Origin of the sequence: Mesorhizobium sp. B2-4-18 (genome assembly GCF_006441385.1) — a bacterium.
In the GTDB taxonomy this organism is placed as follows: Bacteria; Pseudomonadota; Alphaproteobacteria; order Rhizobiales; family Rhizobiaceae; genus Mesorhizobium; species Mesorhizobium australicum.
Genome location: NZ_VFUW01000004.1, coordinates 339,621 through 394,515, shown reverse-complemented (window position 1 = coordinate 394,515; position 54,895 = coordinate 339,621). Strand labels below are relative to the sequence as shown.

The 54,895-nt window shown below is 63.3% G+C and carries 59 protein-coding genes (1 of these 59 running past the window's edge); 41 read left to right on the top strand and 18 right to left on the bottom strand.

Features of this window, described 5'->3' with window-relative positions; translation table 11 throughout:
• Positions 1-1,162: the 3' portion of a mandelate racemase/muconate lactonizing enzyme family protein gene (locus tag FJ527_RS12595; protein ID WP_140823235.1), read on the top strand. The gene continues 53 nt to the left of window position 1, outside the view; the window shows 1,162 of its 1,215 coding nt (coding positions 54-1,215); its start codon lies beyond the left edge, outside the window; the stop codon is at positions 1,160-1,162.
• Positions 1,159-2,076 (top strand): NAD(P)-dependent oxidoreductase, encoded by a 918-nt coding sequence (locus tag FJ527_RS12590; protein WP_140823234.1) that lies wholly within the window; start codon positions 1,159-1,161, stop codon positions 2,074-2,076. Before FJ527_RS12595 ends, FJ527_RS12590 begins: the two co-directional genes overlap by 4 nt.
• A 343-nt stretch (positions 2,077-2,419) precedes the next feature.
• Here the strand turns inward: FJ527_RS12590 and FJ527_RS12585 are convergent, their stop codons facing one another.
• Complete coding sequence (locus FJ527_RS12585) at positions 2,420-3,358, bottom strand: diacylglycerol kinase family protein (protein ID WP_140823233.1); 939 nt, start codon at positions 3,356-3,358, stop codon at positions 2,420-2,422.
• An 883-nt stretch (positions 3,359-4,241) separates the two neighbouring features.
• Here FJ527_RS12585 and FJ527_RS12580 point away from each other — a divergent pair.
• From FJ527_RS12580 to FJ527_RS12570, 3 genes are all read left to right on the top strand, one after another.
• Positions 4,242-4,676, top strand: a complete 435-nt coding sequence (locus FJ527_RS12580; protein ID WP_140617720.1) for a hypothetical protein — start codon at positions 4,242-4,244, stop codon at positions 4,674-4,676.
• A gap of 6 nt (positions 4,677-4,682) precedes the next feature.
• The gene (locus FJ527_RS12575) at positions 4,683-5,813 is read left to right on the top strand and encodes a hypothetical protein (protein WP_140823232.1); all 1,131 of its coding nucleotides are present in this window, start codon (positions 4,683-4,685) and stop codon (positions 5,811-5,813) included.
• A 162-nt stretch (positions 5,814-5,975) separates the two neighbouring features.
• Positions 5,976-6,497, top strand: coding sequence for a hypothetical protein (locus FJ527_RS12570; protein WP_140664885.1), 522 nt, complete (start codon positions 5,976-5,978; stop codon positions 6,495-6,497).
• 17 nt (positions 6,498-6,514) lie between these two features.
• Here FJ527_RS12570 and FJ527_RS12565 read toward each other — a convergent pair whose 3' ends face one another.
• Together FJ527_RS12565 and FJ527_RS12560 are read right to left on the bottom strand one after the other, a co-directional pair.
• A complete protein-coding gene (locus FJ527_RS12565) occupies positions 6,515-8,137 on the bottom strand; it encodes an FAD-binding oxidoreductase (RefSeq protein ID WP_140823231.1) in 1,623 nt (540 codons plus the stop codon).
• Between the two features lie 178 nt (positions 8,138-8,315).
• Positions 8,316-8,558 (bottom strand): DUF1344 domain-containing protein, encoded by a 243-nt coding sequence (locus FJ527_RS12560; RefSeq protein WP_015316128.1) that lies wholly within the window; start codon positions 8,556-8,558, stop codon positions 8,316-8,318.
• A 438-nt stretch (positions 8,559-8,996) separates the two neighbouring features.
• Here FJ527_RS12560 and FJ527_RS12555 point away from each other — a divergent pair, with 438 nt between their 5' ends.
• Entirely contained in the window at positions 8,997-9,494 is a 498-nt protein-coding gene (locus FJ527_RS12555; RefSeq protein WP_140823230.1) for a DUF2314 domain-containing protein, read from the top strand.
• A gap of 17 nt (positions 9,495-9,511) precedes the next feature.
• Here the strand turns inward: FJ527_RS12555 and FJ527_RS12550 are convergent, their stop codons facing one another.
• Positions 9,512-10,471, bottom strand: a complete 960-nt coding sequence (locus FJ527_RS12550) for a DUF3137 domain-containing protein (RefSeq protein ID WP_140823229.1) — start codon at positions 10,469-10,471, stop codon at positions 9,512-9,514.
• Between the two features lie 95 nt (positions 10,472-10,566).
• Positions 10,567-11,640, bottom strand: coding sequence for a CapA family protein (locus FJ527_RS12545; protein WP_181166336.1), 1,074 nt, complete (start codon positions 11,638-11,640; stop codon positions 10,567-10,569).
• A gap of 143 nt (positions 11,641-11,783) precedes the next feature.
• Here FJ527_RS12545 and FJ527_RS12540 point away from each other — a divergent pair, with 143 nt between their 5' ends.
• The 8 genes from FJ527_RS12540 to FJ527_RS12505 all read left to right on the top strand — a co-directional run bounded on the left by FJ527_RS12540 (position 11,784) and on the right by FJ527_RS12505 (position 22,236).
• On the top strand, positions 11,784-13,040 hold the full coding sequence (locus FJ527_RS12540; RefSeq protein ID WP_140664873.1) for a hypothetical protein: 1,257 nt from the start codon (positions 11,784-11,786) through the stop codon (positions 13,038-13,040).
• 548 nt (positions 13,041-13,588) lie between these two features.
• Positions 13,589-15,187: a DUF2778 domain-containing protein gene (locus FJ527_RS12535; protein WP_140823228.1), complete on the top strand. Its 1,599-nt coding sequence runs from the start codon at positions 13,589-13,591 to the stop codon at positions 15,185-15,187.
• A gap of 117 nt (positions 15,188-15,304) precedes the next feature.
• Positions 15,305-18,469 (top strand): excinuclease ABC subunit UvrB, encoded by a 3,165-nt coding sequence (gene uvrB, locus FJ527_RS12530; protein WP_140721741.1) that lies wholly within the window; start codon positions 15,305-15,307, stop codon positions 18,467-18,469.
• Between the two features lie 131 nt (positions 18,470-18,600).
• Positions 18,601-19,479: an EamA family transporter gene (locus tag FJ527_RS12525; RefSeq protein WP_140823227.1), complete on the top strand. Its 879-nt coding sequence runs from the start codon at positions 18,601-18,603 to the stop codon at positions 19,477-19,479.
• A 247-nt stretch (positions 19,480-19,726) separates the two neighbouring features.
• Positions 19,727-21,253, top strand: a complete 1,527-nt coding sequence (locus tag FJ527_RS12520; protein ID WP_140823226.1) for an ABC-F family ATP-binding cassette domain-containing protein — start codon at positions 19,727-19,729, stop codon at positions 21,251-21,253.
• 78 nt (positions 21,254-21,331) lie between these two features.
• On the top strand, positions 21,332-21,610 hold the full coding sequence (locus FJ527_RS12515) for a type II toxin-antitoxin system RelE/ParE family toxin (RefSeq protein ID WP_140721735.1): 279 nt from the start codon (positions 21,332-21,334) through the stop codon (positions 21,608-21,610).
• A gap of 27 nt (positions 21,611-21,637) precedes the next feature.
• A complete protein-coding gene (locus FJ527_RS12510; protein WP_015316118.1) occupies positions 21,638-21,946 on the top strand; it encodes a HigA family addiction module antitoxin in 309 nt (102 codons plus the stop codon).
• Between the two features lie 137 nt (positions 21,947-22,083).
• On the top strand, positions 22,084-22,236 hold the full coding sequence (locus tag FJ527_RS12505; protein ID WP_083883193.1) for a hypothetical protein: 153 nt from the start codon (positions 22,084-22,086) through the stop codon (positions 22,234-22,236).
• A 28-nt stretch (positions 22,237-22,264) separates the two neighbouring features.
• On the opposite strand, the gene FJ527_RS12500 is transcribed toward FJ527_RS12505, so the two are convergent.
• The gene (locus FJ527_RS12500) at positions 22,265-22,879 is read right to left on the bottom strand and encodes a glutathione S-transferase (RefSeq protein WP_015316116.1); all 615 of its coding nucleotides are present in this window, start codon (positions 22,877-22,879) and stop codon (positions 22,265-22,267) included.
• 220 nt (positions 22,880-23,099) lie between these two features.
• On the opposite strand from FJ527_RS12500, the gene FJ527_RS12495 reads away from it, so the two are divergent.
• Together FJ527_RS12495 and FJ527_RS12490 are read left to right on the top strand one after the other, a co-directional pair.
• Positions 23,100-23,516, top strand: a complete 417-nt coding sequence (locus FJ527_RS12495; RefSeq protein ID WP_140823225.1) for a glyoxalase/bleomycin resistance/extradiol dioxygenase family protein — start codon at positions 23,100-23,102, stop codon at positions 23,514-23,516.
• 98 nt (positions 23,517-23,614) lie between these two features.
• Entirely contained in the window at positions 23,615-23,968 is a 354-nt protein-coding gene (locus tag FJ527_RS12490) for a DUF1428 domain-containing protein (protein WP_140617709.1), read from the top strand.
• 46 nt (positions 23,969-24,014) lie between these two features.
• Here FJ527_RS12490 and FJ527_RS12485 read toward each other — a convergent pair whose 3' ends face one another.
• Together FJ527_RS12485 and FJ527_RS12480 are read right to left on the bottom strand one after the other, a co-directional pair.
• Positions 24,015-25,649: a sulfotransferase gene (locus FJ527_RS12485; protein WP_140823224.1), complete on the bottom strand. Its 1,635-nt coding sequence runs from the start codon at positions 25,647-25,649 to the stop codon at positions 24,015-24,017.
• A gap of 200 nt (positions 25,650-25,849) precedes the next feature.
• Positions 25,850-26,158, bottom strand: a complete 309-nt coding sequence (locus FJ527_RS12480) for a hypothetical protein (protein WP_246677709.1) — start codon at positions 26,156-26,158, stop codon at positions 25,850-25,852.
• 180 nt (positions 26,159-26,338) lie between these two features.
• Between FJ527_RS12480 and FJ527_RS12475 the strand changes: the two genes are divergently transcribed.
• From FJ527_RS12475 to FJ527_RS12465, 3 genes are all read left to right on the top strand, one after another.
• The gene (locus FJ527_RS12475; protein ID WP_015316111.1) at positions 26,339-26,608 is read left to right on the top strand and encodes a hypothetical protein; all 270 of its coding nucleotides are present in this window, start codon (positions 26,339-26,341) and stop codon (positions 26,606-26,608) included.
• Positions 26,605-26,853 (top strand): hypothetical protein, encoded by a 249-nt coding sequence (locus FJ527_RS12470; protein WP_015316110.1) that lies wholly within the window; start codon positions 26,605-26,607, stop codon positions 26,851-26,853. The genes FJ527_RS12475 and FJ527_RS12470 overlap by 4 nt, the downstream gene beginning before the upstream one ends.
• 79 nt (positions 26,854-26,932) lie before the next feature.
• Positions 26,933-27,550 (top strand): NAD(P)H-dependent oxidoreductase, encoded by a 618-nt coding sequence (locus FJ527_RS12465; protein WP_140823223.1) that lies wholly within the window; start codon positions 26,933-26,935, stop codon positions 27,548-27,550.
• Between the two features lie 33 nt (positions 27,551-27,583).
• Here the strand turns inward: FJ527_RS12465 and FJ527_RS12460 are convergent, their stop codons facing one another.
• Positions 27,584-27,994 (bottom strand): Kazal-type serine protease inhibitor domain-containing protein, encoded by a 411-nt coding sequence (locus FJ527_RS12460; protein ID WP_140721729.1) that lies wholly within the window; start codon positions 27,992-27,994, stop codon positions 27,584-27,586.
• 584 nt (positions 27,995-28,578) lie between these two features.
• Between FJ527_RS12460 and FJ527_RS12455 the strand changes: the two genes are divergently transcribed.
• From FJ527_RS12455 to FJ527_RS12445, 3 genes are all read left to right on the top strand, one after another.
• Positions 28,579-28,791: a cold-shock protein gene (locus tag FJ527_RS12455; RefSeq protein WP_006202520.1), complete on the top strand. Its 213-nt coding sequence runs from the start codon at positions 28,579-28,581 to the stop codon at positions 28,789-28,791.
• A gap of 318 nt (positions 28,792-29,109) precedes the next feature.
• On the top strand, positions 29,110-29,322 hold the full coding sequence (locus tag FJ527_RS12450) for a cold-shock protein (protein WP_008877668.1): 213 nt from the start codon (positions 29,110-29,112) through the stop codon (positions 29,320-29,322).
• 186 nt (positions 29,323-29,508) lie between these two features.
• Positions 29,509-29,943, top strand: a complete 435-nt coding sequence (locus FJ527_RS12445) for a BA14K family protein (RefSeq protein WP_015316107.1) — start codon at positions 29,509-29,511, stop codon at positions 29,941-29,943.
• 94 nt (positions 29,944-30,037) lie between these two features.
• Here FJ527_RS12445 and FJ527_RS12440 read toward each other — a convergent pair whose 3' ends face one another.
• The 3 genes from FJ527_RS12440 to FJ527_RS12430 form a co-directional block, all read right to left on the bottom strand.
• Positions 30,038-30,676, bottom strand: a complete 639-nt coding sequence (locus tag FJ527_RS12440) for an MBL fold metallo-hydrolase (protein WP_140823222.1) — start codon at positions 30,674-30,676, stop codon at positions 30,038-30,040.
• Between the two features lie 136 nt (positions 30,677-30,812).
• Positions 30,813-31,130 carry a hypothetical protein gene (locus tag FJ527_RS12435; protein ID WP_015316105.1) on the bottom strand — a complete coding sequence of 106 codons (318 nt, stop codon included), beginning with the start codon at positions 31,128-31,130 and terminating at the stop codon, positions 30,813-30,815.
• 145 nt (positions 31,131-31,275) lie between these two features.
• Positions 31,276-32,169: a branched-chain amino acid aminotransferase gene (locus tag FJ527_RS12430; RefSeq protein WP_015316104.1), complete on the bottom strand. Its 894-nt coding sequence runs from the start codon at positions 32,167-32,169 to the stop codon at positions 31,276-31,278.
• 259 nt (positions 32,170-32,428) lie between these two features.
• On the opposite strand from FJ527_RS12430, the gene FJ527_RS12425 reads away from it, so the two are divergent.
• From FJ527_RS12425 to FJ527_RS12410, 4 genes are all read left to right on the top strand, one after another.
• Positions 32,429-32,962 carry a MarR family transcriptional regulator gene (locus tag FJ527_RS12425; protein WP_015316103.1) on the top strand — a complete coding sequence of 178 codons (534 nt, stop codon included), beginning with the start codon at positions 32,429-32,431 and terminating at the stop codon, positions 32,960-32,962.
• Positions 32,949-33,668, top strand: coding sequence for a response regulator transcription factor (locus tag FJ527_RS12420; RefSeq protein ID WP_023770265.1), 720 nt, complete (start codon positions 32,949-32,951; stop codon positions 33,666-33,668). Before FJ527_RS12425 ends, FJ527_RS12420 begins: the two co-directional genes overlap by 14 nt.
• A gap of 146 nt (positions 33,669-33,814) precedes the next feature.
• Positions 33,815-35,230 (top strand): ATP-binding protein, encoded by a 1,416-nt coding sequence (locus FJ527_RS12415; protein WP_140617703.1) that lies wholly within the window; start codon positions 33,815-33,817, stop codon positions 35,228-35,230.
• A 250-nt stretch (positions 35,231-35,480) separates the two neighbouring features.
• The gene (locus FJ527_RS12410; RefSeq protein ID WP_140823221.1) at positions 35,481-36,503 is read left to right on the top strand and encodes a glycosyltransferase family 1 protein; all 1,023 of its coding nucleotides are present in this window, start codon (positions 35,481-35,483) and stop codon (positions 36,501-36,503) included.
• A 60-nt stretch (positions 36,504-36,563) separates the two neighbouring features.
• On the opposite strand, the gene FJ527_RS12405 is transcribed toward FJ527_RS12410, so the two are convergent.
• The 3 genes from FJ527_RS12405 to FJ527_RS12395 all read right to left on the bottom strand — a co-directional run bounded on the left by FJ527_RS12405 (position 36,564) and on the right by FJ527_RS12395 (position 38,061).
• Positions 36,564-36,923, bottom strand: a complete 360-nt coding sequence (locus FJ527_RS12405) for a tRNA-binding protein (protein WP_140823220.1) — start codon at positions 36,921-36,923, stop codon at positions 36,564-36,566.
• Between the two features lie 15 nt (positions 36,924-36,938).
• Complete coding sequence (locus FJ527_RS12400; protein WP_015316098.1) at positions 36,939-37,439, bottom strand: YbjN domain-containing protein; 501 nt, start codon at positions 37,437-37,439, stop codon at positions 36,939-36,941.
• Positions 37,440-37,758: 319 nt separating this feature from the next.
• The gene (locus FJ527_RS12395; RefSeq protein ID WP_140823219.1) at positions 37,759-38,061 is read right to left on the bottom strand and encodes an accessory factor UbiK family protein; all 303 of its coding nucleotides are present in this window, start codon (positions 38,059-38,061) and stop codon (positions 37,759-37,761) included.
• 223 nt (positions 38,062-38,284) lie between these two features.
• Between FJ527_RS12395 and FJ527_RS12390 the strand changes: the two genes are divergently transcribed.
• The 7 genes from FJ527_RS12390 to FJ527_RS12360 all read left to right on the top strand — a co-directional run bounded on the left by FJ527_RS12390 (position 38,285) and on the right by FJ527_RS12360 (position 44,436).
• A complete protein-coding gene (locus FJ527_RS12390; protein ID WP_140617702.1) occupies positions 38,285-38,527 on the top strand; it encodes a BrnA antitoxin family protein in 243 nt (80 codons plus the stop codon).
• Positions 38,528-38,671: 144 nt separating this feature from the next.
• The gene (lgt, locus tag FJ527_RS12385) at positions 38,672-39,532 is read left to right on the top strand and encodes a prolipoprotein diacylglyceryl transferase (RefSeq protein WP_140823218.1); all 861 of its coding nucleotides are present in this window, start codon (positions 38,672-38,674) and stop codon (positions 39,530-39,532) included.
• The gene (locus FJ527_RS12380; RefSeq protein WP_140823217.1) at positions 39,529-40,617 is read left to right on the top strand and encodes a class I SAM-dependent methyltransferase; all 1,089 of its coding nucleotides are present in this window, start codon (positions 39,529-39,531) and stop codon (positions 40,615-40,617) included. The genes lgt and FJ527_RS12380 overlap by 4 nt, the downstream gene beginning before the upstream one ends.
• A gap of 103 nt (positions 40,618-40,720) precedes the next feature.
• Positions 40,721-41,515, top strand: coding sequence for a peptidoglycan editing factor PgeF (gene pgeF, locus FJ527_RS12375; protein ID WP_140823216.1), 795 nt, complete (start codon positions 40,721-40,723; stop codon positions 41,513-41,515).
• On the top strand, positions 41,515-42,666 hold the full coding sequence (locus FJ527_RS12370; RefSeq protein WP_015316092.1) for a Xaa-Pro peptidase family protein: 1,152 nt from the start codon (positions 41,515-41,517) through the stop codon (positions 42,664-42,666). Before pgeF ends, FJ527_RS12370 begins: the two co-directional genes overlap by 1 nt.
• A 43-nt stretch (positions 42,667-42,709) precedes the next feature.
• A complete protein-coding gene (locus FJ527_RS12365) occupies positions 42,710-43,345 on the top strand; it encodes a hypothetical protein (RefSeq protein ID WP_140823215.1) in 636 nt (211 codons plus the stop codon).
• 155 nt (positions 43,346-43,500) lie between these two features.
• Positions 43,501-44,436: a ribose-phosphate pyrophosphokinase gene (locus FJ527_RS12360; RefSeq protein ID WP_015316090.1), complete on the top strand. Its 936-nt coding sequence runs from the start codon at positions 43,501-43,503 to the stop codon at positions 44,434-44,436.
• 79 nt (positions 44,437-44,515) lie between these two features.
• Here the strand turns inward: FJ527_RS12360 and FJ527_RS12355 are convergent, their stop codons facing one another.
• A complete protein-coding gene (locus FJ527_RS12355; protein WP_140823214.1) occupies positions 44,516-45,412 on the bottom strand; it encodes a helix-turn-helix transcriptional regulator in 897 nt (298 codons plus the stop codon).
• Positions 45,413-45,551: 139 nt separating this feature from the next.
• Here FJ527_RS12355 and FJ527_RS12350 point away from each other — a divergent pair, with 139 nt between their 5' ends.
• The gene (locus FJ527_RS12350; protein WP_015316088.1) at positions 45,552-46,793 is read left to right on the top strand and encodes an MFS transporter; all 1,242 of its coding nucleotides are present in this window, start codon (positions 45,552-45,554) and stop codon (positions 46,791-46,793) included.
• A gap of 69 nt (positions 46,794-46,862) precedes the next feature.
• Here the strand turns inward: FJ527_RS12350 and FJ527_RS12345 are convergent, their stop codons facing one another.
• Positions 46,863-47,720 (bottom strand): alpha/beta hydrolase, encoded by an 858-nt coding sequence (locus FJ527_RS12345; protein WP_140823213.1) that lies wholly within the window; start codon positions 47,718-47,720, stop codon positions 46,863-46,865.
• Positions 47,721-47,871: 151 nt separating this feature from the next.
• On the opposite strand from FJ527_RS12345, the gene FJ527_RS12340 reads away from it, so the two are divergent.
• The 6 genes from FJ527_RS12340 to FJ527_RS12315 all read left to right on the top strand — a co-directional run bounded on the left by FJ527_RS12340 (position 47,872) and on the right by FJ527_RS12315 (position 51,918).
• Positions 47,872-48,300 carry a MarR family transcriptional regulator gene (locus tag FJ527_RS12340; RefSeq protein ID WP_140665081.1) on the top strand — a complete coding sequence of 143 codons (429 nt, stop codon included), beginning with the start codon at positions 47,872-47,874 and terminating at the stop codon, positions 48,298-48,300.
• 237 nt (positions 48,301-48,537) lie between these two features.
• On the top strand, positions 48,538-49,179 hold the full coding sequence (locus tag FJ527_RS12335) for a 50S ribosomal protein L25/general stress protein Ctc (protein WP_015316085.1): 642 nt from the start codon (positions 48,538-48,540) through the stop codon (positions 49,177-49,179).
• A 24-nt stretch (positions 49,180-49,203) separates the two neighbouring features.
• Complete coding sequence (pth, locus tag FJ527_RS12330; RefSeq protein WP_140665084.1) at positions 49,204-49,959, top strand: aminoacyl-tRNA hydrolase; 756 nt, start codon at positions 49,204-49,206, stop codon at positions 49,957-49,959.
• A 97-nt stretch (positions 49,960-50,056) separates the two neighbouring features.
• Positions 50,057-51,160, top strand: a complete 1,104-nt coding sequence (gene ychF, locus FJ527_RS12325) for a redox-regulated ATPase YchF (RefSeq protein WP_140823212.1) — start codon at positions 50,057-50,059, stop codon at positions 51,158-51,160.
• 172 nt (positions 51,161-51,332) lie between these two features.
• Positions 51,333-51,539 carry a type II toxin-antitoxin system RelE/ParE family toxin gene (locus FJ527_RS12320; RefSeq protein WP_041163329.1) on the top strand — a complete coding sequence of 69 codons (207 nt, stop codon included), beginning with the start codon at positions 51,333-51,335 and terminating at the stop codon, positions 51,537-51,539.
• A 4-nt stretch (positions 51,540-51,543) separates the two neighbouring features.
• Positions 51,544-51,918 (top strand): helix-turn-helix transcriptional regulator, encoded by a 375-nt coding sequence (locus FJ527_RS12315; RefSeq protein WP_140721698.1) that lies wholly within the window; start codon positions 51,544-51,546, stop codon positions 51,916-51,918.
• 115 nt (positions 51,919-52,033) lie between these two features.
• Here FJ527_RS12315 and guaD read toward each other — a convergent pair whose 3' ends face one another.
• On the bottom strand, positions 52,034-53,401 hold the full coding sequence (gene guaD, locus FJ527_RS12310) for a guanine deaminase (RefSeq protein ID WP_140823211.1): 1,368 nt from the start codon (positions 53,399-53,401) through the stop codon (positions 52,034-52,036).
• A gap of 136 nt (positions 53,402-53,537) precedes the next feature.
• On the opposite strand from guaD, the gene FJ527_RS12305 reads away from it, so the two are divergent.
• Positions 53,538-54,872 carry a solute carrier family 23 protein gene (locus tag FJ527_RS12305; protein ID WP_140823210.1) on the top strand — a complete coding sequence of 445 codons (1,335 nt, stop codon included), beginning with the start codon at positions 53,538-53,540 and terminating at the stop codon, positions 54,870-54,872.
• Positions 54,873-54,895: the final 23 nt, after the last annotated feature.

Here is a 54,895-nt window from a genome sequence, read left to right as displayed (position 1 = left end):
CGGCGGCAAGTATTTCATCTTCGTCAAGCTCACCACCGATGGCGGCGTGGTCGGCTATGGCGAGGCCTACAACGCCACCTTCTCCGCCCATGTCACGGCCAAGCTCGTCGAGGACATGGCCGAGCGCTATCTGATCGGCCACGATCCGCACGACATCGAGAACTTCTTCCGCCGCGCCTATTCCTCCGGCTTTACCCAGCGCCCCGACGTGACCGGCATGGGCTGTTTTTCCGCACTCGAAATGGCTTGTTGGGACATCGTCGGCAAGGAAGCCAACAAGCCGGTCTACAAGCTCCTTGGCGGCCAAGTTCACGAGACGCTGCGCTCCTACACCTATCTCTATCCGCACACCGGCAGCGTCCATTCCGAGGACGCGCCGGATGGCAGGAATGTCTACAACGACCCGGAGATGGCGGCGGCTTGCGCGCTCGAATATGTCGAGCAGGGGTTCAATGCCGTCAAGCTCGACCCGGCCGGCCCCTACACCGCCTTCGACGGCCATCAGCCGCGCCTCGTCGACATCGATGTCTCGACCCGCATGATCAAGGCGATCCGCGAGGCGGTCGGCACCCGCGCCGATATCCTGTTCGGCACGCACGGCCAGTTCACGGCATCGGGCGCGCTGCGCATGGCGCGCGCCATCGAGCCTTATGATCCGCTGTGGTTCGAGGAGCCGGTGCCGCCCGACATGCCCGAAGTGATGGCGCAGGTCGCCCGCGCGACTTCGATCCCGATCGCCACCGGCGAGCGGCTGACGACCAAATCCGAATTCGCCCGTGTCATCGAGAACCGCGCCGCCACCATCCTGCAGCCGGACCTCGGCCGCTCCGGCGGCATTCTGGAAACCAAGAAGATCGCGGCCATGGCCGAGGCCTATCACATCCAGGTCGCGCCGCACTGCTATTGCGGGCCGATCGTCGGTGCCGCCAACATCCAGCTCGCGGTGACGCTGCCCAACTTCCTGATCCTGGAATCGCTGAAGCAGTGGGACGGTTTCCACGCCACGCTGTTGAAGAAGAAGATCGAATGGCAGGACGGCAATGTCATCCCGTCGAAGGAGCCGGGCCTCGGCGTCGAGCTGAACGAGGCGGTCTGCGACGCCCATCCCTACACCGGCAAGAACCTGCATCTGCAGATGATGCAGACGCCGCTGATGCCGTGAGCGAAAGCTACGCCTTCATCGGCCTTGGCCATCTCGGCGGCAATCTTGCCGCCAGCCTGATCCGCAACGGCTTTGACGTCACCGTCGTCGACCGCGACCCCGCCGCCGTCGAGCGCCTTGTCGCGCTCGGCGCGACGGCCGCCAATAGCCCGGCCGAAGCCGCGGCGCGGGCCGGCAATGCCATCACGTGCCTGCCTTCGCCAAAAGTCAGCGAGGCGGTGCTGGGCGGCCCGGGCGGATTGCTGGAAGGTCTGCCCAGGGGCGGCACCTGGATCGAGATGTCGACCAACGGCCGGGACGAGATTTTGCGGCTGGCCGCCCTCGCCTCGGCCAAGGGGATCGAGACGCTGGAATGCCCGGTCACCGGCGGTGTGCATCTGGCGGCGGCCGGCAAGATCACCGCGCTGGTCGGCGGCGACGCCCCCCTCTACGAGCGTCACCGCCCGGCCATCGAAGCGATGTGCGCCAAGTCGTTCCTGATGGGCCCGATCGGCTCGGCGGCGGTGATCAAGGTTATCACCAACATGCTGGCCTTCATCCATCTGGTCGCCGCCGGCGAGGCGCTGATGCTGGCCAAGCAAGGCGGGCTCGACCTCGCGCAATCCTACCACGCCATCGTCGCGTCTTCAGGCAACAGCTTCGTCCACGAGACCGAAAGCCAGTTGGTGCTGAACGGCTCCTACGATATCGGCTTCACCATGGACCTTGCGCTGAAGGACCTTGGCTTTGCGCTGACCATGGCCGAACAATCCGGCGTGCCGCTCGATCTGGCGTCGCGCGTCAACGCGATCTTCGAGCAAGGCAAGACGGCTTATGGCGGCGATGCCTGGTCGACCCAGATCGTCAAATTGCTTGAAGATACCGTCGGCACCGACCTGCGCGCGCCGGGCTTTCCGGCCAAGCTGGAAATATGAACTAGCAAATAAAATCAAGATGTTGGGCGAGCATCTAGAATCATAGCGGCAACAATTTGAATCAGAGCTGCAACATCTCGACCGGTTTCTCGGGCGAGAGTTTCGATCGGACTGCATGGCTCGGCGATTGGCGGGAGACACCCCTTCCTTTCGTCATCCTCGGGCTTGACCCGAGGATCCATCCCGTAACATCAAGGCGCTGCAACGGTGCTGATTTCGGCTCCGCCGCACTCTTCGGCCAATATCACGGCATGGATCCCAGGGTCTCCGCGACGGAGCTTCGCTCCTGCTTCGCCCTGGGATGACGACGTTGAGACGCTCCACCGCCGGGCTGTGCCTTGATTCAATATCTCACCAGCAACGCACCAGGCAGGATCTCGAAGGTGGCGGGTATGCGCCCCGGTGACTCGCCGTCTATGTCGACCAGCGCGCCATTCTTCTCGACGTCGCCGAGCGGTTCGACAACCACTTTCCTGCCGCGCAGGATGGTGATCGCTGGATGGTTGCGGTGCCGCCCACCATAGAGCAGGCGGATGTCCCAGATCAGCTTCAGCTTGCCCGCCGCGCGCAGGATGACGATGTCGAACTGTCCATCGGTCAGTTCCGCATCGGGCGCGATCATCATGCCGCCGCCGAAGAATTTGCCATTGGCCACCGCCACCAGCGCCATGCGCGCCTCGACCGCGTCACCGTCATCGACGGTGATCCGCACGTCCTGGAAGCGGTAGCGGATGAACTCGACCACGGTGCGCCACAGGAACAGCGCCTTGGCCGACATCCTGCCCTTGCGCTTGTCGGCATTGACGGCGCGATCAGTGGCGCCCGACAGGCCAAGGCTGGCGATGTTGATGAAGTGGCGGCTGGCCAGCGCGCCATGGTCGTCGATATAGCAGATGCGGCCGGCATCGACCGCCCTGGCCTTCGCCCCGGCAATCCGTTCCAGCGTCGCGCCGATCTCCTTCGGCAGGCCGAGGCCACGCGCGAAATCGATGCCGGTGCCGCACGGCAGCAGGCCGAGCTCGGTCGTCCTGCCGCCCTCCTCGCGGACCTGCAGCAAGCCGTCGGCCACCTCGCTCGCCGTGCCGTCGCCGCCGGCCGCGATCACCAGATCGAAGCCGTTTGCCGCGAGATCGAGCGCCAGCCGCTCGGCGTCGCCTTCGGCCTGCGTCTCGCGCAGTTCGAAATCGCCGAAGTGTTTTTTCAGCGCGGCGGCGACGTCAGGCCAATGCCGTTTCAGCCGGCCGCCGCCGGCAATCGGATTGAGCACCACCCCGACCTTCAAGTTTCGCCCTCCCCGGCGCCGGACCTGGATGCCCGATCCTTTGCCGGCATTCAAGCTCGTACCGGCCGGCGGAGCAAGGGCGCGTTCGGCCATGGATGCAAAAAGCGCGGGGCAGGCTGTCTAAGGCTTTCGCGCTTGAACTTCCCTGGCTTCTGGCATTGGTCCCCGATAATCCCGCTATCCACAGGGGCGCGGCCATTCCCCAAACCCCTTACCCGGCGTAAGTTGAACCCATCTCAGGCGGCTACCGATCATCAAGCCGAAAGGCGAAGTGAAAGGCGGATTTCCTGAGGCCCGTACGGCCCGGAACGAGAGCAGGCTTGCTTGTTCAAGGGACGGAAGCCGAGACCTACGGGGCCGCGGAAAGCGTGCCAACGCCGACGGCGGACCGATGCTGCCATGAAGGACGGCAAAAACCTTCGATGGCACGCAGGGCAAAGGCCCGCGAGGGCCAAGACCGGCGTGGTCTGGAACGGATGCTGCTCTCGGGTGGCTTCTGGCAGGACCGTCAAAATCAAGGCCGGCATGGCGCGACGACTTTACGGAAGTTGCTGCCGCGACCGTGTCCTGATCTGACAGGGAGGCGCTGGGAGAAATCCCGGCGCCGACTGTCTTTTGGCTCTCCCACGCAATTTTTACGGTGTTTCCGGTTGGGGCTGCAACCGGCGGCAAAATCAGCTAACGTTCGACGTCGTCAGAGCCCGTTTGAAAACGCGCTCTGCCGAGTCGGATGGCGTGGTTTTCGAGAACCGAAGCACAGCGGACCTTTGGGTCCGTCAGCACAGTTCTGCTGCGGTGCAGTAGAACGCGGAAGCGCAGAAAACCGCGTCAGGCGGCTGGCAGAGTAGCGTTTACAAATGGGCTCGTAGAAGGGGGATACTTCATGACGCTGATCCAGAAGCTTGCCGTCGCCTACGCGTTCTTGTTCTTCGGCGTCGTGGCCATCGGCTACATTCCGGCCTTCAACGATGCAGACGGCAATCTGTTCGGCCTGTTCTCATTGCAATGGTACGACGACCTGCTGCACGCCTTCTCCGGCGTCTGGGCGTTGGCCGCCGCCTTCATCTCGCATCGCCAGGCGGTGTTCTATTTCAAGCTGTTCGGCTCGGTCTACCTGTTCGACGGCGTGCTCGGGCTGATCACCGGCTCAGGCTGCCTCGATGCCGGTATCTTCATCAACGGCTTCCGCTCCCTCAACGACATCGAATTCCCTGCCCGCTTCTTCGCCAACCTGCCGCACATCGTCATTGGCGGCATCGCCGTCTATATCGGCTTCTGGCTGTCGAAGCGCATCTACGACCACTTCGCCACGGCCTGACGGGCCATGTTCCTGTTCCGCTTGATAAAGCGCATCGTCAAGGCGATCCTCTGGCTGATCGTCATCGTCATCCTGATCCCGATCGCCGGGCTGGCCTATGGCTTCCTGACGACGCCGGCGCTCGACAGGACGCCGCTGCCAGGCATTGCCGACGGCGCGCCGCCCAAGGCACTGGCCGACAAGGTGCGCGCCGAAATCCCCGGCTACCAGCGGCCGGAGGAGTCGACCTTCCTCACCTACCCGGAATGGGCGATCGTCTACGCCGCGCGCGAATATGCCGGTTTCGTCGCCAAGGACCAGCCGAGCGGCTTTCCCTATTGGTCCTATGTCGGCCGCTTCTGGCAAGACTATGCCACGGTGATCCGCGCCAGTTCTCCCTACAGGTTCAACTACGCCAACCACCAGATGCTGGTCATCATCGGCACCAGCCATTCGATCGAGCATATCCTGCAATGGGCCTATGAGAACACGGTCGGTCGCATCACCGAGGCGACGTCAGCCAAGCGCACGGCGGCCGACATCTACCAGGCCAAGGTGGCCGCGGAGTATGCCTCTTTCCTCGATCAGGTGCCGTGGTACCAGTTCCCTTATGCCGAGAAGCGCGCCGGGCTGTTCGCGGTGCAGCCGGCGCCTGGTGACAGTTCCATCCGCACCAGCGAACGCAAGCTTGCCTTCGGTCTCGCCGACACCATCAAGCAAGGCTATGCCAACCTGATCACCAAAGCGCTTGCCGCGACCTCCGACCCGGCCTTCCTCGATGTCCATGTCTGGGCCAGGGGGCCGGTCGGCGAAGCCACCCGCAACGAGCCCGACACCTTGCTGGAACGCGATTATGGCGCGGACGGTACCGTCTTCGTCACCAGGCGCTACCAGGTGTTCACCGACATGATCCCGCGGCTGATCGACAAGGGCGTCTCCTTTGTCGAGATCGGCGGCAATGACGAGATCATGGTCACGGTGCTGTCGACCGATTCGATCGCCATTCCCGAAGGCATGCGCATCCTTTTCAGCTATCCGCTGCCGGCGGAGCCCTCGACGCGCCGCACCGGCATGGTCGTGGCCGTGCGCAAGCTGCATCTGGTGCTGCCGTCGCTGATCAAGGCCGGCGCCAGGCTCGAACACGTCTACGACTACTGAGGTTTTTCAGCCACGCCTGGCCTGGATCGGCGAGCCGTCATGCTCATTCCACAATCGCGGCAAAATCCCGCCTTGTTCGCGCGCAATGGAAGATCGCATGTCGGCCTGAAGGCGCGACATGCCTGACTGGGCTGCCGGGGGGCATCTCGAAGGGACGAGACCGTGATCAAGACCGCCCTTGTCGCCATGACCATTGTCGGCTGCGACTGCGACGCCAAGCTGTGCGAATATATCGGCGAGACGCCGGCCAAGTGGTCGACCATCGCCGATTGCGAAGCGGCGATGAAGAGCCAGATCCTGCACGAGCGCAATTTCAATTATCCGCTGGTGTCCGGCATCTGCCGCGCGAAGGGCTCGGCGTCCTCCTCGCACCTGGCCGCGATCGCGTCGGGCCCGGAACTGAAGCCCGCCAGCCGGGCCGTCAGGACGGAAAGCCCGCTGCCGCCAGAGCTCAGCCATCGGCCGAGCGTCCCGGTCGGTTCGCCCACGACGGCCCTGGACGCGGCCGCTGCCCGACCCGTCGCCTATGAACAGGTGGTCGACGGCGGAACCGGCGTGCTCTATCGCACGAAGAACGGCTACGCCGTGGTCAAGACCGATCTCGGCCGCGCCGCCTCGGCAACCGCCGACGCGGCAAAGCGCTCCGTGAACTGGCTGGCTGGGCTGATGCCGACGGGCCTGTAGGACGGCCCGCATGCCGTCTACACCGTCCCGCTCAGCGCCTTGATGGCACGGTAGAAGGTCGAGGAAAACAATTCCGTCGGGTCATAGTGCCGCTTTGCCGTCAGGAAGGCCGGCAATTCGGGATAGGACGCCAGTAATTCCTTGGCCGTATAGTGCAGCTGGTAGGGCAAGAAGAAGCGCCCGCCATGCTTGATCGTCACGTCGATCAGCGCCCGCGTCAGCGCCCGCATCCTGGCATTGCCATCGGCATCGGCCGGCTGGTTGATATAGAGCACCAGCGAATAGGCCGGCTCCGGCGCGTAGGTCAGCGCGACGTCCTCCTTGTGGACGATGCGCACCGAGGCGTTGAGCACCGGCAGATCCTGGTTGCGCAGGATCTCGCGCGCTTCCGCGATGAATGGATTATAGCTCGCGCGAGGAATAAAATATTCATGCAGTATGTCGGTCTCGTTCATGAGGTCGTTGAACAGATACGGCACCGAATCGTGCATCGGGTTGTTGCGGGTGACGAGACAGGCCTCGCCCTGGGCAAGCGCCGAGCTACGCGGCACCGTGCAGCTTTCGAATTTCGGCTCCAGCGTCTTTTCAGTGAACCATTTCAGTTCCTGGAACGCGCTGCCCCATTTGGCCATGTTCATGATCACCCGCTTCAGGCCGACGCCATCGGGTTCGCCGAGCGCCGGCTGGTCGGCCGGCGGCTGCTCCGCCACTCTATCGTAGCGGTAGACGATCATGTCCTCTAGGAAATTGCCCGGCGCGGTCGACAGATGCCCGTAGAACAGGCCGATGTCCTTGTTCGGCTCCAGCACCTCGGCGAAGAATTTCGGGAAATCGTCGGATCTGATAATCTCGCGCGAGGTGCGGTAGACGGCATTGTCGACGATATCGAGCGTCGCCTCCAGCACCACGCCGAACAGACCGTAGCCGCCGACGACATGTCGGAACAGCTCGATGTTTTCGGTTGGCGAGCAGATGGTCACCGACCCGTCCGCCAGCATCACCCGCATCGAGCGGATGGAGCCGGCTACCGAGCCCGCCTGATGGTCCATGCCATGCGCGTTCACCGACAGCGAGCCGCCGACTGAAAAGATATCGGTCGACTGCATCGCCTTCACCGCGAAGCGCGGATGCAGCATGGTCTGGATGTCGCGCCAGCACGCGCCCGGCTGCAAGGTCATGGTCTTGGCCGCGGCGTCCACCGTAACCTTGTTGAACTTTCTCATATCCAGGACCAGCGCATTGTCGTCGAAAGCATGCCCGCCCATCGAATGGCGGATGGCCGCCAGCGACACTTTCAGCCCGTTGGCGCGCGCGAAGGCGAGCGCCTTGGCGATATGCTCTTCCTCGCTGACCTCGACGACGCCATAGATCGGGGTCCTCGACAGACCGCTGGCATCGTTGATGTCGCCGCCTTTGGCCAGCCAGGGCAGCGACGGATCGAAGGCGGGCGGGCTCGCGATCGGCTTCAGCGGCAGCGCGATACCGTCTACATCGGCGATGCGTCCGGTGTTCTTCGGCCCTGACGGGCCTCGCGCCAGCCGCGCCACGGTGGTGCCGCCCCACAGCACGGCGCCGCCAAAAACAGCCGCCCCCAGCAGCAGCCGCCGCGACAGGCGCAATCCCTTTTGTTCCTCGGCCATCGGATCCCCCCGCAGCCAAGGAATAGCGCGGCCTTTTGGCAAAAACCATAGCGGCGCTGCCGCAACGGCGTTCCGCCACCGTCGTCGCCTGGCGGTGAGTGTCCAACCCAATGAAAATGGCCGGTTCCCAAGGAACCGGCCAGATTGGAGCAGGGTCTCAAAGTCCGGTCGGCAGTCTCTATGAGGCCTTCTTGATCGACGTCACCATGCCGGTCTTGTCGTCGACGGTCACCGCCACCTTGGCGCCGACCTTCAGTTTCCCGACCGACGCATCGGGCGACAGCTGGTAGATCTTGCCGTCGTCGAGGGTGACCGACTTGGTTGTCGGATCGACGGCCTGGATGGTGCCCTGAACGGTCGCGGCATAGGCCGTGCCGAGAAAGGCGAGCAGAGCGGCGGTGGTTGCGAGGGTCTTCTTCATGGATAGCACTCCGTGCTGTTTCGGTTTTCCGGTACCGCTGGGAGAGGGCAGCACCGAACGGCCCGAGACTGGAACGAAACAGCCATCGTCGGCAAATCACGTTGGGTGAATTTTCGCAAAGGATATCATAGGTTTAATTCCGACATATTGTCTGCGGCCGACATCATTTCAGGCCGCTTCAGTTCCCCCGGCAAGCGCATTTCCGTTCGCGAAAAGAGTCGTTTAGAGGGATTGTGGCGAGCGGTTGCGATCACGGCGAGGCCGCCGCAATCCGTCTTGATCAGCATCACGAAACAGACCGCCGAGCGGTTATCGATACACATTTTGTGTCATGGTCAGTTCAGATCGCCAAATTGAAATGGACGAAACTCGCGCTCCGGTTGCAAATCTGGAACGGATGCAGGATGGTGCGCCGTTACCATGAAGGGGGCCCTTTCCATGAAGCTTGCAGTTCGGTCGATGATGTCCTTGATGATATTGGCGTGTGCTCCGGGGTCGGCCGGCGCGCAAGCCGCGAATCCTAACGATGACAAAGCGCTTATGTTTGCTACGGACGACCCCGAGATGGCGACGGCGACTGCAAAGGCTCTTGCCAGCCTGGATGAGTTCCTGGCCCTGGCTGGAACGCCGCCCTCGGGGACGGACAGGTTCAAATTGAAGGTCGAGGTGCGGGATGGGGATATCAGCGAGCACTTCTGGGTCATCCCGTTCCAGCGCACCGAAACGGGGTTCGTCGGCATATTGGCAAACGAACCGGCAGCTGTGCGCAATGTCGTCCTCGGCCAGGAGATAGAATTCACCAGGGACGATATTTCGGACTGGGGATACAGACACGACGGGCGGCAAGTAGGGAGCTTCACCGTGTGTGTGATGTTCAAGAGGATGTCGAAGGAAGAAGCGGACTACCTGCGCGACAAATCCGGTTACGATTGTTGATCGTTTGCCCAACCGGACTAGCTTGCGCCGATCTTGCGCACCAGTGCCGCGGTCGCCAGCATGGCACCCAGGTCCGAAATCATCGGTGCGACATGACTGGCGTAGTCGAGCGGCACCGAAATATCAGGTAGCTCGAAAAAGTTCTTCGGTTGCGGCAGGAGCAGAAAACCATCGCTGCCGTTGAGCGCGACGCGCGCGGGCTCGTCCGGCCAGGTTTCGCCGAGCCATTTCAGCGCTTGCGCCAGCCGGCCGGTCACCAGCGGCCGCGCCGCCTCGACATTGTTGGTGCGGAACTCGTAGGCGGCGTCGAGCTCCGGCACGCCGGACGGCAGTTCCTGCATCCTGGGCGCGAACATGCCGCGGAAAAAGCCGATTACGCCACTGGCGCGTCGCGCCGCGACCAGTATTCCTGGAAACGGCTCGATGGTTTCGAAGGCGACGACGACGCCCTTGAATGTGGTGGCCTTGTTCTTGGTGGCGCCCCCGTCCCATAGGTCGGCTTCGTACAGTTCGAACGCAAATCCGTCATAGCGTCCGGAGATGATATCGTCGAAGCGGCTCATGGTGAAACCGCCGACGGTCTCGCGCGGCAATCGGTCAAAAGAATGCGGCGTCACGTCATGCTGGTAGCGCATATCCCCAATGAAGCCGAAGATGATCGGCATCAGCGTCTGGCGAAACGATTGCTGCAGCCTCGCCGCCGGCCTGATCGCCCGGAAATAAAGCACGACCGCCACCACGAAGCCGACCACGTACAGAAATACGTGCGGCGTCGAGAACCATTGCTCGTTGGGATCGGCGACCTTGTTGAACAGCCACGCAATGAGCGCCACGAAGACGACCGCCAGGCCAACGAACAACGGTGCGCGCCACTTGGCCGCGCGTGCCACCGAGGCCCTTTTCGCTTCGTAGACCTCGATGTCTTTCTTAATGGCTGCGATAGCAGCCGCGCCCGGCATGAAATCCGCTGTCTCCATCGCCAATCCCCGCCGCCAGTGTTGCCGCATGATAGCCATTTTCGCGGGAAAGTCGCCAGCGCTTACCCCTCTCCTGTCGTGGACCTGTCACGCGGTCAGGGCGACGCGTCCACAAGGGAAGCAGGAAAGATCGCGTCCAGCCGGCCCTCGATTTTTTGCCGCATGGGCTCGCCCAATGCCTCGACCGGCAGCAGCTCTTCGTGGTCTCCCGCACGCAAGCGCACAAAGGGATGAAACCAGTAGGACGCGACAGTCCCGCGCGTCTCCGCATCGGCGCTGACGTCCACGATGAAAATCCCACCAATCCGCCCCGGCCACGGCTGGCGGGCAAAAGCGGTGCCGAGGAAATCCCCGAGTCCATAGGCAATCACCGTCCCGCCGATCCGCTCCACCGGCTGAACGACATGCGCGTGATGGCCGGCGATCAGACCGACGCCCTGTCCGGACAGCCTCCGCGCCAGTGCCCGGGTTGCGGCGCGCGGAAAATGCCGGAACTCCCAATCCCAGTGCGGCACGGCACAGAGGAGATCGACCCCAGCACTCGCCTCGCGCGGCCAGCGCGCCGGATCGCCTTCCATCGAGACGCGGTCGGCAAACAGTCTCTCATCGGCGTTGCGCCAGAGCGTGAAAGCGGCGAAGCCGAGAGCGAGCGGCCCGGCAGCGAAGCGTTCGACCGGACCCTTGGCGGCGAGGCCGATGATGCCGACACCGAGCCGCTTCAACGCCGCGACCGTCGCGTCGAAACCGGCGACGCCCTGGTCGAACATATGATTGTTGGCCAGCGACAGGACCAGTTTTTCGCGCCTGATGCCAACCGCCGCGAGTGCCTCGGCCAGAAAGCGTTCGCTCATCGCATGATGCGTACCGAGCTTTGTCCCCAGCACGGCGCTCGGCCTGTCGACGACAGGGCTTTCGCAATTGCCGATCACCAGGTCGGCCGTGCCCAGCAGCGCCTTGATCGCCGGATCGCAGTCCGGCGCGCTCCGGTTGGCTACCGCCGAGATGTCGCCGATGAAGGCCAGCCGCACCGTCTGTCTCGGTGGCGGGTCCATCAGCGTCCCCGATGCCGGCGCAAATCCGGTGGCGCCACCGCCGAGCGACGGTTTCAGGAAACGCGGCAGCCAGGACAGTTTGTAGGAGAGCGGATAGTTCGACACGGCACGCCTCATCGTTGGCCTTCTGTAGACCGTCCGCCGGACCGGTTGAAGCGTGCCCGGCGACAATCATGCAACGATGTGGACAGCGTGCCGGCATCGACAGGCGCGGCGGCGCAAATCCGTGTATGGTCGCCGCGGCAAATGGGAGGGAAAAGATGACACGAATAGCAAGCCTGCTGGCATCGGCTTTCATTGTGCTCGTGCCGCTGTCGTCCGCATCGGCGGCCATGCCCGAAGCAGCAACCGCTTTGTTCGAGGCAAGGACCGTGGCCGCGCGCGACGGCGCGCTGTCGACCCTGGAAGCGGCCGCGCCGAAAGATCCAGCGTCAGCCTATGCCGCCGGCGCCGGCGAGTTCTTCACCGCGCTGGAACTGCTGGCCAGCGGCCTGCATCGCCATGGGTTCGAGAGCCCGCAATCCTTCATGCTGCCGCTGATGCGGCTGCCGGTACCGGCGAACCCCAATCCCGAGCCGCTGACCTACGAAGAGTTCCGCGCCATACTGGTCGCCTTCCGTGACCGGCTGGCAAAGTCCGCCACCACGCTTGGTTCGGTGCCGGCCGATGCCGATATCGGCATGGTCATCGACCTCACCCATGTCGGCATCGACCTCAACGAGGACGGCACCATCGCACCGGATGAAAGCATGGCGGCGATCATGGCGGCGCTGTCGCGCGGCGGCATCTCCCAGGGCGATACAGCCCCCGCGCTCACCTTCCGCTTCGACCGCGCCGACGGCTATTGGCTGCAAGGCTATGCCGAATTCCTGATGGCGCAGGCCGATTTCTGGCTGGCGCATGATTTCAAGGGCACGTTCGACGGCTCGTTCCACATGCTGTTTCCGCGCGCCAAGCTGCCGTTGCAGGACATCCTCGTGCCGCCGCCAAGCGAGATGGGCTCGAGCATCTTCTCCTCGGAATGGCGCATCGCCGACTTCATCTCGATGGTGCATCTCGTCAACTGGCCGGTTGTCGAACCGGAACGCCGCAAGGCGGCGCGCCAGGAGCTGCTCGAAATGATCCGGCTGTCGCGCGAGGACTGGAAGGCGATCCGCGCCGAGACCGACAATGACCGCGAATGGCTGCCCGGCCCGCAGCAAAAGGGCGAGAACCCGCTCACCGGCCTCGAAGTCGGCGAGGAGCAGGTGCAGGCCTGGCTCGCGACCCTGACGATGGCCGAGGACCTGCTCGAAGGCCGCGCGCTGCTGCCGCACTTCCGCATCACCGGCAAAGGCATCAACATGAAGCGCTTCTTCGACGAGCCTAAACCCTTCGACCTCGTACTCTCGATCACCGGTCCCGGCATCGCGCCTTATCTGGAGAGCGGCAAGATCCTGACCAGCGAGGATTTCGACCAGATCCAGCGCGAGTTTGGAGGTGGCGGGTTTTTGACGTTCGCACTGTGGTTCAACTGAGCGGCGCGGACGCTGCGCGTCGGCCGAACTCCGACGTATCCGAAAGTAGGGAACCCTTGGACAGCGGCATTGGAGCCGTAGGAGCCCACCACGACCGCTGCTATGAGCCCCGAGAGCCGACCCTTTTGGGCCGAAGACTTGTGGCAGCACGGCAACAAAATCTGTTGGCACCCGTGATGTTTGCGGGCGCCCGGCCGACAGGCATTTGGCGTGCCTCACTGTCCCGGAAGCGCCGAATCGCCTTTTGCGAGGATTAGCGAAGGCTGTTTCGCTTGACTCGCCCGGCAAAAACAGGCAGCAAAAAAGCCTTGGAAGGGCTGCAATACCGCGTGCATGGTCGTGGACGAGCCTTTTTCGGCACAAAGTCCACGTCTCTCGATTGGTTTTGAGAGGGATTGGTTAACCAACTTTGTCCATATTTTGAAGCAATCGGCAACTAACGACAGGCGCGGCAAACGCGTCGGGGACCACCTGGGATCACTCACAGAATGGTCGTCGCGGCTATCACAGCCGCGGACGTGGGAGCCGATTGGAGCAAGATTGGTTGCATGGCGTTGTTGAGTCGTAAAATTGTCGGGGACAGGCGTTGCAGCGGCGAGACCGCCTTCGAAGCGCCACGTGCCTCATCCTTCACCCCTGAACGGGTTGTCCGCTGGATTGCGGTGCCGGGCGTCAGCGCCGCCGTCGGCCTATGGCTGATCGGCACCATGGCCGGCCTTAGCTCTGTCGGTGCCTCGCTTTCGGTCACGTCGGTCGGCCTGCCGCAGACGCTGTCCATGCCGGGCACGCTCGCTCTCGCCGATCCGCTGAAGCAGCATTTCCTCAGCTCTTCGGCGCCCTTCATGACGGCCAATGCGCATGGCGGCGCGCAGGCGCTGCACGACCATGCCGTACAGTGCGGTGCCAGTTGCTTCAAGCTGGCCGCGATAACCTCCAAGGCGGAGAAATCCGGGCGTCTGGTGGCGCAGGCCAAGCCAACGCCGGCGAAGTCGAAATCGCAGCAGCGCTTCGAACTGATGGAAGCGTCGCTGTCGCCGACAAAGCTTGCCGCTGCCTTCGCCGGCGCGGGAAAGCCTGCGACCGCGGCCAGCACCCATCCAGTGATTTCCAGCGCCACTCCACGGATCACCGAGGCGTCCCTCGTGCCGTCCGTCCAGGTCATGGCCAGCCTGTCCAACGACATGCCGGCTCCGGCGGCGGAACGCTTCGCCCGCGCCGAAACGGGTTCCGTCGTGCAGACCGCGCCGGCGCCGATGGGCTTTGCCCAGTCGGAAACGCCCGACAACGCGCAGCTGGCGCTTGCCCTCGTCGAGTCGATGCCGGTCGAGGACGAAGCTTTCGCCTCGCCGCTGCCGATGACCGAATCCTCCGCCGATGTCGCGGTGGCGCCTGTCGAGACCCAGCAGGAACAGCCGGGCGACGCCGCTTCGCTGCCGGATGCGCTCACCGACGACGTGCCGCTGCCGACCCGCCGCCCGCAATATGACGCGCCGCGGCCACCCCGGATCGTGGAAGAGGACAAGCCGGCCGCACAGCCCAGAACCTTGGAGCAGAAGCCGGCGCCCCAGCCGAAGCCCGTCCAGCAAGCCAGGCAGCCGGCCCGGCAAGGCCGGACCCGTGATGGTGGCGACGTGCTGGCCTATGCCAAGCCGGACACGCCTTCGGGCGGCCTCGGCCAGGCGTTCAGGAACCTGTTCAACGGCCCGAGCGCCGGAAGCGGCGCCGGCCATGGCGTCGCCGTCTATGACATCAGCGCCAAGACCGTCTACATGCCCGACGGCCAGCGGCTCGAGGCGCATTCCGGCCTCGGCGCAATGGTCGACCAGCCGCGCTATGTCCACGTCAAGGATCGTGGCCCGACGCCGCCCAACACCTACAATCTGTCGCTGCGCGAATCCCGCTTCCACGGCGTCGAGGCGATCCGCCTGACCCCGACGAGCGGCGGCAACAAATACAACCGCAACGGCCTGCTCGCGCATACCTACATGCTGCGGGGCGGTCGCGCCGAATCCAATGGCTGCGTCGTCTTCAGGGACTATTCCCGCTTCCTCGCCGCCTTCAAGAAGGGCAAGGTCACCCGCCTCGTCGTGGTGGATCGCCTGAACGGATCGGCGACCCGGGTCGCGTCGAACGGAAGCGGCGCTTGAGATAAGGCGAAACCGTCCGCCACCTCCTGACAGCCTTCTGTCAGGAGCCTGACGCGACCGCCGGCCCGTCCTCATCGCGCTCTTTCCATTTTGGCCGAGAAATCCCATATTCGGGACATGGCCAAATCCCCCGATAAAAGAACGCCGCCGACGGCGAATGAGGACCGCGCCGCGCCGAAGCGGCGCAGCCCGCTGACCGATTTCCTCGACGCCTCGGAACCGCTGCACAAGGGCGGCTTCGCCGAGATGCCGCAGGCCGAATTGTCGGGCACGCCGCTGACCGGCTCGATCGCCGATTGGGCCGAGCAGATCGAGCAGGAGGCTGAACGGGAAGGACGCGCCGCGGGCAAAGGCGGCGGCGCCAAGTCGCCGAAGAAAATACCCGAGCGCTCCGCCGCGCCGGGCCGCACCGCGCGCGGCACCTCGATGGGCGGCGCCGCGTCGGCCCGCGAACGCACGGCGGCCGGCCTCAATCCGGTCGCCGGGCTCGACATCTCGCTGGAAGAAGCCGAGACGATGTCGTCCAGTGGCGTCACCGCCACGGTGGCCGCGCTCTCGGCGCTGATCGAATCCGGCAATCCGCTACACAAGGACGGCGTGCTGTGGACGCCGCACCGCCCTGCCCGGCCGGAAAAATCCGAAGGCGGCATCGCCATCAAGATGGTGTCGGATTTCGAGCCCGCCGGCGACCAGCCGACCGCCATCAAGGATCTGGTCGAGGGCGTCGACAACAACGACCGCACCCAGGTGCTGCTCGGCGTCACCGGCTCCGGAAAAACCTTCACCATGGCCAAGGTGATCGAGGAGACGCAGCGCCCCGCTCTGATCCTGGCGCCCAACAAGACTCTGGCCGCGCAGCTCTATTCCGAGTTCAAGAAATTCTTCCCCGACAATGCGGTGGAGTATTTCGTCTCCTATTACGATTATTACCAGCCGGAAGCCTATGTTCCGCGCACCGACACCTTCATCGAGAAGGAATCCTCGATCAACGAGCAGATCGACCGCATGCGCCATTCCGCGACGCGTTCGCTGCTCGAGCGCGACGACGTCATCATCGTCGCCTCCGTATCCTGCATCTACGGTATCGGTTCGGTCGAGACCTACACGGCGATGACCTTCCAGATGCAGATCGGCGACCGGCTCGACCAGCGCGCTCTGCTCGCCGACCTCGTTGCCCAGCAGTACAAGCGCCAGGACATCAATTTCGTGCGCGGCTCGTTCCGCGTGCGCGGCGACACGATCGAGATCTTCCCGGCCCACCTTGAGGACCGCGCCTGGCGCATCTCGATGTTCGGTGACGAGATCGAGGCGATCACCGAGTTCGACCCGCTGACCGGCCAGAAGACCGGCGAGTTGAAGAGCGTCAAGATCTACGCCAACTCGCACTATGTGACGCCGCGCCCGACACTCAACCAGGCGATCAAGTCGATCAAGGAAGAGCTCAAGCACCGGCTGGTGGAACTCGAGCGCGCTGGCCGCCTGCTCGAGGCGCAGCGGCTGGAGCAGCGCTGCCGCTTCGACCTTGAAATGCTGGAAGCCACCGGCTCCTGCGCCGGCATCGAGAACTATTCGCGTTACCTCACCGGCCGCCAGCCTGGCGATCCGCCGCCAACGCTGTTCGAGTACATTCCAGACAATGCGCTGGTTTTCATCGACGAGAGCCACGTCACCGTGCCGCAGATCGGCGGCATGTATCGCGGCGACTTCAGGCGCAAGGCGACGCTGGCCGAATATGGCTTCCGCCTGCCCTCCTGCATGGACAACCGGCCGCTGCGCTTCGAGGAATGGGACGCAATGCGGCCGCTCTCGGTTGCCGTTTCGGCGACACCGGGCGGCTGGGAGATGGAACAGGCCGGCGGCGTCTTCGCCGAGCAGGTCATCCGCCCGACCGGCCTTATCGATCCGCCGGTCGAGGTGCGCCCGGCCAAGAGCCAGGTCGACGACGTCGTCGGTGAGATCCGCGACACCACCAAGGCGGGATACCGCACGCTGGTGACGGTGCTGACCAAGCGCATGGCCGAGGACCTGACCGAATACCTGCACGAGCAGGGCGTGCGCGTGCGTTACATGCACTCCGACATCGACACGCTTGAGCGCATCGAGATCCTGCGCGACCTGCGCCTCGGCGCCTTCGACGTGCTGGTCGGCATCAACCTTTTGCGCGAAGGCCTCGATATTCCCGAATGCGGCTTCGTCGCCATTCTCGACGCCGACAAGGAAGGTTTCCTGCGTTCGGAAACCTCGCTGATCCAGACCATCGGCCGTGCCGCCCGCAATGTCGACGGCAAGGTCATCCTCTACGCGGACCAGGTCACCGGTTCGATGGAGCGGGCGATGGCCGAGACCAACCGCCGCCGCGAGAAGCAGATGGAGTGGAACGCCGCTAACGGCATCACGCCGGAATCGGTCAAGTCGCGCATCTCCGATATTCTCGATTCGGTCTACGAGAAGGACCATGTCCGCGCCGACATCTCGCAATTCACCGATAGCGCCGGCGCCATGATGGGCAACAATTTCAAGGCCCATCTCGACGCGCTGGACAAGCAGATGCGCGACGCCGCCGCCAATCTCGACTTCGAGAAGGCGGCCCGCATCCGCGACGAGATCAAGCGGCTGCACGAGATGGAATTGTCGATCTCCGACGATCCGCTGGCGCGCGAGGTGGAAGGCCAAAGTCCGGCCTCTGGCCGCGAAAAGGGGAAGCACAACAAGGGCGTGGCCAAGCATCGGACATTGGAGGAACAGGAACGGTTCCGCAAGCTCGATCAGGCACGCGCCGCCGAAGAGGCAGCCAAGGCCGCCAGGCCCAACCTCTTCCGCAAGCCCGATCTCGACGAGATGGGCGCCGACGGCGCCGTGCCGGTGAAGAAGCCACTGTTCGCCAAGCCGTCACTGGACGACATGGGGCCTGGCACCGACATGCCGACGCCGTCAGGCGCGGTGTCGCGGTCGCTGTTCAAGAAGCAGTCGGCGGAAGAAGCGCATGGCTCCGACTTCGGCATCCCCGGCGATGCGACCAAGCCGCTGTTCAAGAAGAACTCGCTCGATGAGATGACGGTGCGCCGCACCGAAAAACCGGTAGAAGGAAAAGTGCCGGCGAAGCCACAGCCAATCTCCCCCGTGGAGGAGATGTCCGGCAGGACAGAGAGGGGCGCGAAGGATCGCGGCGATGCCGACAAGCCTATCGTCCGTCAACGCTCCGGCATCGGCTCCTACGAGGACCAAGGCGACGCCCGCCGCGAAAAGCGCCGGCCGGGCAAGACAGGCAGGCCCGGACGGTAGCAATTCTTCGCGCCCCCGCTGTCCCTCCAACATAGATCAGCTTTTCCTGCCACCTTGCCAGTGGTGGGACGAACCTATACGGGCCTTTCAATTCTGCTCTTCCGCTCCGAAAACCATCAGCCAACTCCCCCATGAAACCCAGAGATATCGCCGCCTACGTCTTCCTGGCTGTCACCTGGGGACTGTCGTTCCTGGTGCTGCTCAAGGTGGTGCATGCCTTTGGCTGGGTCGGCGCGGTCACCTTGCGCGCGCTGATCGCCGGCATCACGCTCTTTCTGCTTGCCGCCGCGACGCGGCGACGGCTGGATTTCAGCGCCGGCTGGCGGCATTTCGCCATGGTCGGCGCGACGACGGTGGCGGCGCAGCTGATCGGCCTGTCCTATGCCACGCCGCGCATAGGCACGGCGATGGCGGCCATCCTGGTTGCCGCCATCCCGCTGTTCTCGATGATCATCGGCCAGCTCTGGGGGCTTGAGCGCATCGCTGTTCGCGGCCTGGCTGGACTGCTGCTCGGCGCTGCCGGCATCATCGTCCTGGTCGGTTTCCCGATCGGCTGTGCCGCCTCGCTGTTCAGTTCCTTCTCGGCGGCATTCGGCAGCAACTACGCCATTCGCCATTTGCGCTCGGCCGGCTCGCTGGAACTCACCAGCGCCGCCTTCCTGTTCGGCGGCCTGATGACGCTGCCGCTGCTGCTCGCCGTGCCGGTGCCGGCCATGCCGCGCCCTGTCGACTTCCTCTACCTGGCCATACTGGCCTGCGTGATGAGCGCATTGACCTATGTCGTGTATTTCCGGCTGGTGGCCAGCATCGGAGCGACCAGGACCATCAGCGTCGAATTCGCCGTCACCACGATCGCGGTGCTGGCCGGAACGATTGTGCTCGGCGAGTCGCTGACCCTGATCCAGGGCTTCGGCGCGGTGGCAATCATCGGCGGCTGCATACTGGTGCTGGACCCCTTCCCGCGCCGCTTGAAAGCGGCGGCCTTGCCATCAGCCTCGCCTTTGGTGTAGCCAGTCGTCACACTCGAACGTCTCGAAAGGAGGGCTCACGTGTTTACGTTCTATCGTCACCATCGTCAGCGTGGCCCGATTTGCGCCCTGCGAGCCAGCTTGCAGGGCTGACCAGGGACGGTCCGGGTTTTCTCCCGCTTCGATTTTTTGGTCAGCCCTTCGTGGTGTGCAACGCCTGGCCTGATGGCCGGCACGCGCACCGTCAAAGTGCATGAGCCGGCATTCCGGCAAGACCAGAGAAATCAAAATGGCCCTCATCAGCCTCAAATCCCTCGGCGTCACCATGAGTGCGCCGCTCTTTTCCAATCTCGACCTCAGCATCGGCAACGGCGACCGGCTCGGCATCGTCGCCGCCAACGGCCGCGGCAAGTCGACCTTGCTCAAATGCCTGACCGGCGAACTGGAGCCGACGACAGGCGACATCACCCGCACGCGCGGTCTGCGTGTCGGCCATGTCGAGCAGTCTATTGCCTCTGCCCTGCTTGGCCGCACTTTCTACGAGGTTGTGGCTGACGCGCTACCGCCCGAACAGGCCGACAGCGAGATGTGGCGTGTCGATGTCGTTCTCGATTCGCTTGACGTGCCCGAGCCGATGCGCGGGCGAGAAATGCAGGCACTGAGCGGCGGCTGGCAGCGGCTGGCGCTGATCGCCCGCGTCTGGGTCACCGATCCCGACATGCTTTTGCTCGACGAGCCGACCAACCATCTCGACCTTGCGCGCATCAGCCAATTGGAAACCTGGCTCAACGCGCTGCCGCGCGAGGTGCCCGTCATCATCGCCAGCCATGACCGCGCCTTCCTAGACGCCACCACCAACCGGACGCTGTTCCTGCGCCCGGAACAGTCGCCGGTGTTCTCCCTCCCCTATTCCCGCGCCAGGGAGGCGCTGGACGAGGTTGACGCGTCGAACGAACGAAAGTTCCAGCGCGACATGAAGGTGGCGCAGCAATTGCGCCGGCAGGCGGCCAAGCTCAACAATATCGGCATCAATTCCGGCAGCGACCTGCTGACGGTCAAGACCAAGCAACTCAACCAGCGCGCGGAAAAATTGGAAGAGGCCGCCAATCCGGCGCATCGCGAGAAATCGGCGGGCGCGATTAAACTCGCCAATCGCGGTACCCACGCCAAGGTGCTGATCACGCTTGACGACGCGGCGGTCGAAACGCCCGACGGCACGCTGCTGTTCAGGACCGGCAAGCGCCACATCTGCCAGGGCGACCGGATCGTGCTGCTCGGCCGCAACGGCGTCGGCAAGTCGCGCTTCGTCACCATGATCCGCAACGCCATCCTCGAGGCGGACACGGTGCGGAATGTGAAGGTGACGCCGTCCACCGTGCTCGGCTACAGCGACCAGGCGCTGTCGGGCATCAGCGGCGACGACACGCCGCTGGCGATGGTCTCGCGCCGTTACGATGTCGGCGAACAGCGCGCCCGCTCGCTGCTTGCCGGCGCCGGCGTGGTCATCGAGATGCAGGAGAAAAAGATCGGTGTTCTGTCGGGCGGCCAGAAGGCACGGCTGATGATGCTGGCGCTCAGGCTCGCCAATCCCAATTTCTATCTGCTCGACGAGCCCACCAACCATCTCGACATAGACGGCCAGGAAGCGCTGGAGGAGGAGTTGCTGAAGCACCAGGCAAGCTGTCTGCTCGCCTCGCACGACCGCTCCTTCATCCGCGCCATCGGCAACCGCTTCTGGCTGATCGAGAAGCGGAAGCTGACCGAAGTCGAGGATCCGGAGAGCTTCTTCCGCGAGGTGGCTGAGGGAACCGGCTGAGCGGCGGGAGATCGGCATGCCTGTAAATTATTTGCTTACAGGTTCTTGATTTGTGTAAGCGATCTGTTTACATATGTCATGATCAAATCGTTCAAGAACAAGGCGCTGTCCGACCTTTTTCAAACCGGAAAAACCGGCAAGATCGATGCCAAGATGCACAAGCGCATCCTTGTTCGGCTTGACCGCCTGGAAGCATCGGAAAAGCCGGAGGAGATGAACCTTCCCGGCTTCGACTTCCATTCGCTGAAAGGCCTCGATCCCATCCGCTACACGGTCCACGTCAATGGTCCGTGGTGCATTAAATTTGAATTCGACGGTAACGACGCCGCCCGCGTCGATTTCGAGCAATATCACTGAGGCGGCCAGATTGGAGAAGTTCGACGTATGACCGTGCACGAGCCGACGCGTCCGATCGAGCGTTGCCCCTCCCACCCGGGAGCGCTGCTTGAGGACATTATCCCGGCAACTGGAAAGACCAAGGTGGAAATTGCAAATCTGCTCGGGATATCCCGGCAGCAGCTCTATGACATTATCCGCGAAAGGAAGCCGGTTTCGCCGGCGGTGGCCGCTCGCCTTGGGAAGCTGTTCGGCGACGGCGCCGCGATCTGGCTTCGGATGCAGGCGGCTTTCGATGCCTGGCACGCCGAGCGTGAGGTCGATGTTTCGGCTATTCCCACGCTCAAGGTCGCATAGGCTCTCCTCGGCGACGCCTGAACGAGATGTAAATGCTGACAAAAAATTTTCCGGGCAATCTGTCGGATCGCCCATTGCGGCCCCGTCCTTGGGATGCCGACACGATGATGCCGGCGCCAAACCAGGGAGAATTCGTCATGTCCGTCCTGTCATCCATCGGCCGCATCGCAACCCGGTATGCCGCGGCGCGCGCCCGTCACCGCAGCGAACGCATCCTGCTGTCGCTGCCTGCCGCGCTGCGCAAGGATATCGGCTTTCCGGAAATCCTCGACACGCGGAACAACCGTTGACGCTCGCCGCCTCTCAGGCGAGCGCGAATCAATCATGTGTATCGCCCGAAAGCGGCGTCGCACGCATCGACGCACGCCTTTCGAAAGCCTCGAACCAGCGCGTCAGCCGCGCCCGCGAACCAAACGACGGAAGATGACGGAACGCCATCCAGGACAGCGTGGTGGCTAGCGCAATATGTCCAACATGGAGCGGCGCCTCGTCGTCAAGGGCGCCCTCGGCCCAGTCGTAGGTCGCCTCGATCTTCTGCCGATATCCTTCGGCAAGAGCATCATAGCGCAGCTGTTCGGGTCTCCTTTCCGTCTCCCAGCGCAAGGCGATGCCCGTCTGCGCAAGGCCTTGGGCGGCCGATTGCAGCCGCAACGCCTGCCAGCGTGCCTCGCCGACCTGCGGCAGCAACTTCCGGTCATCATGCAGCGTATCGAGATAGGCGCAGATGACGTCGGAATCGAAGATCGCCGGCGCACCCGGACGCAGCAGCACCGGCACTTGGCCTAGCGGGTTTTCGGCGTGGACACTGGCGTTGTGCAAGGTCGGGCTGGTTTCGTGATGAATGACCTGGAGCTGATCGGCGACGCCTGCCTCATGCGCGAAGACCAGCGCCTTGCGCGCGAAAGGTGAGTGGGTCTGATAATAGAGGATCATTGTCGTCTCCGGGCTGAGTAGGCGGCGCGCAATCCAACTCTTTTAGCTTGGGAGCCGAGAGAATTGCGCTCTGATTGGAAGCCGCCGACGCAAGTTCGTTGCACGCCTTCCCAACCCATCGGTTGTCCCCGGCCAAAAATTTTCGGCGTCCTGTAGGATTGCCGTCATCTCATCCGTCCTATGGTCCGCAAGGCCAAACCAACGTGAAGAGGAACATGCAATGACCGACCAGACCCCACCCCGGCCAAAAGTGCTTGGCGGATTGACCCCCTATATTCAGGTCGACGGTGCCATCAAGGCGGCCGAGTTCTACAAGAAGGCTTTCGGGGCCGAGGAAGTCTTTGCCTACCCGGCGGACGAAAAAGGCCGCACCATGCATATCCATCTCTATATCAACGGCTCGACACTGATGCTGGGCGACGCCTATCCGGAACACGGCCATCCGCACCAGGCGGCGCAGGGCTATACGCTGCAGCTCCATCTCGGCAAGGATGACATCGACGCTTGGTGGAAGCGCGCCGTCGACGCCGGCTGCGAGGCCGTCACGCCGCTGCAGGTGATGTTCTGGGGCGACCGCTGGGGCCAGGTGAAGGATCCCTTCGGCGTCGCATGGGCAATGAACGCACCGACGGAATAGGCTTTAGCGAGCGCGCCCCTCGCCGAGGGGATGCGCCCAATCGCGCCGGGTGTATCCCCGCCGACCCGGCGTTCGAATTCAGCAAAGAGGAGACCACCATGTCCTATGTCGATGGCTTCGTGCTTGCCGTGCCGAAGGCAAATCTCGATGACTATAAAAAGCTCGCCAACCTCGCAGGCCCCATATGGATGGAACATGGCGCGCTCGCCTATGTCGAATGCATCGGCGACGACGTGCCCTATGGCGAAATCACCTCGTTTCCGCGTGCCGTTCAGGCCAAGGATGATGAGATCGTCGTTTTCTCCTGGGCCGTATACAAATCCAGGCAGGATCGCGATGCGGTGATGGCCAAGGTGATGGCCGACCCTCGTCTGCAGCGCGATATGGCCACGATGCCGTTCGACGGCAAGCGCATGATCTTCGGCGGCTTCCAGCCCTTCATGGAACTTTGAGACAGCTCGACCGCCGTTCGCAGGCCGGCCTTACCGCGCTATCGGCCTATCCGAGCTTATCCAGCAGTGGTTTCAGCCTGTCGCCATAGCGCTTCCACAGATCGACCGAGCCCTGGTACATGGGCTGGCGCACCTGCGCGGCCGACGCCGTGCGCACCGGCCTGTCGGTCTCGTGGAACGACAGCACGGCATCGTCCCATGGCAGGCCGAGATAGTCGATCAGCGCCCGGCTCTGCCCATCCTGGTCGGCGACGAAATCCTCGTAGCGCACATCGTGCACGACGCCGGGCAGCACCTTGTGCCAATGCGCCATGATGTCGGTGTAGAGATTGTGGAAATCGGCGAGCTCACCGAGGTCATAGCCATAGCGGTGGCTGTCGCCGCGGAAATGCACCTTGTAGATCGACAGGCATGTCGCCGCCGCATCGCGGGCGCAATGGATGATCCTGGCCTTCGGCAGCATCATGTGGATGAAGCCGACAAGCAGGAAGTTGCCCGGCATCTTGTCGGTGACGTGGCGCATATGCGGATATCGGGCATGCAGCATGTCCAGATAGGCCTGCCCCGCCTCGGCGAAATCCCTATCGTCCGTGTCGGCCACGCCCCAGGGGAAGCCGCCTGGCATGTTCGACGGGAACTGCTTGCCGACCGCCGTCTTCAGGATGCTGAGCTCGCCCGCGCCATAGACCTGGGGGTGACTGGCGATGATCTGTTCGACCAGCGTCGTACCCGAACGCGGCATGCCGACGACGAAGATCGGCGCGTCGTCGGCAATCGGGCTCGGTCTGTACTTTTCGAAGAAGCCGGCATCGAACACCGTCTTCATTGCCTCGAATTCGGCACGCGTCTTCACCGGGTCGTAGTCGATGCCCTTGCGGCGGATGGCATTGCCCTCGGCGAAATAGTCGAAGGCCCTGCCATAATCCTTGAGATCGTCATTGGCCTTGCCGAGGCCAAACGACAGCTGCATGCGTGCCAGGCTGTCCTGAGGCGCCTTGGCGTGCTGCGCCTCCATGCCAGCCATTTCGGCATCGCGCTCCTTCTGGCGCTTGACCTGCATCAGCATCAGCCACGCGCGGGCCATGCCGGGCTGGATCGCCAACGCCTGCCGGAACAGGCCGGTCGCCTCGTCGAGCTTGCCCTTTTCCATCAGCCCGACACCCAGTCCGTGCAGCAGGTCGGCATCCCTAGGCCGGATGGTCAGTGCCTCCTGGAAGACAGCCAGCGCCTCGTCGAGGCGTCCGGCTTCCTGCAGGGTTTCGGCAAGCCCGATACGGGCGCGCACGTGGAATGGATTGCGCTGCACCGTGCCGCGATAGATGTCCTCGGCCTCGTCGAACCGGCCGATCTGCTTCAGCGACGAGCCGAGATTGTCGCGCGCCGCGAGCTGCTCCGGCCGCAGGTCCACCGCGCCGCGGAAGAAATCGATCGCCGCCGCGACACGCCCCAGATCGCGCATCACCGTGCCGAGATTGTTGAGGAAGTCGGGATTGGTCGGCTGCAGCTGAACCGACTGTTCGAGGAAATCCATGCCTTCTTCGCTGCGCCCCGTCTGGTGCAGCAGCAAACCCAGGAAATGCGCAGCGGCCGGGTGTTTGGGCTGACGCGTCAGCACCTGGCGGTAGATCGCCTCGGCTTCCTGCCGGCGCCCGGCCTGGTGCAGTTGCAGTGCCTGCTGCACATACTGGTCGAGACCTAGCGGCGGCTGTCCTCCCCCTCCAGACTTGGCCGCGCCAGGCCTGGTTCCCGCACCCGCCGCTCTTCTCTGATCTCTGTTGATGGGACACCTACCGTGTTCGTGCGCCTGCCGCGATCTAGGCCATCGGCGTTACAGGTTCAAGGCTTTGCTTGATTCTGCGCCTCACGTCGCGGCGAAAGCGATCAAATCAGGCGATTGGTCTCTGCGACCTGCCTGGCCCGCCTCACAGTCCCATCGGTATCGGAGATCGTTCGCCTTGCCGCCTCGTCGCTTCTGATGGTCAGCCGCGCCGACTGGACGGCCATCGGCTTTCCGGCAGCGCCAATGGGGTACGTGGCGATTGGCCTGACGATCGGATTGATCGCCATGCTCTTCCCTTTCGAAGTTCTGATTGAATCCATGGCTTTATCCCTTTTGAAAAAAATAAAAACATAAGCGTCGAGGAAAACTCGGCACATCCCGAAGAAATTTTCGAAGATATCCGCAGACATAGCAGATTTATTCCAAAATTTATATCCGTCTATTTTTCAAATCGAAGCAAGGAATTCCGTTATTATTCTTGAATAGAGCGCCGATTTGGGCTATATATCACATATGGTTTGGGCCAGAATTGGCATCTCGCGGCGTCAGAGGTTCTCGACCCGCCAATCTCATCCCAAAAGGCCAGGATAATGCCCGACCGCACCACCCGTTCCATCGCCCATTTCACCGCGCCATTCATGCTCGGTGGCCTGGAAGGACAACTGCCGGCCGGCGACTACGACATCGATCACGACGAGGAGTTGATCGAGGGCATGTCGCGGCTTGCCTGGCGCCGCGTCGCCACCTTCATCCATCTGCCGGCAAAGGCGGTGAACAACCCGCTCACCAGCCAGCTCGTCGCCATCGACCACCTGGACCTCGAAACCGCGCTGGTGCGCGACCGGGAGAATGCAGCATGATCCGTTTTCAACAGAATGCGCGACCGCGCACCGACACCCCCTCGCATCTCTTCGCCATCGGCCAGACCGTGCGGATGAAAAGCCGGACCGGCTTGGTCAACAAGGCCGCGGAACTGTTCGAGATCAAGAGCAGGCTGCCGGTCAAGGACGGTTCCCCGCAATACCGCATCCGCAGCGACCAGGAGACCCACGAACGGGTCACCACGGAAGACAATCTCGAACTGGCCGACAATCCGGCCAGCTGAGCGGAGGCCAGCCGACACACCGCGCAACCGCAAACGCCTCGCGGCGTTGAGCCTGCACACCAGATGCAGGAGTTTTGCGATGTCCCTCACCGCCTTTGCCCTCAACTGTTCGCTGAAAGCATCCAGCGACAAGGAAAAATCGTCCACCGACAAGATCATCGCCGATCTGCTCGCGGCGCTCAAACCGCATGGCGTGGAAGGCGAGGTCGTGCGCACGCTTGATCATGACATCAAGCCTGGCGTGCTCTCCGACATGGGCAGGGGCGACGACTGGCCTGGCCTGCGCGAAAAGATCCTGGCCGCCGATATCTTTATTCTCGGCTTGCCGATCTGGTTGGGCCAGCCATCGAGCGTCGCCAAGCGCGTCATGGAGCGGATGGACGCCTTTCTCGAGGAGACCGACGACAAGGGCCGCATGCCGGCCGCCGGCAAGGTGGCCCTGGTGGCGATCGTCGGCAACGAGGACGGCGCGCATCATTGCCATGCGGAGTGCTTCCAGGCGCTGAACGATGTCGGCTTCACCATTCCCGCCAATGGCGGCGTCTACTGGGTCGGTGAAGCCATGCATGACGTCAATTACGTCGACCTGCCGAAAACCCCCGCCAAGGTTACCGAAGCCATCGAAATGGCGGCCTCAAACGCTGCTCATCTGGCCGGCCTGCTCAAGAGCAAAGCTTATGTTGGCGTGGACAAATAATGGCCTCCCCCTCATGCGGGAGACGGCAGAATCTCAGCACGGCCCCTCGCCGACGATGCGGTAGTCCGAGGCCCGCGCCTCGCAGGCGTTGGGGAAGGTGCGCATCTCTCCATGCCGGCGGGCGCACACCGGAGCATATTCGCGGGTGCAGAACGTCTGCTCGCCACCGCCGCCACCGCCATCACCGCCGTGACAGGCGCCGTCACGCACGATGCGATAACCCGCCCGATCGGCCAGACAGGCATTGGCGAAGGTCTGGCGATCTCCGCCGCGCCGGGCGCAGACCGGCTCGTATTGCTTGGTGCAGAATTGCGGTTCAGGGCGCGGCGGACGCGGTCGCGGCCCAGGTCCGTCATCGACGACGACCGTGCAGGCGGCAAGAATTGCCGACAGGAAAAGGACGGCAAAAACCTGCCGTGAAAAGATCGCCGCAAGAAACCTCATGATCGTCTCTCCCTCGATCCCCGTCCCGGTCCGTACCGCCCAAGACTGCGTGGCGGTTCGTTGATGATGATATCGATCAAAACAAGATTTGGATCAGTCACCCAATGGCGTGATCGTCGTCATTCCACCGCCAATTGCAACCCTTGTTTGCGGCTTCTGTAGGAGAACGACACCCGAACCGATGGGGCCCAGCCGCGTCCCCGGCAATCGTCGCTCCTGGCCCATCCATGACCGGTGCTGTGGGCCGATGACCCTTCCGCCAACGAAGCCTATTTGCGGCCGGTCGACGCTTTGATCGGTCGATTTTTGCGTCGGGATGCGCCAAGGGCGGCGGCCCGCGGCGCTATCTTGCAACCTTCACGTTTCCGTGCGATAAATTCTGTGTTCGGGCATTTGCGACCCGGAGAGCGGAACGTTTTGGACGACCTTTCCCCGATACTGTGAATCTCTGACGGCCCCGTTTTTCGGCGGGGGGTTTGACCATGCGCCAATGCATGACTGCCGAAAGCAACCACCAGGAACTGCCCTCGACGCCAGGTGGCGGGCAGGACCACCAAGACTGAACGGGTGAAGGAGTTTCCCCAATGGCCCAGACCGGCACCGTTAAATTCTTCAATGCGACCAAAGGCTTCGGTTTCATCACGCCCGACGGCGGCGCCAAGGACGTGTTCGTCCACATTTCAGCGATCGAGGCCTCGGGCCTGCGCACGCTCGTCGATGGCCAGAAGGTCACTTTCGACGTCGAGCCGGACCGCATGGGCAAGGGCCCGAAGGCGGTCAACCTGCGCGCAGCCTGAGCGATCGGCGCGCGCGCATCCCAGGCGGATGGGCGAACGAGGAGCTTGACCAGCACCTGGGCAGGCAGACGGATTTTTGAAAGGCGCGGCGGTTTTCGCCGCGCCTTTTTCATGTCCGCCGCGCAGCGCAGACTCATCTCATCCGGAAGTTCATCCCGGGTCCGGGCCAATGACGCGCATCAAAACAAGCACTTAAAGCGACGTGCTTTAAGTGCCAGCAAAACTTTCTCTTGCCGATAGCGCTAAAATAAAGGACAAATTTGCATTCGGGCATTTGCCGGCCCGAGACTGGAGTTTATGGGATCAAAGGAGCTTCCCATGCCGCAGACCGGCACCGTCAAATTCTTCAACCATGCCAAGGGCTTCGGCTTCATCACACCGGATGATGGCGCGAAGGATGTCTTCGTCCATATTTCGGCCGTGCAGGCGTCGGGTCTCCCCGGTCTCGAAGATGGGCAGAAAGTGACATTCGACACCGAGCCGGACAAGCGCGGCAAGGGACCCAAGGCCGTCAACCTGTCGGTCGGCTGAGCCGGCTTCGGACCGGCTCCGACAGTCAGGTCCGCGCCGAAAGGTGCGGTTTTGAAGCGGTGAAAGAATGCGTGCGGCCAAATTTTCGTTCAGCCCCCGTTCAGCCACGGTCCCATATTAGTCATTCGTAAAGCCGGACTGCATCCCCTGCAAGAAACTGCACGGTCCGGTACGAAGGAGACCAAGATGAACCGCATTTTCAAGACAGCCGTGCTGTCCGCAGCCGTGGTCGCCACCACGCTGGGGACCTTCTCGGCGGCCAATGCCGATGACTGGCGCCGTTGGCACCATCACGGCCATGGCCATGGCGATGCCGTGGCAGCCGGCGTTCTCGGCCTTGCCGCCGGCGCATTGATCGGTGGCGCATTGGCCAATGACCGGCCACCGCCCGATTCCGACCGTTATTACGATGACGGTTACTACGATCGTGACGTGCGGGTGCGCCCTGCCCCGGTCCGCCGCTACTACGCGGAACCGCAGGTGGTCTATGCCGACCGTTACGCCGAACCGTGGACGCGCGGCTGGTACGAGTACTGCTCGGACCGCTACCGCACCTTCAATTCCCGTACCGGCACCTTCACCGGCAGCGACGGTGAACAGCATTTCTGCACCGCCAACTGAGGCTTCCCTGCCCCAAACAAAAAAGCGCTGACCGCAAGGCCAGCGCTTTTTTGTTGTCGGTTTGTTGGGCTTCCGGCGGCGGCCCTCATCTCATTCAGGTCAAAAACGGGTTGGTTCGCCGTTCCTCGCCAAAACGCCCGCCGGGGCCATGGCCGCAGATGAAGCCGATGTCGTCGCCGAGCGGCAACAGCTTGTTCTTGATCGAGGCGATGAGGGCCGCATGGTCGCCGCCGGGCAGGTCGGTGCGGCCGACCGAACCACGAAACAGAACATCGCCGACATGGGCGAATTTGGCGGCGCGGTTATAATAGACGACATGGCCCGGTGCGTGGCCGGGGCAATGCAGCACCTCGAACACATGGCCGCCGAACGACACCGTCTCGCCTTCGGCGAGGAACCGATCGGGCACGCAGTTTCGCACACCGCCGATGCCGTAGCGCCTGCCCTGGTTTTCCAGATTGTCGAGCAGCATCTTGTCGGCTTCATGCGGGCCGATGATCTCGACGCCGAGTGCTTCCTTCAGTTCCATGGCGCCGCCGGCATGATCGATATGACCGTGCGTGATCCAGATCGCCTCGGCCGCGATCGCGTTGTCCTTCAACGTTGCCAGCACCTTGTCGATGTCGCCGCCCGGATCCACGACGACGCCATGCTTGTCCTCCATGTCGAACAGGATGGTGCAGTTCTGCTGGAACGGTGTGACCGGCACGATGCCGGCATTGAGCTCACCCATGATCGTCCTTTCGCTGTGTCAGCGATCATGTAGAGGCATCGCTCAAAACCGTCCACAGCCGGAAGGCCAAACAGTGCGTCTCCAAAGGAATGGGCGGCCGAAGCCGCCCATTCTGCGAAGCCCGAGATCGGCAGGCTTATTTCTTCATGGCGCCCATGACCGCGCCGAGAATGCCGGTCAGGATCGCGCCACCGCCGGCGCCACCGACGATGTTCTGCAGGTTGAGCGCGCTGCCCAGGCCGCTGGTCGCCGCCGCGGCCGCGTCAGGACTGATCGCACCGCCGCCAAGCAGGCTGCCGAGGATCGCCGCGCCGCCGACACCGCCGATGGCTCCGCCCAGGATTTTGGGAAGCTGACCCATTGCCGCCGTCTTGATCGCCGCGCCGACCGCCTGACCACCAATGATGCCTGTGATGATCTGAATGATGATCGGAAGAAGCGTGTTCATGTCCATATGATTAGTCCCTCCATAGCTGCCAGCCTCCCGGGCCGACACCATCATGAGACGCCGAATTGGAGGAAAGTCAAATGCAGAAACGCTGAAATAAAAGGGGCGGCCCGAAAACCGCCCCTGCTTGCGCGAAAAGCTGTGACTATCGTTATTCTGCGGCGATAGCATGCTTGGGTTGAACGGCGATAGAATAGTCGTTCATGAGATTCTTGGCGATCTCGCCGACTTCGAATCGGTAAGGGCCGATCTCCGAAACCGGGGTTACTTCCGCTGCCGTTCCGGTCAGGAAGCACTGCTCGAACCCTTCCAGTTCTTCCGGCAGGATGGCGCGTTCGATGATCTCCAGGCCGCGATCCTTGGCGAGTCCAATGACCGTGCGGCGGGTAATGCCGTCGAGGAAGCAATCGGGCTTGGGCGTGTGGATCTTGCCGTCCTTGACGAAGAAGATGTTGGCGCCCGTCGCTTCGGCGACCTGGCCCCGCCAGTCGAGCATCATGGCGTCGGCATAGCCCTTGGCCTCGGCGGCATGCTTGGACATGGTGCAGATCATGTAGAGGCCGGCGGCCTTCGACCGCGACGGCGCCGTGCGCGGATCGGGCCGGCGCCATTCCGCCACATCGAGACGGATGCCCTTCAGCTTCTGCGCCGGGTCGAAATAGCTCGGCCATTGCCAAATGGCGATGGCGACGTTGATGCGGTTGTTTTGCGCCGAAACGCCCATCTGCTCGCTGCCGCGCCAGGCGATCGGCCTGACATAGGCGTCCTGGAAGCCCTGCTTCTTCAGGAGCGTGGTCGACGCGTCGTTGAGCTCGGCCACCGAATAGGGAATCTTGAAGCCGAGCAGGCGTGCCGATTCATGCAGGCGTTCCGTATGCTCGTTGAGCTTGAAGATCTCGCCGCCATAGGCGCGCTCACCCTCGAAGACCGCGCTGGCGTAATGCAGGCCGTGGGTCAGCACATGAATCTTGGCGTCCCCCCACGGGACGAACGCGCCATTCATCCAGATGAAGCCGTCCAGTTGATCGAAGGGAACGGATGCCATGGTAACCTCCCGCGGGTCGCGACCCGCATATCCTAGCGTCGTTGCGTGTTCTTTTGGCAGCGCCATGTGGTTGGAGACGCCGGCCGGTGTCTGGAAGCGTAAGCGGATAATCGCGCCCTGGCAAACTCAGGAAGTTCCGGAAAAACCGGCTTGCCTCGCCTTTTCGTTCGCAATCCGCTCAAAAGCTTGTCAAAAATTACCATTGCAGGGAAATTACGTCAATAGTACTGACATAATCTCCCGTTCCCATGGAGAAATGATGACGGATAAAAGCCCAGCTGCCGGAAAACCGATCAGGACCGCGATCACCAGCGAGGACGGCATCGACTTCGCCATCATCGAACTCTTCTTCTTCGCCTATCGCGACTTCACTTCCGATCCCGATCAGATCCTGGCCGACTACGGCTTCGGCCGCGCCCACCACCGCGTGCTGCATTTCGTCAACCGCCGGCCGGGCCTGACCGTCGCCGAATTGCTCGACGTGCTGAAGATAACCAAGCAGAGCCTGGCGCGTGTGCTGAAGCAATTGATCGACACCGATCACGTCGTGCAGTTGCAGGGCCCGCGCGACCGTCGCCAGCGCGAACTCTATCCGACGGCCAAGGGCCGTGCGCTGGCGCTGGCGCTGGCGCGGCCACAGTCACGCCGCATCCGTGCTGCATTGGAAGATTCCGGCGCCACCGAACGGACCTTGGTGGAACGCTTCCTCGAAGCAATGGTCAATCCGGAACTGAGAGCTCAGATCGACGTTGGGTCCGCAAAAATGTCAGGGAAAAGCCATGGAGAGCACTGAGAGGGTCGACACCGCGGCCGCACCGGATGACGACGCACCACATCTGCTCGTGGTCGACGACGACACCCGCATTCGCAATCTTCTCAAGCAGTATCTGACCGAAAACGGCTTTCGCGTCACCGTCGCCGGCAATGCCGGCGAGGCCCGCCGCAAGCTCGCCGGCCTCGATTTCGACCTGCTCGTGCTCGACGTGATGATGCCGGGAGAAAGTGGCGTCGATCTCACCAAGGCGCTGCGCGCCGAGAAGAACGTGCCGATCCTGATGCTGACGGCCTTGTCGGAGACCGACAGCCGCATCTCGGGGCTCGAAGCCGGCGCCGACGACTACCTGCCAAAACCCTTCGACCCGCGCGAGCTGATCCTGCGCATCAACAACATCCTGCGCCGTGGCGGCCCGGCGGCGACGCCCAAGGTCGAGCAGCTGGTGTTCGGCCCCTACACCTTCCAGATCGCCAGGCGCGAACTGAAGCGCGGCGGCGAGGCGCTGAAGCTGACCGACCGCGAACAGGAGATCCTGGCGATCTTCGCCGCGCGCGCCGGCGAAACCATCCCCCGCCACGAACTCGTCGGCGACGATTCGGAAGTCGGCGAGCGCACCATCGACGTCCAGATCAACCGGCTGCGCCGCAAGATCGAGCGCGATCCGTCCAATCCGGTCTGGCTGCAGACCGTGCGCGGTATTGGGTATCGGCTCAGCGTGGAATAGAATGCCGGCGGCGGCCCAAGTGCATGGTCCCGAAAAGTGGGAACCGGTTTTCGGAAAAGATCATGCTCCAACAAAGAGTTGGATCAGGATGACGATTCAGCCAAACGTCATCCCGACCCAATACCGCCGACGGATGAAAAGAGCCAATGGCGACCACGGAACTGGAACAGCCGGACAATGACGGTTTGAGTGCACGCGCCACACGGTCGCTCAAGGCGGTGCCGCGCATCTGGAACCGGTTCTGGCGCCTGGTTTCGCTTTACATGCCCAAGCGCCTCTATGCGCGCTCGCTGATCATCGTCATCGCGCCGATGATCCTTTTGCAGTCGGTTGTCGCCTTCGATTTCATGGAGCGCCACTGGGCAACCGTGACGCAACGCCTGTCGCAGGCCACCGTGCGCGACATCGCCGCCATCATCGACATGATCGAGACTTATCCGCACGACGCCGACTACGCCAACATCATCCGCATCGCGCAGGATCGCATGCAGCTGAAGGTCGATCTCCTGCCGCCCGATCCGCTGCCGCCGCCCGGTCCAAAGCCGTTCTTCTCTATCCTCGACGATGTTCTCTCCGCCGAAATCACTCGGCAGATCAACCGCCCCTTCTGGATCGACACTGTCGGCAATTCCAACATCATCGAAGTGCGCGTCCAGCTCGAGAACAAGGTGCTGCGCGTCTTCGTGCGCCGCAGCCAGGCCTATGCCTCCAACACCCACATTTTCCTGATCTGGATGGTCGGCACCTCGCTGGTGCTCCTGATGATCGCCATCCCCTTCCTGCGCAACCAGATCCGGCCGATCCTGGCGCTTGCCGAGGCCGCCGAAAGCTTCGGCAAGGGCCGGCCGATGCCGCGCGATTTCCGCCCGCGCGGGGCCGAAGAGGTGCGCCGCGCCGGCTTTGCCTTCATCCAGATGCGCGAGCGCATCGAGCGCCAGATCGAGCAGCGCACGGCCATGCTGACCGGTGTCAGCCATGATCTCAGGACCATCCTTACTCGCTTCAAGCTGCAGCTGGCGTTGGCCGGCGGCAAGGCCGAGACCAAGGCGGCGCTCGACCAGGACATCGAGGACATGCAGTCGATGCTGGAAGGCTATCTCGCCTTTGCCAAGGGCGAGGCCTCGGAGGACCCGGGACGTTTCGATCTGGAAGCCTATTTCCAGAAGCTTGGCGAAGAAGCGAACTTGCGCAAATGCAGGCTGTCGACGACGCTTTCCGGCGATCCGACCGTGCATGTCAGGCCGAACGCCTTCGCGCGGCTGCTGTCCAACGTCATCGGCAATGCCTTCCGCTATGCCCGCACCGTTGAGGTCACCGCCGACCACGGCCGCGGCTCGCTTCTCGTCACCGTCGACGATAATGGGCCAGGCATTCCGGCCGACAGGCGCGAAGACGTGTTCAAGCCCTTCGTGCGGCTCGACGAAGCCCGTAACCTCGACGCCAGCGGCACCGGGCTCGGTCTGTCGATCGCCCGCGACATCGCCCGCAGCCACGGCGGCGACATCACGCTCGACGACAGCCCGATGGGTGGCCTGCGCGCGGTGATCAAGGTTCCGGCCTGATTTCTATTTGGCATGATCTTGCCTGAAAACCGCTTTCGACTTTTCGGGATCACGGTCTGCTTCATCCGCCCGTCATGAAACCATGGTCAAGAGCGCGCATGAAGCGCGCGACCGCACTTGATTCGTCCTTGCCGCCTCACTTCGATCCCGTACCCGTCAGGGTGCGCTGGAGCGAAGCGAGGGCGGCCGCATGGTCGCCGTTCCGGCATCGTTTCAAGGCAACCGCCGACCTCCGGAGCAAAGGGCCGCCATGCGCATAGTGATGGTCACCGACGCCTGGCGCCCGCAGATCAACGGCGTCGTCCACACGCTGGAGCGGCTCACCGAGACCCTGAAATCCTTCGACGTCGCGGTCGAGTTCCTGACCCCGAACATCTTTCGCACCCTGCCCCTGCCGACCTACCCCGACATCCGCCTGGCGCTGACCACGCCCGGCCATGTCGCGCGCCTGATCGACGGCTACAAGGCCGATCACATCCACATCGTCACCGAAGGACCGCTTGGCATCATGGCGCGGCGCCATTGCCGCAATGCCGGCCGGCCGTTCACCACCAGCTACCACACCCGCTTTCCCGAATATCTCAGCGCCCGCCTGCCGGTGCCGGAGAGCTGGGCCTATCGCTGGCTGCGCGATTTCCACAATTCGGGCCAGGGCACGCTGGTCGCCACCCAGTCGCTCGCCGACGATCTCACGGCGCGCGGCTTCAACAAGCTGAGGCCCTGGACGCGTGGCGTCGACACCGAGCATTTCCGGCCCGATAAGCGCAAGAACCTCGGCTTCCCCAGCCCGGTCTTCCTCTGTGTCGGCCGCGTCGCCATCGAAAAGAACCTGTCGGCCTTCCTCGACCTAGACCTGCCCGGCAGCAAGGTGATCGTCGGTGAAGGGCCCGAGCTTGCCAAGCTGAAGGCGAAATATCCGAAGGCGTATTTCCTCGGCCATCGCCCCAATGACGAACTGGCCGAAATCTACGCCTCCGCCGACGTCTTCGTCTTTCCCAGCCGCACCGACACTTTCGGTAACGTCATCATCGAGGCGCTGGCCAGCGGCACGCCGGTCGCCGCCTACCCGGTGACCGGGCCGATCGACATCGTTGGTGATGGTGTCGGCGGTGCTGTTTCCACCGATTTGCGCGAGGCCGCGCTGGCCGCGCTCGACGTCAGCCGCGACCAGGCCCGCGAGCGCGCCATGCGCTACAGTTGGAAGGCCTGCGCGGAAATGTTTCTCGACGCGGTCGGGGAAGCACTGGGAACGACGCGCAAGCTGGCGGCCTGATCCGACAGGCCGGCGGGGACGCCAAGGAACGAGGCGGTATTCTGTTTGACCTCGGAAAGCCTAGAACAGCCTGCCGCCATCCGGCACCCTGCGCTCGATGGCGCCCAACACCACGGCGCCCTCTTCATCGGGAAAGCCGAGCGTCAGCACTTCCGACATGAACGGGCCGATCTGGCGCGGCGGGAAATTGACCACCGCGAACACCTGTCGGCCGACCAAGGTCTCGGGCGAATAGTATTTGGTGATCTGCGCCGAGGACTTCTTCACTCCGATCCCAGGCCCGAAATCGATCTTCAGCTTGAAGGCCGGCTTGCGCGCCTCCGGAAACGGTTCGGCCTCGACGATCGTGCCGGCACGGATGTCGACACGATCGAAATCGGCGAAGCTGATTTCAGGCTTGCGCTCGTTGTTTGAACTCATGTCGAACGCTTCTGCTCAGGCGTTGCCGAAGGTCTCGAACAGCACGCCGGCCAGCGCGTCCTTGGCCGAGGTTCCCGACCAGACGACGAACTGGAAAGCCTGGAAATAGCATTCGCAGGCTTCCAGCGCCGAGGACAAAAGCACCTCGACCTGCTGGCTCGAGGGTTCGACCCCGCCAGCGAGCAGCAGCGACTGGCGGAACATGATCGCGCCTTCCTGCTCCCAGAGGTCGAAATGGCCGAACAGCATCTGTTCGTTGATCAGCGACAACAGCCGCATCACTTCCAGCGTGCGGGCTTCCGGCACCTTGATGTCGAAGGCGCAGGCAAGGTGCAGCGCCTCGAAATCCTCCATCCATGAGAAGGAGACGTGGTAGTCGGTCCAGCTGCCGGCAACCGAGATCGAGATTTCGTCATCGCCGGCCCGTTCGAAGGACCAGTCATTGTTGTGGGCCACCTGCTCGATCACATCCACCGGATGGATTTCGCGGGAAAATTCGAGTTCGAGAAGTTCCATGGAATGCTTCCTGTGTTCAGGGGGAGCGCCACACGCTCCGCGGGGCACACACGACGAACAATCTTGTCTAGAACTCGGACGGCCGGGACTTATCAACGCAAAGACCCCAGACCGAACCCCACCGCCCGGTTGCATGACCCTGCTCCGAATCATGCAACAAATTCAGTCTATTGATCGGGAGTCGCGTGAACAGCCCAATTTTTCGCACTGCGTCATTCGCATGTGGAAAGGTGCCTGTCACAAAGAGTCACGCAATGCCGGTAAGCGATTCACGGCAAAGCGATTTTCAGGCTGGTGCTTTGTGGAAAAGTTTAACGAATTATTTTTTCGGCTTGGGCTTCGCCGGCGCCGCAGGTGTGGCCTGACTGGTCAGCTCGGCGATCCTGGCCTCGAGCGTCTCGATGCGCGAGGCGAGCCTGCCGTTTTCTTCCCTCGCCTTGGCGGCCATCTCGCGCGCGGCCTCGAACTCCTCGCGCTGCACGACATCCATGGAGTTGAGGATGCGTTCCGCCTGGCCCTTGAAGGCCGTCTCCACCTCGCGCCGCACGCCTTGAGCGGCACCGGCGGCATCGGTCATCAGCTTGGCGAATTCATCGAGAATGCGGTTCGGTCCGGTCGACATGGCAAATCCTCGCTTGCTTGATTTGAATTAGTGACGTGGCGCCAGGAATGCAAGAACGTTGGGACCCGATGCGGCCTCCGCGCTGCTATGGCGCACGGCCCGCATGATGGGCGCGGGTCCTGCAGGAGCCTCTCGAACGGCTCCGAAGCTGTACTTGATGGTGGCAAGTCGCCTATTGTAAGGCCCTCGTCTCCCTTCACGCACGTTTCAATCAGGACAACCAATGGCAACGCCCCCGCGCAGACCGACAAATCCGATGGAAGCCGCCGAAGCTGTTTTCAAGCCGGTCAAGAAACCGGCAGCGGCCCCGCCTCGCGAACCCTCCACCGCACCGAATGTCCGCGAGCTGGTCTCGATCAGGATCGACCGGGCCGTGCTCGATCATTTCCAGGAAGATGGTCCCGGCTGGCAGGACAGGATCAACGACGCCTTGCGCGAAGTGGTGGCCGCCAAGCCCAGGGGGTAAGCACGCCACCACGGCGACGGAACTGGAAGCGAATCTGTTCCCGGATCCGAATCTGTTCCCGGACCATTGACCCCCGTGACCTTGCCTTGACCCTGCCAAAACCCTGCCGCATGGTCCGCGCCGATCGCAATCGAGAGCTCCCCGTTGAACGAATATTTCCTGCTGCCGCTGGCTTCGCTGCCTTTTCCCAATATCAATCCGATCCTCGTCCAGATCGGGCCGCTGGCGGTGCATTGGTACGGCATCGGTTACATCGTCGGCATCCTGTTTGCCTGGTGGTATGCCAAGCGGCTCGCCGCCAATCCTAAACTCTGGCCCGACGGCGTCCTGCCGATGAAGCCTGAGGATCTCGACGATTTCATCGTCTGGGCGGCCATTGGCGTGGTTCTGGGCGGCCGCACCGGCTATGTCCTGTTCTACGACCTGGCGCGCTACATCGCCCATCCGCTCGACATCTTCGCTGTCTGGCAAGGCGGCATGTCCTTCCATGGCGGCCTGCTCGGCGTCATCCTCGCCATGACGCTGTTTTCCATGAAGCGCGGCATCCGCACCTGGTCGCTGTTCGATGTCGTGGCAGCTGGCGTGCCGGTCGGTCTCGGTCTCGTGCGCGTCGCCAACTTCATTAATTCCGAGCTCTGGGGGCGGCCCACCGATGTGCCCTGGGCGATCGAATTCCCCAACGGCGGTCCGTTCACCCGCCATCCGAGCCAGCTCTACGAGGCCTTGCTCGAAGGGCTGGTGCTGTTTGTCGTGCTGCGCATCCTTACCCATTCGCGCCTCAAGCTGAAGACACCGCGCTTTGTCGGCGGCGCCTTCATCTGCGGCTACGGCCTGTCACGAATTTTCGTGGAATTCTTCCGCGAACCCGACCAGCAGCTCGGCTATCTCCTCGGCACCAACTGGCTGACCATGGGCATGATCCTGTCGACGCCGATGGTGCTGGCCGGCATCTGGGCCATGGCGACCGCCAAGCCGGTGACGCAAACGCAGCCGCAGGCAACATGACGCGGCTGAAGGCTCGTATCGTCGACCTGATCGAGGCGGTCGGTCCGATGCCCATCAACGAATACATGGCGCTGTGCCTGTTCGATCCGCGCGATGGCTATTACACCACACGCGAGCCGTTCGGCGCGGCCGGCGACTTCATCACCGCGCCGGAGATCAGCCAGATGTTCGGCGAACTCGTCGCCGTTTGGCTTTACCAGGCTTGGGCAGCGATCGGCCGGCCGATGCCGGTCACCGTCGCAGAGATCGGCCCCGGCCGTGGCACGCTGATGAAAGACATGCTGCGCACCTTGTCGCGGCTCGATCCGGCCTTGGCCAACGGCGCCGCCTTCGCCATAATCGAGACCAGTCCGCGCTTGGCCGAGATCCAGAAGCAGACGCTTGGAGCGACACCCTTCGCGATAGACTGGCATGAAGCGATCGAGACCCTGCCCCATCAACCGCTGTTGATCGTCGGCAACGAATTGTTCGATGCCGTGCCCATCCGCCAGTTCATCCGCGCCGGCGCCGACTGGCGCGAGCGCATGGTCGGCCTGGACGATGCCGACAATCTTTGCTTCTTCGCCGGCGCCGGCTCGGTCGACCCGACGCTGCTGCCCAGGGATGCGGCCGATGCGCCGCAAGGCGCGATCGTCGAAATCGCGCCCGCCCGCACCGCCCTGATGGCGGCGATCGCCGAGCGCATCGCGGCTCATGGCGGCGCCGGGCTATTCCTCGACTACGGCCATATGCGGCCCGGAGTCGGCGACACGCTGCAGGCCTTGCGCCGGCACAATCACGAAGATGTGCTGGCCAATCCTGGCGAAGCAGACCTTACGTCCCATGTCGATTTCGCCGCTCTTGCAGCGATCGTGCGCGCGCATGGTCTCGATGCCCATCTGTCGACGCAGGGCAATTTCCTGCTGGGCATGGGCATTCTGGAGCGCGCCGGCCAGCTGGGCGCCGATGCCGGCCAGGCGGCACGCGACAACATATCGAATGCCGTCGAACGGCTCGCCGGGCCGCAAGCGATGGGCGAACTCTTCAAGGTCCTCGCCGTCGTTCCACGCGACGTCTCCGTCAGGCCCTTCGCAACGGCGGATTGACTTTTCGTCGCTACCCCTCCCAATCTCCCGTCCGGTAAAAGAGCCGCCGGACTGCCGGCCGCTTTTCCTTGACGAAACCGCCCACACGGACAACAACGCCCGCATGCTCAATCAGACCAAACCGGATCCCATTCGGTCGCCGCTGCTGGACAAGGCACAGGCACAAGGCATCCGCCACGGCTATTTCACCCGCATCGGCGGCGTCTCCACGGGCATCTACCGGGGCCTCAACATCGGCACCGGGTCGGATGACGACCAGGCACTGGTGACCGAGAACCGCGCCCGTGTCGCCGCCTGGATGGGCGTGCCCGCAAATCATCTGCTGACCGCCTGGCAGGTCCATTCGCCCGACGTCATCGTCGCCAGGGAACCCTTTGCCGGCGAACGGCCAAAGGCCGACGCCATCGTCACCGACCGGCCGGGCATCGCCATCGGGGCCTCGACCGCCGATTGCGGCCCGGTTCTTTTCGCGGATGCCGGCGCGCGCATCATCGGCGCGGCGCATGCCGGCTGGAAAGGCGCTTTGTCAGGCGTGCTCGAAAACACCATTGCCGCCATGGAGCGCCTCGGCGCCCGGCGCGAAAACATCGTCGCCGTGCTTGGCCCTTCAATCGGCCCTGCAAATTACGAGGTCGGGCCCGAATTCGTCGCCCGCTTCGTCGAGGCCGACAGCGAAAATGCCCGGTATTTCGTGCCTTCGGCCCATGCCGGCCATTCGATGTTCGACCTCAACCGCTACACGATCGACCGGCTGGCCAAGGCTGGTGTGACGGCCAATGGCCTTGGCCGCTGCACCTATGCCGAGGAAGATCTGTTTTACTCCTACCGGCGCACCACGCACCGCAGGGAGCCCGATTATGGCCGGCAGGTTTCGGCAATCGTTTTGGAGAAGGTATAATGGCGCTGCATTTTGAACGATCCGAATTCGACGCGCGGCGCGACCGGCTGATGATCGAGATGGCCGAGAAGAAGCTCGACGCCATCCTGCTGTTCGCCCAGGAAAGCATGTACTGGCTCACCGGCTACGACACGTTCGGCTTCTGCTTCTTCCAATGCCTGGTGGTCAAGGCCGACGGCTCGATGGTGCTGCTGACCCGCTCGGCCGATCTGCGCCAGGCGCGCCAAACCTCGATCATCGACAACATCGTGCTGTGGACCGACCGCGACGGCGCCAATCCCGCGGTCGACCTGCGCAACCTGCTCAACGAACTCGACCTGCTCGGCGCCCGCATCGGCGTCGAATACGACACTCACGGCCTGACCGCCTACAATGGCCGCCGCCTGGACGAGCAGTTGCAGACCTTCGGCCAGATCGCCGACGCCTCCGGCATCGTCGGGCGGCTGCGCCTGTTCAAGAGCCCGGCCGAGGTCGCCAAGGCCGAAAAGGCAGCCAATCTCTCCGACGACGCGCTGGACGCGGCCCTGCCGCTGATCAAGCAGGGCGGCGACGAGGCGCTGATCCTGGCCGCCATGCAGGGCGCGATCTTCGCCGGCGGCGGCGACTATCCGGCCAACGAGTTCATCATCGGCTCCGGCGTCGATGCGCTGCTGTGCCGCTACAAGGCCGGACGCCGCAAGCTCACCAAGAACGACCAGTTGACGCTCGAATGGGCCGGCGTCTTCCATCACTACCATGCGCCGATGATGCGCACGGTGCTGACCGGCAAGGTCTCCAAGCGCCATCAGGAGCTGTTCGACGCCGCACGCGCGGCACTTCTGGCCGTCGAAAAGGCGATGACGCCGGGCAACAGCTTCGGCGATGTGTTCGACGCCCATGCCCGCACCATGGAAGCACACGGGCTGACCAAGCACCGGCTGAACGCCTGCGGCTATTCGGTCGGCGCCCGCTTCACGCCGTCCTGGATGGACATGCCGATGTTCTACCAGGGCAATCCCGAGCCGATCGCGCCGAACATGACGCTGTTTGCCCACATGATCATCATGGACTCCGAGACCGAGACGGCGATGACGCTTGGCCGCACCTACCTGACCACCGAATCCCAGCCGAAGCCGCTGTCCCGCCATGATCTCGACTTGATCGTGCAGTGAATCCATAATGGGAGGCGTTCTTCGCCAAGGAGTTAGAAGGCAAATGAGACGATCGCATGTGACGACCGTGTCATTGCTTGTGGCATTGGCTTTGACCGCCTGCACCAACGCAAAGGACGTCCTCGAACCTTCCGCCATCACCCCGCCGGCGGCCTCGGCGCAGCCCGCACCGGCCACGCAAGGCAGCGCTGCCGCCACCGTTCCCGCCCCGGCGCCATCCACGGCCGCGACGGCCACCACGACGGCGGGCGCGCCCGCGCCCATCACTTCGGCCCAGGCCGCCGCCATCCTGGCGAAGACCCGGCTGCAGATCGCGCCGATCGTCGGCGCTTCGGTGGAAGCCGCCACGCCGCTGACGGCGGAACTGCAGAAACGCGCCAGGCAGCGCGGCATTACGCTGGCCGGCAGCCAGGACCAGACCGCGACCCATGTGCTCAAGGGCTACTTCTCGGCGATGACGGAGGGCAAGGACACCACGGTCATCTATGTCTGGGATGTCTACGACCCATCCGGCAACCGGCTGCACCGTATCAACGGCCAGATGAAGGCGCCTTCCACCGGTTCCGGCGACAGCGCGGGCGCCGACAGCTGGAAGTCGGTCTCGCCAGCCACCATGCAGGCGATCGCCGACCAGACCATCGACCAGTTTGCGGCCTTTCTCAGCGGCAAGGCGAGTTGAGGTGTTGCCAGCCGGTGATGCCGAACAGCTTTCTTAGGCTTAGCCGGCGGATTCACGATCTCGGCGCTTGCAATAGCCGCGCGGGCCGCTAAAAGCCCGGTTAAAAGGTGCAGGAGAGTCCGTCAGGCCTCTCCGTCCTCCACCAGGAACGGTGCATGAAACTCTTCGCGGGCAATTCCAACAGGGTGCTGGCCGAAGCGGTCGCCCGCTATCTCAACGTCCCGCTGGGCAAGGCCAGTGTCAGGCGCTTCGCCGACCAGGAAATCTTCGTCGAGATCCAGGAAAACGTGCGTGGCGAGGATGTCTTCATCCTGCAGTCGACCTCGTTCCCGACCAACGATCACCTGATGGAACTGCTCATCATGATCGACGCCTTCATGCGCTCGTCGGCCAAGCGCATCACCGCGGTTATTCCCTATTTCGGCTATGCCAGGCAGGATCGCCGCGCTTCCGGGCGCACGCCGATCTCTGCCAAGCTGGTCGCCAACATGATCACCCGTGCAGGTGTCGACCGGGTTTTGACGCTGGATCTCCATGCCGGCCAGATCCAGGGCTTTTTCGACATCCCCACCGACAATCTGTTCTCGGTGCCGGTGATGGCCCGCGACGTCAAGGCGAAGTACAAGCAACTCGGCAATGTCGTCGTCGTGTCGCCCGATATTGGCGGCGTGGTGCGTGCGCGTGCGCTTGCCAAGCGTTTCGACGCGCAACTCGCCATCGTCGACAAGCGCCGTGAGCGTCCCGGCGAATCGGAAGTCATGAACATCATCGGCGCGGTCGCCGGCAAGGATTGCCTTTTGATCGACGACATCGTCGATTCCGGCGGCACGCTGTGCAATGCCGCCGACGCACTGCTGGCCAACGGCGCCACCAGCGTCACCGCCTATATCACCCACGGCGTGCTGTCGGGCGGCGCGGTCGCTCGCATCAGCGGCTCGAAGCTGCAGGAACTGGTGATCACCGATTCCATCCAGCCGACGCAAGGCGTGCTCGACGCGCCCAACATCCGCGTCATCTCGATCGCCGACCTGATGGGCGAAGCCATTTCGCGCACAGCGACCGAGGAATCGGTTTCGAGCCTGTTCGACTGAAAACCAGTTATCCCTGCGGCCCAAGTTACCCCTGCGGCCCAAATTGCTCATGCGGCCCAAGTTACCCCTGCGGCCCAAGTTATTCCTGCGGCAAGGCCGATGGCGTCGGCGCCTCCAACCGGGCCGGGGCTCGCCGCATGCCTTCGCCGGCGTCACGTGCACCGCGCATATAGCCGCGCGGCGAGGAGCCAAGCATGCGCTTGAACATGGTGATGAAGGCCGGCACGCTGTCATAGCCGAGATCGAGCGCCACCCGCGTGATCGGCTCGCCATCGGCGAACCTCGGCAGCGCCGCGAACAGGCAGGCCTGCTGGCGCCATGTCGACAGCGACAGGCCGGTCTGCCGCTGGAAGGCGCGCGTGAAGGAGCGCCGGCTCATGCCGACGGTATCGGCCCATTCGTCGATGGTCGCGTGCGGTGAGGGTGCGGCGACGAAACGCCGGCAGAGCGCCGCCAGTTTGGGATCCGACGGGAACGGCAGGCCGAGCGGCCGCTCCGGCAATTGCGGGATCTCATGCAGCAGCAGGCTCATGATCAGGCCACCGCGCCCTTCCAGTTCGCCGCCTTGCGGCAGCTTCTCGGATTCCACGATAAGACTGTGCATCAGGTCAGTGACGCCGACGACGCGCATGCCCTCCGGCAGGCCTGGGATCGCCTGCGGTATGACATAGACCGAGCGCATCGAGACGTCGCCGAGCATCTCGACGGAATGTTCGATGCCGGCTGGAATCCACATCGCATGGTCCGGCGGCACCATCCAGCGCCCATGCCGCGTCGTCACCAGCACGACGCCGACCAGCGCATGCAGCAACTGGCTGCGGCTGTGGTGGTGGTGCGGCACGTGGTAGCCATCCGGATATTCGGTCGGCAGCACCACCGCCGGCCCGACCGCCTGCTCGAGCCACTGCCAGCGCAGCCCGTGCAATTGCTCGAGGTCGGTGTGGCCGGCGCCGAAAATTTCCCTGGTTTTTGGCATTCGATATGGCCCACTTGCGAAACTATTGGACCAAACCACGAAAGAAGTCGCCTGGCAACCGGACTATAAGGCTGCCTGCGGGAAGCGCCCGCCACGTCGCCTGCGGTAACAACCCGCCAAAAAGACTACGGAGCCTATCTTGACCGATACGACCGCCACCAGCGTCGCGCCGCCTGCGACCGCCAGTCACGCGTCAGCCCAGGCTACGGCCTTCACCGTTATCCTGGCGGTGAGCCTCTGCCACTCCATCAACGACATCATGCAGTCGCTGCTATCGGCCATCTATCCGCTTCTGAAAGACAATTACGGCCTCGACTTCTGGCAGATCGGGCTGTTGACCTTCACCTTCCAGGTAACGGCATCCCTGCTGCAGCCGATCATCGGCGCGGTCACCGACAAGCGGCCCATGCCCTACTCGCTGCCCTGGGGCATGGCATCCTCGCTGATCGGCCTGGTCGTGCTCGCCTATGCCGGGCACTACTACCTGCTGCTGATCGGCGCCTCGCTGATCGGCATCGGTTCGGCGATCTTCCATCCGGAATCCTCGCGCATTGCCCGCTTCGCTTCCGGAGGCCGGTTTGGCCTGGCGCAGTCGCTGTTCCAGGTCGGCGGCAATTTCGGCCAGTCCATGGGTCCCTTGCTGGCCGCCTTCATCGTCGTGCCTTTCGGCCAGACCAGCATCGCCTGGTTCGCCGTCGGCTCGCTGATCGGCATCGTCATCCTGTGGCAGGTCGGCGGCTGGTACAGCCGCTTGCGCGCCGCGCAAGGCAATCGCAAGGCGGCAAGCTTCGTGTCGCCCTTCCCGCGCCGCAAGGTGATGTGGGCCCTGGCGGTGCTGACCTTGCTGGTGCTGACCAAGAACGCCTATATCGCCAGCCTGGCCAGCTACTACACCTTCTATTCCATCCACAAGTTCGGCGTTTCGGTGCAGATGTCGCAGGTCATGCTGTTCCTCTTCCTCGGCTCTTCGGCGCTGGGCATCCTGCTCGGCGGTCCCTTCGGCGATCGCTATGGACAAAAGGCGATGATCTGGTTCTCGATCGTCGGTGTCCTGCCCTTCACCCTGGCGCTGCCCTACGCCAACATGGAATGGACGATGGTGCTGACCGTGCTGATCGGCCTCATCCTGTCGTCGGCCTTCTCCAACATCGTCGTCTTCGCGCAGGAGTTGGTGCCGGGCCGCGTCGGCACGATCGCCGGCATCTTCTTCGGCTTCGCCTTCGGCGTCGGCGGCATCGCGGCCGCGGTGCTTGGCGTCGTCGCCGACATGAAGGGCATCGACTTCGTCTTCCAGATCTGCTCCTACCTGCCGTTCCTGGGGCTGCTGACGGTGTTCCTGCCCAACATGAAGGAAGCCCGGAAGGCGCAAGCGGCCGCTTGAATCATCTGTGTCCAGGCAAAAGGCACCCGCCATATGGCGGATGCCTTTTGCCATTCCGGCAGGAGGGCTTCAGGCCTTGAAGAAGGCCAGCAGGTCGGCGTTGATGATGTCGGCGTGGGTCGTCGCCATGCCGTGCGGAAAGCCCTTGTAGACCTTGAGCTCGCCCTTCTTGAGCAGCTTGATGCTCAGCAGCGCCGAATCTGCGATGGGAACGATCTGGTCGTCGTCGCCATGCATGACCAGCACCGGCACGTCGATCTTCTGGAGGTCTTCGGTGAAGTCGGTCTCCGAGAAGGCCTTGATGCAGTCGTAATGCGCCTTGGTGCCGCCCATCATGCCCTGGCGGTACCAATTGTCGATTACGCCCTGCGAGACCACGGCGCCCGGACGGTTGAACCCGTAGAACGGGCCAGCGGGAACATCCACGTATAGCTGCGCGCGGTTGGCGGCGACGCCCGAGCGGAAGCCGTCGAAGACCTCGATCGGCAGGCCGCCGGGATTGGCTGGGGTCTTGAGCATGATCGGCGGCACCGCGCCGAGCAACGCTGCCTTGGCGACACGGCCGCCCGCTCCATACTGGGCGACATAGCGCGCCACCTCGCCGCCACCGGTCGAATGGCCGACATGGATGGCGTCCTTGAGGTCGAGATGCGCGACAAGTTCAGCCACATCGGCGGCATAGGTGTCCATCTCGTTGCCGATATCCGTCTGCGTCGAACGGCCGTGGCCGCGGCGGTCGTGGGCGATGACCCGGTAGCCTTGGCCCAGGAAGAACAGCATCTGTGCATCCCAATCGTCGCTGCTCAGCGGCCAGCCGTGATGGAACACGATGGGCTGACCGGTTCCCCAGTCCTTGTAATAGATCTCCGTGCCGTCCTTGGTGGTGATCGTGCCGCTGCCTGAGCCTGGTTTGGTCTGCGAGGTCATCTCTATCTCCGTTTGATTGCTGTCGCGATAAAAAATATCGCGATAGCAATATCGCTAACCCAGCTCGAGGTTGTTGTCCATAGAAATATGTATCGCGATATCTTTTTCCGTGGTACATAATGCGTGCGCTTAATCGGCAAAGGAATCCACCGTGCCTCTCCCGCTGGACAATCAGCTCTGCTTCACGCTCTACGCCACCAGCATGGCGATCAATCGCACCTACAAGCCGATGTTGGACGAGATGGGGATCACCTATCCGCAATATCTCGTGCTCAACGCGCTGGGCGAGGCCGACGGCATGTCTGTCGGTACGATCGCGCACAGGCTCGCCCTGGAATCGAGCACGGTCACGCCGCTGGTGAAGCGGATGGAGCAGGCCGGCCTGGTTACCCGCCAGCGCAGCCAGACCGACGAGCGCCAGGTACAGGTCGACCTGACACCGGCCGGCCGCAAGCTGCTCGTCCAGTGCAGCTGCCTGAACGCGACCCTGGTCGAACGCTCGGGCATGACGCTGGCCGAACTCGACACGCTGAACCGGCAGGTCCAGGCGTTGCGCGACGCGTTGAGCGGCGACCGGTAGCAACGGCCTTCCCACCCGCCGCTTGCACGCCTGCCCGCCTTCCGCTATAGAGCCGCCACCCGCGTAGACACCCTTGGAGGCAACGCGGCGGAAGGCTGCCTTCCCCTTGTGATCCCGAACAAAGATCCGCTCGCTGCGGTTTCCGGCATTCGGACATCGAGGTCTGGCGGCTTTCGACGTTTACGGCCTGGTACATTGCCAACCGTAGGCGCTCCATAACACGCGAAAGGAAAAGCCATGAGCCACGATACTTACGAGCTCAAGGCCGAAGCGCGCGAACAGGTCGGTAAGGGGTCCGCCCGTGCAGTTCGCCGCAACGGTAAAGTGCCTGCAGTAATTTACGGTGACAGACAGCCTCCCCTGGCGATCGCGCTCACCTACAAGGACATCTACTACAAGATCCATGGCGGCGGGTTCCTGACCACGATCGCCACGATCGATGTCGACGGCAAGAAGATCCAGGTCCTGCCGAAGGACTTCCAGCTCGACCCGGTCAAGGATTTCCCTGTCCATGTCGACTTCCTGCGCATCGGCAAGGACACCGAAGTCAACGTCGATGTTCCCGTGCACTTCATCAATGAAGACAAGTCGCCCGGTATCAAGCGCGGCGGCGTGCTCAACATCGTGCGTCACGAAGTCGAGTTCCACTGCCCGGCCAATGCGATCCCGGAATTCATCACCGTCGATCTCACCGGCGCCGACATTGGCGATTCGATCCACATCTCGTCGGTTAAGCTGCCGGCCGGCGTCAAGCCCGTCATCTCCGACCGCGACTTCACCATCGCGACCGTTGCCGGTTCGTCGGCGATGAAGCCGGAGACGGAAGAGACAGCTGAGGCCGCGGCTCCCGAAGCGGCTCCCGCCGCCGAAGAGAAGTAACTCTTTTCACGCCCGGAGGCGACGATGCCAGAAAAGACAGCGCTTGTCTTTGCCGGCCTCGGCAATCCGGGCGCGAAATACGCTGAAAACCGGCACAATGTCGGCTTCATGGCGGCGGACGCTATCGCCCGCCGCCATTCCTTTTCACCCTGGTCGAAGAAGTTCCAGGGCCTGATTTCCGAGGGCACGCTCGGCGGCGAAAAGATCATCCTGATCAAGCCGCAGACCTTCATGAACCTGTCCGGCCAGTCGGTCGGCGAAGCGCTGCGCTTCTACAAGCTCGACCTTTCCGCCCTCACCGTCTTCTATGACGAGATCGACCTTGCCGAAGGCAAGCTGCGCATCAAGACCGGCGGCGGCGCCGGCGGCCACAACGGCATCCGCTCGATCGACGGCCATGTCGGCAATGCGTACCGCCGTGTGCGCATCGGCGTCGGCCATCCCGGCGTCAAGGAAATGGTCCAGCATCATGTGCTCGGTGATTTCGCCAAGGCCGACCGCGACTGGCTCGACCCGCTGCTCGACGCGATTGCCGACAATGCGGCGATGATCGTCAAGGGCGACGAATCCGGTTTCATGAACAAGGCCGCCCTTGCCGTCCAAGGCAAGACCGGCGCCGAACCGGAAAACCCGGCGCGGAAGCAGTCGAGCCCGAAACAGCAAAGCCCGAAACAGCAAAGTCATGTCCGCCAGGCCCGCCCTCAGCAGCCCGTCGCCAAGCTGCCGGAAAGCGGCCCCATGGCCGCCATGCTGAAGAAACTGTTCGGCAACAAGGACTGAGGCGTAGGCGCATGCGGCGTCACGGGACTTGACGTTCCCAACCCCTATCGCCCATAGCCTCATCAAATTTCGCTTTTCCCGATAGGACCGGATAAAAATGGGTTTCAAATGCGGCATCGTTGGCTTGCCCAATGTCGGCAAGTCGACGCTTTTCAACGCGCTGACGAGGACGGCCGCCGCGCAGGCCGCCAACTACCCGTTCTGCACCATCGAACCGAACACCGGCGAGGTGGCGGTGCCCGATCCGCGCCTGCAGAAGATCGCGGCGATCGGCAAGTCGAAGGAGATCATCCCGACCCGCATCTCCTTTGTCGACATCGCCGGCCTGGTCCGCGGCGCCTCCAAGGGCGAAGGCCTGGGCAACCAGTTCCTCGCCAACATCCGCGAGGTCGACGCCATCGTGCATGTGCTGCGCTGCTTCGAGGATGACGACATCACCCATGTCGAGGGCCGCATCGACCCCGTTGCCGACGCCGAGACGGTCGAGACCGAGCTGATGCTCGCCGACCTCGACAGCCTCGAGCGCCGCATCGTCCAGTTCCGCAAGCGCGCCGGCAGCAAGGACAAGGAAGCGACGACCGTGCTGCCGATGATGGAGGACGCGCTCGAGCTGCTGCAGGCAGGCAAGCCGACCCGCATCCTGCTCGACGGCATCTCGGCGGAAGATCTGCACATTTTGCAGGGCTTGAACCTTCTGACCTCACATCCCGTGCTCTACGTCTGCAACGTCGCCGAGGCGGACGCGGCCACCGGCAACGAGCACACCAGGGCCGTGGAGCAGATGGCCGCAGCGCAGGGCGCCCGCACTGTCGTCATTTCGGCCGCGATCGAAGCCGAGGTTGCGCAGCTCTCCGACGAGGAAGAGATGGAATTCCTGTCCTCGCTCGGCCTCGACGAGCCCGGCCTGAACAAGGTGATCCGTGCCGGCTACGAATTGTTGCAGCTCATCACCTATTTCACCGTTGGGCCGAAGGAGACGCGCGCCTGGACCGTGCACAAGGGCGCCAAGGCGCCGCAGGCGGCCGGCGTCATCCACACCGATTTCGAGCGCGGCTTCATCCGCGCCCAGACCATCGCCTACAACGACTTCGCCACGCTGGGCGGCGAAGTGGCGGCCAAGGAAGCCGGCAAGGCACGCGACGAAGGCAAGGAGTACGTCGTCCAGGACGGCGACATCATGCTGTTCAAGTTCAATACCTGAGGAGGTCGCGGCGGAGCGACCCAACCGTCAGTCGGACAGCACCATCCCTGCCGCAGAGTTCTCGCGGGGGTATTGAAGACCATAAGTCGCCTTACCCCGATCAGCACCCGGTGGAGACCGATGAAAGCCATGTCCCATTATTTGCTAACGCAAATTTCTAGCTTGCGCGCGGATGCCCGCCAACACGGCTCGGCTGATCACTGCTAAAATCGGCCAATATGCAGCCGAACCGGCCAGCTTGGCGAAAAATGTCAAACGGCTGAAAGGCCGGCCAGGCTTCAGGCTTAGGGTCGGGGACTACCGTATTATCTTCGATCAGGAAGGCACGGTAATGGACATTCTGGAGATCGGACCGCGCGGTAGCATCTACGAGGACTGAGGACATGAACAAGCCCACCATCATTACCACGCCGAATGGCGACCGTATGGCTATTCTGCCACTCGCTGATTACGAGAGCCTTGTTGAAGCGGCGGAGGACGTGGCCGACATTCAAACCTACGATCAGATCAAGCAAAAGATCGCTGCCGGCGAGGAGGAGCTTATTCCGGTCGCCGTCGTCAACCGCATCCTGGACGGCGAGAATAAGATCCGCGTCTGGCGCGAGCATCGCGGGATTTCGGCTCGCGACCTCGCTGAAAGGACTGAGATCAGCGCAGGCTATCTCTCGCAGATCGAGACAGGCACCCGCGACGGTAGCTTCGACACGATCAAGCGCATCGCCGCCGCCCTCAATGTCTCGGTTGACGATCTCGTATAGCGCCCGTTGCGAAAGACGAAAACGGGCTGTCGTATTCCATGCTCGCAGGCGCTGCCGACGTCGGCACAGGGCCATGTTTATTCGCGCAGGCGAGGCCACTACAAGTGAGCGTAGCTTAGCTACAGCCGACCACCGGCCGGCCTCCGACCCAAACAGTGGCAATATTGGCCCGTGCCGCATTGAGCACGATCTTCTGAAAGACGTCGTCGAGCGTATCGTCGGCGCCGTTGACATGGATGTTCGAGGCGCTCGCTTTGGTGTCGATCAGCAGCGCGTCGAATTCGTGTCCGACGCGAAAACTGCCGGTCGGCAGGTCGAGCGCTTCCGCGCCTCCCGCAGTCGCCAGCCAGAACGCTTCCTGATGCGTGATCGGCTCGCCGGGCGCGCCGCGCTCCTTTGCCGGCAGGCCGGCATGCACGCCGCTCTGCAATGTTCTCGAGGCCGACAGCGCGTTCCGGCAACCGTCGAACAGCGATGGGCTGTAGCCGCCTGAAATATCGGTGCCGAGCCCGACATGCATGTGCCGGTCGAGCGCCTCGCGAAGCGGAAACACTGCATTGGCGAAGTAGACGTTGGACAGCGGGCAATGAGCGACGCCGGCGCCCTTCTCCTTGATCAGGTCCATGTCCTGCCCATCGATGAAGTTCGAATGCGCCAGGATCGTATGACGGGTGAGCAGGCCGAAACCATCGAGGCTTGCCGCATCCGTTTGGCCGAAGCGCGCTTCCACGAACTGCTTTGCCCAATCGCTTTCGGAGCAATGGGTCTGCACGTGGCAACCGAACTCTTCCGCGAGTTCGCCCAGCCCCTGCAAGGCCGCGTCGGTGCAGCTTGGAATGAAGCGCGGCGTGATCACCGGCTGGACAAGCGGCCTCTCGCCCGGATTCAATGACATGACGGCCTCGATGAAGCGCCTGGTATCCGAAACAGCGCTTGCCGCATCGGCATCGCGATAGAAGGGCGGACACTGTTCGGGGTCGTCCATCACCACCTTTCCGACCAGGGCACGCTGGCCTTTCTCAAGACATGTCTCGGCGAGCGCCACGCTCGCCTCGACATGGACGGTGGCGAAATAGAGCGCGGTGGTGGTGCCGTTGGCGAGCAGATTGTCGACCAGATCAGCATAGACCGCGCGAGCATAGTCCAAATCCGCATAGCGGGCCTCGAGCGGAAAAGTATATTTCCGCAGCCAGACTTCGAGCGGCACGTCCAGCGCCTTGCCCATCTGCGGCCATTGCGGCGCATGGATGTGCAGGTCGACGAGCCCCGGCAGCAGGAACTGCCCCTCGCCCAGTTTCACCAGCCTGCCCGCCCGGCGGGCATCGCTTATCGTGGCCGTGTATTCCGGATGGCCGGGCGCCAGGATCTCGGCGATGCGCCCCTGTGTGTCGACGCAGAACAGGTGCTCCTCCAGCACCTCCAGCCTGCCGCGCTCAGGCGTATGGAAGGCGGTGCCGAGCAGCGTGAAAGGATCTGCCGTCATATCGTCGCTCCGGTGCTGCTGGTGGGCGGGGCTGCCAATGCGTGGCCTAGAAGAAAACAGTTGGCAAACATTTCCGCCGCTGTCCTTTGCCGCCGACTGATCCCATGATCGGCCGGGGATTTCCAGAGGGGACATCATGGAACGCGTTGCGCCAGAAATCAGTTTGATCGCCCAGCCGGACGATCCGTTGCCCCTGGGCAAGGCCGCCCTGCTCGGCCTCCAGCACGTGCTGGCGATGGACGTCTATATCGTGCCGTTCATCATCGCGTCGGTGCTTGCCTTCAGCGTCGGCGACGCCGGCGCCTTCATCCAGTCGGCCTTCGTGGCGGCAGGCATCGCAACCCTGATCCAGTCGCAGTTGCTGATGCGGCTGCCCGTCGTCCAGGGACCGTCCTTCGTCCCGATCGGCGCGGTGCTGGCGATTGCCTTTGGCGCCGGCGGCGGCCTGCCGGGCCTGTCGGCCGTGATCGGCGCACTCATTCCGGGCGCCATACTGGTCATGCTTCTGGGATCGCCCACAAAGCTCTTCCACCGCCTGGTCAACCGCTTCGTCCCACCCATCGTCGGCGGTGCCATCATCATCGTCGTCGGCGTCGCGCTGATGCCGGTGGCACTGAAGGAGAGCGTCTTCGCTGTCCACGGCACCGCCACCGTCGGCGGCAACATCGTCCTCGCCTTCGTCGCCGCGGCGGTGCTTGTCGGCTGCATGCTGATCGGCATGGCGCTTGGCGCGAAAGGCGCCTGGCTGCGCCTGCTGTCCGTGATCATCGCGCTTGTGGCCGGCAGCGTGGCCGCCGCCTTCATGGGCCAGCTCGACATGACGGGCGTTTCCGCCGCGACCTGGTTTTCCATGCCGCGCATCGCTTTCCTCAATCTCGACGTGACCTTCTCCTGGTCGGCGACGCTGACCATGCTGATCGTCTACATCGTGGTCCTGGCCGAAACCACCGGCACCTGGTTCGCGGTCGGTGCCGTCATCGACAAGCCGCTCTCGGACGAGCAGCTCGACCGGGGCGCCACCGGCGAAGGCCTCGGCTGCCTGATCAGCGCGCTGCTGTGCAGCACGCCGGTCACCGGCTATTCGTCCAACGCCGGCATCATCGCCATCACCGGCATCGCCAGCCGTGCCGCCTTCGGGGCGGCCGGCATCTTCCTGGTGCTGTTCGGGCTGATCGGCAAGCTTTCGGCGGTCATCGCCTCAATCCCGGGGCCGGTCATCGGCGGCGTCTTCGGAGTGCTTTGCGTCGTCATCGCCATGAACGGTTTTCGGGTGGTGCGCGGGACGCCGCTGACCGAACGTAACATGCTGGTCATCGGCCTGCCCATCCTGATGGCGCTGTTCGCCACGCTGGTACCGCCGGATTTCGTCAAGACGCTGCCCGATATCGTGCAGTACATTCTGGGCTCATCCATTGCCTTCGGCGCCGTCTGGGCGATCGTCCTGCACCAGATCCTGCCGAACGCCCGCTAGCCGATCGGAGGCGCCGCGGCTGG

Coding starts and splice junctions, on each gene's coding strand:
- FJ527_RS12400 (WP_015316098.1), bottom strand. CDS start 37,439: ATGGAACTTCTCGAACTCGAATTTTCCCGCGAAATCCATCCGGTGGAT.
- FJ527_RS12420 (WP_023770265.1), top strand. CDS start 32,949: ATGGAGAGCACTGAGAGGGTCGACACCGCGGCCGCACCGGATGACGAC.
- pgeF (WP_140823216.1), top strand. CDS start 40,721: ATGCTCAATCAGACCAAACCGGATCCCATTCGGTCGCCGCTGCTGGAC.
- FJ527_RS12430 (WP_015316104.1), bottom strand. CDS start 32,169: ATGGCATCCGTTCCCTTCGATCAACTGGACGGCTTCATCTGGATGAAT.
- FJ527_RS12480 (WP_246677709.1), bottom strand. CDS start 26,158: ATGTCTGCGGATATCTTCGAAAATTTCTTCGGGATGTGCCGAGTTTTC.
- FJ527_RS12395 (WP_140823219.1), bottom strand. CDS start 38,061: ATGTCGACCGGACCGAACCGCATTCTCGATGAATTCGCCAAGCTGATG.
- FJ527_RS12550 (WP_140823229.1), bottom strand. CDS start 10,471: ATGGAGACAGCGGATTTCATGCCGGGCGCGGCTGCTATCGCAGCCATT.
- FJ527_RS12435 (WP_015316105.1), bottom strand. CDS start 31,130: ATGGACATGAACACGCTTCTTCCGATCATCATTCAGATCATCACAGGC.
- FJ527_RS12440 (WP_140823222.1), bottom strand. CDS start 30,676: ATGGGTGAGCTCAATGCCGGCATCGTGCCGGTCACACCGTTCCAGCAG.
- FJ527_RS12535 (WP_140823228.1), top strand. CDS start 13,589: ATGGCGTTGTTGAGTCGTAAAATTGTCGGGGACAGGCGTTGCAGCGGC.
- FJ527_RS12320 (WP_041163329.1), top strand. CDS start 51,333: ATGCCCGCCAACACGGCTCGGCTGATCACTGCTAAAATCGGCCAATAT.
- FJ527_RS12470 (WP_015316110.1), top strand. CDS start 26,605: ATGATCCGTTTTCAACAGAATGCGCGACCGCGCACCGACACCCCCTCG.
- ychF (WP_140823212.1), top strand. CDS start 50,057: ATGGGTTTCAAATGCGGCATCGTTGGCTTGCCCAATGTCGGCAAGTCG.
- FJ527_RS12515 (WP_140721735.1), top strand. CDS start 21,332: ATGATCAAATCGTTCAAGAACAAGGCGCTGTCCGACCTTTTTCAAACC.
- FJ527_RS12465 (WP_140823223.1), top strand. CDS start 26,933: ATGTCCCTCACCGCCTTTGCCCTCAACTGTTCGCTGAAAGCATCCAGC.
- FJ527_RS12525 (WP_140823227.1), top strand. CDS start 18,601: ATGAAACCCAGAGATATCGCCGCCTACGTCTTCCTGGCTGTCACCTGG.
- FJ527_RS12305 (WP_140823210.1), top strand. CDS start 53,538: ATGGAACGCGTTGCGCCAGAAATCAGTTTGATCGCCCAGCCGGACGAT.
- FJ527_RS12490 (WP_140617709.1), top strand. CDS start 23,615: ATGTCCTATGTCGATGGCTTCGTGCTTGCCGTGCCGAAGGCAAATCTC.
- FJ527_RS12410 (WP_140823221.1), top strand. CDS start 35,481: ATGCGCATAGTGATGGTCACCGACGCCTGGCGCCCGCAGATCAACGGC.
- FJ527_RS12450 (WP_008877668.1), top strand. CDS start 29,110: ATGCCGCAGACCGGCACCGTCAAATTCTTCAACCATGCCAAGGGCTTC.
- FJ527_RS12335 (WP_015316085.1), top strand. CDS start 48,538: ATGAGCCACGATACTTACGAGCTCAAGGCCGAAGCGCGCGAACAGGTC.
- FJ527_RS12545 (WP_181166336.1), bottom strand. CDS start 11,640: ATGAGGCGTGCCGTGTCGAACTATCCGCTCTCCTACAAACTGTCCTGG.
- FJ527_RS12495 (WP_140823225.1), top strand. CDS start 23,100: ATGACCGACCAGACCCCACCCCGGCCAAAAGTGCTTGGCGGATTGACC.
- FJ527_RS12425 (WP_015316103.1), top strand. CDS start 32,429: ATGACGGATAAAAGCCCAGCTGCCGGAAAACCGATCAGGACCGCGATC.
- FJ527_RS12510 (WP_015316118.1), top strand. CDS start 21,638: ATGACCGTGCACGAGCCGACGCGTCCGATCGAGCGTTGCCCCTCCCAC.
- FJ527_RS12560 (WP_015316128.1), bottom strand. CDS start 8,558: ATGAAGAAGACCCTCGCAACCACCGCCGCTCTGCTCGCCTTTCTCGGC.
- uvrB (WP_140721741.1), top strand. CDS start 15,305: ATGGCCAAATCCCCCGATAAAAGAACGCCGCCGACGGCGAATGAGGAC.
- FJ527_RS12500 (WP_015316116.1), bottom strand. CDS start 22,879: ATGATCCTCTATTATCAGACCCACTCACCTTTCGCGCGCAAGGCGCTG.
- FJ527_RS12445 (WP_015316107.1), top strand. CDS start 29,509: ATGAACCGCATTTTCAAGACAGCCGTGCTGTCCGCAGCCGTGGTCGCC.
- FJ527_RS12370 (WP_015316092.1), top strand. CDS start 41,515: ATGGCGCTGCATTTTGAACGATCCGAATTCGACGCGCGGCGCGACCGG.
- FJ527_RS12315 (WP_140721698.1), top strand. CDS start 51,544: ATGAACAAGCCCACCATCATTACCACGCCGAATGGCGACCGTATGGCT.
- FJ527_RS12460 (WP_140721729.1), bottom strand. CDS start 27,994: ATGAGGTTTCTTGCGGCGATCTTTTCACGGCAGGTTTTTGCCGTCCTT.
- FJ527_RS12475 (WP_015316111.1), top strand. CDS start 26,339: ATGCCCGACCGCACCACCCGTTCCATCGCCCATTTCACCGCGCCATTC.
- FJ527_RS12415 (WP_140617703.1), top strand. CDS start 33,815: ATGGCGACCACGGAACTGGAACAGCCGGACAATGACGGTTTGAGTGCA.
- pth (WP_140665084.1), top strand. CDS start 49,204: ATGCCAGAAAAGACAGCGCTTGTCTTTGCCGGCCTCGGCAATCCGGGC.
- FJ527_RS12390 (WP_140617702.1), top strand. CDS start 38,285: ATGGCAACGCCCCCGCGCAGACCGACAAATCCGATGGAAGCCGCCGAA.
- FJ527_RS12505 (WP_083883193.1), top strand. CDS start 22,084: ATGTCCGTCCTGTCATCCATCGGCCGCATCGCAACCCGGTATGCCGCG.
- FJ527_RS12580 (WP_140617720.1), top strand. CDS start 4,242: ATGACGCTGATCCAGAAGCTTGCCGTCGCCTACGCGTTCTTGTTCTTC.
- guaD (WP_140823211.1), bottom strand. CDS start 53,401: ATGACGGCAGATCCTTTCACGCTGCTCGGCACCGCCTTCCATACGCCT.
- FJ527_RS12455 (WP_006202520.1), top strand. CDS start 28,579: ATGGCCCAGACCGGCACCGTTAAATTCTTCAATGCGACCAAAGGCTTC.
- FJ527_RS12380 (WP_140823217.1), top strand. CDS start 39,529: ATGACGCGGCTGAAGGCTCGTATCGTCGACCTGATCGAGGCGGTCGGT.
- FJ527_RS12345 (WP_140823213.1), bottom strand. CDS start 47,720: ATGACCTCGCAGACCAAACCAGGCTCAGGCAGCGGCACGATCACCACC.
- FJ527_RS12405 (WP_140823220.1), bottom strand. CDS start 36,923: ATGAGTTCAAACAACGAGCGCAAGCCTGAAATCAGCTTCGCCGATTTC.
- FJ527_RS12575 (WP_140823232.1), top strand. CDS start 4,683: ATGTTCCTGTTCCGCTTGATAAAGCGCATCGTCAAGGCGATCCTCTGG.
- FJ527_RS12365 (WP_140823215.1), top strand. CDS start 42,710: ATGAGACGATCGCATGTGACGACCGTGTCATTGCTTGTGGCATTGGCT.
- FJ527_RS12355 (WP_140823214.1), bottom strand. CDS start 45,412: ATGCCAAAAACCAGGGAAATTTTCGGCGCCGGCCACACCGACCTCGAG.
- FJ527_RS12565 (WP_140823231.1), bottom strand. CDS start 8,137: ATGGCCGAGGAACAAAAGGGATTGCGCCTGTCGCGGCGGCTGCTGCTG.
- FJ527_RS12555 (WP_140823230.1), top strand. CDS start 8,997: ATGAAGCTTGCAGTTCGGTCGATGATGTCCTTGATGATATTGGCGTGT.
- FJ527_RS12520 (WP_140823226.1), top strand. CDS start 19,727: ATGGCCCTCATCAGCCTCAAATCCCTCGGCGTCACCATGAGTGCGCCG.
- FJ527_RS12540 (WP_140664873.1), top strand. CDS start 11,784: ATGACACGAATAGCAAGCCTGCTGGCATCGGCTTTCATTGTGCTCGTG.
- FJ527_RS12360 (WP_015316090.1), top strand. CDS start 43,501: ATGAAACTCTTCGCGGGCAATTCCAACAGGGTGCTGGCCGAAGCGGTC.